59 protein-coding genes and 3 pseudogenes (1 of these 62 cut by a window edge) are annotated in these 55480 nt (G+C 62.2%); 36 read left to right on the top strand and 26 right to left on the bottom strand.

Features of this window, described 5'->3' with window-relative positions:
* From BKP54_RS23450 to ureG, 13 genes and pseudogenes are all read left to right on the top strand, one after another.
* Window positions 1-499: the 3' portion of an urease accessory protein UreD gene (locus BKP54_RS23450; RefSeq protein WP_025428140.1), read on the top strand. Its footprint begins 335 nt before the window's first position; only the last 499 of its 834 coding nucleotides appear in the window; its start codon lies off the left edge, out of view; its stop codon occupies window positions 497-499.
* Between the two features lie 25 nt (window positions 500-524).
* Entirely contained in the window at window positions 525-827 is a 303-nt protein-coding gene (locus BKP54_RS23445; RefSeq protein WP_025428139.1) for an urease subunit gamma, read from the top strand.
* Window positions 828-839: 12 nt separating this feature from the next.
* Window positions 840-1094 carry a DUF1272 domain-containing protein gene (locus BKP54_RS23440; protein ID WP_025428138.1) on the top strand — a complete coding sequence of 85 codons (255 nt, stop codon included), beginning with the start codon at window positions 840-842 and terminating at the stop codon, window positions 1092-1094.
* A gap of 19 nt (window positions 1095-1113) precedes the next feature.
* Window positions 1114-1419: an urease subunit beta gene (locus BKP54_RS23435; protein WP_025428137.1), complete on the top strand. Its 306-nt coding sequence runs from the start codon at window positions 1114-1116 to the stop codon at window positions 1417-1419.
* 8 nt (window positions 1420-1427) lie between these two features.
* The gene (locus BKP54_RS23430) at window positions 1428-1844 is read left to right on the top strand and encodes a lysozyme inhibitor LprI family protein (RefSeq protein WP_025428136.1); all 417 of its coding nucleotides are present in this window, start codon (window positions 1428-1430) and stop codon (window positions 1842-1844) included.
* Between the two features lie 2 nt (window positions 1845-1846).
* Window positions 1847-2494, top strand: coding sequence for a Urease operon accessory protein (locus BKP54_RS23425; protein ID WP_084815026.1), 648 nt, complete (start codon window positions 1847-1849; stop codon window positions 2492-2494).
* Window positions 2495-2498: 4 nt separating this feature from the next.
* Window positions 2499-4211, top strand: coding sequence for an urease subunit alpha (gene ureC / locus BKP54_RS23420; protein WP_057206528.1), 1713 nt, complete (start codon window positions 2499-2501; stop codon window positions 4209-4211).
* A gap of 64 nt (window positions 4212-4275) precedes the next feature.
* Window positions 4276-4926, top strand: a complete 651-nt coding sequence (locus BKP54_RS23415; RefSeq protein WP_038577388.1) for a TIGR02117 family protein — start codon at window positions 4276-4278, stop codon at window positions 4924-4926.
* 195 nt (window positions 4927-5121) lie between these two features.
* Window positions 5122-5661: a peroxiredoxin gene (locus tag BKP54_RS23410; protein ID WP_025428132.1), complete on the top strand. Its 540-nt coding sequence runs from the start codon at window positions 5122-5124 to the stop codon at window positions 5659-5661.
* A gap of 94 nt (window positions 5662-5755) precedes the next feature.
* A complete protein-coding gene (locus BKP54_RS23405; protein ID WP_057206526.1) occupies window positions 5756-6052 on the top strand; it encodes a putative quinol monooxygenase in 297 nt (98 codons plus the stop codon).
* Window position 6053: 1 nt separating this feature from the next.
* A pseudogene (gene ureE, locus BKP54_RS23400) lies at window positions 6054-6526 on the top strand (urease accessory protein UreE).
* Complete coding sequence (locus BKP54_RS23395; protein WP_025428129.1) at window positions 6519-7190, top strand: urease accessory protein UreF; 672 nt, start codon at window positions 6519-6521, stop codon at window positions 7188-7190. Before ureE ends, BKP54_RS23395 begins: the two are co-directional and overlap by 8 nt.
* Window positions 7191-7320: 130 nt before the next feature.
* Window positions 7321-7940 (top strand): annotated as a pseudogene (gene ureG / locus BKP54_RS23390) (urease accessory protein UreG).
* Window positions 7941-8141: 201 nt separating this feature from the next.
* On the opposite strand, the gene BKP54_RS23385 reads toward ureG, so the two are convergent.
* From BKP54_RS23385 to BKP54_RS23345, 8 genes are all read right to left on the bottom strand, one after another.
* On the bottom strand, window positions 8142-8822 hold the full coding sequence (locus BKP54_RS23385) for a Crp/Fnr family transcriptional regulator (RefSeq protein WP_025428127.1): 681 nt from the start codon (window positions 8820-8822) through the stop codon (window positions 8142-8144).
* Window positions 8823-9086: 264 nt separating this feature from the next.
* Window positions 9087-12371, bottom strand: a complete 3285-nt coding sequence (locus BKP54_RS23380) for an efflux RND transporter permease subunit (RefSeq protein ID WP_084815020.1) — start codon at window positions 12369-12371, stop codon at window positions 9087-9089.
* 14 nt (window positions 12372-12385) lie between these two features.
* Complete coding sequence (locus tag BKP54_RS23375; RefSeq protein WP_025428125.1) at window positions 12386-13573, bottom strand: efflux RND transporter periplasmic adaptor subunit; 1188 nt, start codon at window positions 13571-13573, stop codon at window positions 12386-12388.
* 536 nt (window positions 13574-14109) lie between these two features.
* On the bottom strand, window positions 14110-15102 hold the full coding sequence (locus BKP54_RS23370; RefSeq protein WP_025428124.1) for an ABC transporter substrate-binding protein: 993 nt from the start codon (window positions 15100-15102) through the stop codon (window positions 14110-14112).
* A 97-nt stretch (window positions 15103-15199) separates the two neighbouring features.
* Window positions 15200-16069, bottom strand: coding sequence for an ABC transporter permease (locus BKP54_RS23365; protein WP_025428123.1), 870 nt, complete (start codon window positions 16067-16069; stop codon window positions 15200-15202).
* Window positions 16066-16950 carry an ABC transporter permease gene (locus tag BKP54_RS23360; protein ID WP_025428122.1) on the bottom strand — a complete coding sequence of 295 codons (885 nt, stop codon included), beginning with the start codon at window positions 16948-16950 and terminating at the stop codon, window positions 16066-16068. Before BKP54_RS23360 ends, BKP54_RS23365 begins: the two co-directional genes overlap by 4 nt.
* A gap of 2 nt (window positions 16951-16952) precedes the next feature.
* Window positions 16953-17708 carry a GNAT family N-acetyltransferase gene (locus tag BKP54_RS36710; RefSeq protein ID WP_245317889.1) on the bottom strand — a complete coding sequence of 252 codons (756 nt, stop codon included), beginning with the start codon at window positions 17706-17708 and terminating at the stop codon, window positions 16953-16955.
* A 43-nt stretch (window positions 17709-17751) separates the two neighbouring features.
* Window positions 17752-18543 (bottom strand): ABC transporter ATP-binding protein, encoded by a 792-nt coding sequence (locus tag BKP54_RS23345; protein ID WP_025428119.1) that lies wholly within the window; start codon window positions 18541-18543, stop codon window positions 17752-17754.
* A gap of 121 nt (window positions 18544-18664) precedes the next feature.
* Between BKP54_RS23345 and BKP54_RS23340 the strand changes: the two genes are divergently transcribed.
* Entirely contained in the window at window positions 18665-19078 is a 414-nt protein-coding gene (locus BKP54_RS23340) for a cupin domain-containing protein (protein ID WP_025428118.1), read from the top strand.
* 98 nt (window positions 19079-19176) lie between these two features.
* Here BKP54_RS23340 and hydA read toward each other — a convergent pair.
* Both hydA and BKP54_RS23330 read right to left on the bottom strand, forming a co-directional pair.
* Window positions 19177-20630: pseudogene (gene hydA, locus BKP54_RS23335) on the bottom strand (dihydropyrimidinase).
* Window positions 20631-20712: 82 nt separating this feature from the next.
* The gene (locus tag BKP54_RS23330) at window positions 20713-21963 is read right to left on the bottom strand and encodes a Zn-dependent hydrolase (protein ID WP_128090483.1); all 1251 of its coding nucleotides are present in this window, start codon (window positions 21961-21963) and stop codon (window positions 20713-20715) included.
* Between the two features lie 285 nt (window positions 21964-22248).
* On the opposite strand from BKP54_RS23330, the gene BKP54_RS23325 reads away from it, so the two are divergent.
* Window positions 22249-22902, top strand: coding sequence for a TetR family transcriptional regulator C-terminal domain-containing protein (locus tag BKP54_RS23325; protein ID WP_025428115.1), 654 nt, complete (start codon window positions 22249-22251; stop codon window positions 22900-22902).
* Window positions 22903-22914: 12 nt separating this feature from the next.
* Here BKP54_RS23325 and BKP54_RS23320 read toward each other — a convergent pair whose 3' ends face one another.
* The 4 genes from BKP54_RS23320 to BKP54_RS23305 form a co-directional block, all read right to left on the bottom strand.
* Window positions 22915-23844 carry a DMT family transporter gene (locus BKP54_RS23320; protein ID WP_051509177.1) on the bottom strand — a complete coding sequence of 310 codons (930 nt, stop codon included), beginning with the start codon at window positions 23842-23844 and terminating at the stop codon, window positions 22915-22917.
* A 48-nt stretch (window positions 23845-23892) separates the two neighbouring features.
* Window positions 23893-25569, bottom strand: coding sequence for an adenylate/guanylate cyclase domain-containing protein (locus BKP54_RS23315; protein ID WP_057206555.1), 1677 nt, complete (start codon window positions 25567-25569; stop codon window positions 23893-23895).
* A 139-nt stretch (window positions 25570-25708) separates the two neighbouring features.
* The gene (locus tag BKP54_RS36705; RefSeq protein WP_143347943.1) at window positions 25709-25867 is read right to left on the bottom strand and encodes a VOC family protein; all 159 of its coding nucleotides are present in this window, start codon (window positions 25865-25867) and stop codon (window positions 25709-25711) included.
* A 128-nt stretch (window positions 25868-25995) separates the two neighbouring features.
* Window positions 25996-26895 (bottom strand): LysR family transcriptional regulator, encoded by a 900-nt coding sequence (locus BKP54_RS23305; protein WP_025428111.1) that lies wholly within the window; start codon window positions 26893-26895, stop codon window positions 25996-25998.
* Window positions 26896-27001: 106 nt separating this feature from the next.
* On the opposite strand from BKP54_RS23305, the gene BKP54_RS23300 reads away from it, so the two are divergent.
* A complete protein-coding gene (locus BKP54_RS23300; RefSeq protein WP_025428110.1) occupies window positions 27002-28024 on the top strand; it encodes an NAD(P)-dependent alcohol dehydrogenase in 1023 nt (340 codons plus the stop codon).
* 54 nt (window positions 28025-28078) lie between these two features.
* On the opposite strand, the gene preA is transcribed toward BKP54_RS23300, so the two are convergent.
* Together preA and BKP54_RS23290 are read right to left on the bottom strand one after the other, a co-directional pair.
* Entirely contained in the window at window positions 28079-29392 is a 1314-nt protein-coding gene (gene preA, locus BKP54_RS23295) for an NAD-dependent dihydropyrimidine dehydrogenase subunit PreA (RefSeq protein WP_025428109.1), read from the bottom strand.
* Window positions 29393-29412: 20 nt separating this feature from the next.
* Window positions 29413-30774 (bottom strand): NAD(P)-dependent oxidoreductase, encoded by a 1362-nt coding sequence (locus tag BKP54_RS23290; protein WP_057206520.1) that lies wholly within the window; start codon window positions 30772-30774, stop codon window positions 29413-29415.
* A gap of 312 nt (window positions 30775-31086) precedes the next feature.
* On the opposite strand from BKP54_RS23290, the gene BKP54_RS23285 reads away from it, so the two are divergent.
* The 9 genes from BKP54_RS23285 to BKP54_RS23245 all read left to right on the top strand — a co-directional run bounded on the left by BKP54_RS23285 (window position 31087) and on the right by BKP54_RS23245 (window position 41180).
* The gene (locus BKP54_RS23285) at window positions 31087-32040 is read left to right on the top strand and encodes a sugar-binding transcriptional regulator (RefSeq protein WP_025428107.1); all 954 of its coding nucleotides are present in this window, start codon (window positions 31087-31089) and stop codon (window positions 32038-32040) included.
* Window positions 32041-32249: 209 nt separating this feature from the next.
* Window positions 32250-33560 carry a sugar ABC transporter substrate-binding protein gene (locus BKP54_RS23280; RefSeq protein WP_084815019.1) on the top strand — a complete coding sequence of 437 codons (1311 nt, stop codon included), beginning with the start codon at window positions 32250-32252 and terminating at the stop codon, window positions 33558-33560.
* A gap of 143 nt (window positions 33561-33703) precedes the next feature.
* Window positions 33704-34576, top strand: coding sequence for a sugar ABC transporter permease (locus BKP54_RS23275; RefSeq protein ID WP_025428105.1), 873 nt, complete (start codon window positions 33704-33706; stop codon window positions 34574-34576).
* 5 nt (window positions 34577-34581) lie between these two features.
* Complete coding sequence (locus BKP54_RS23270; RefSeq protein WP_025428104.1) at window positions 34582-35412, top strand: carbohydrate ABC transporter permease; 831 nt, start codon at window positions 34582-34584, stop codon at window positions 35410-35412.
* Window positions 35413-35423: 11 nt separating this feature from the next.
* A complete protein-coding gene (locus BKP54_RS23265) occupies window positions 35424-36425 on the top strand; it encodes an ABC transporter ATP-binding protein (RefSeq protein WP_025428103.1) in 1002 nt (333 codons plus the stop codon).
* Window positions 36422-37195, top strand: a complete 774-nt coding sequence (locus BKP54_RS23260; protein WP_025428102.1) for an L-iditol 2-dehydrogenase — start codon at window positions 36422-36424, stop codon at window positions 37193-37195. Before BKP54_RS23265 ends, BKP54_RS23260 begins: the two co-directional genes overlap by 4 nt.
* 40 nt (window positions 37196-37235) lie before the next feature.
* Entirely contained in the window at window positions 37236-38720 is a 1485-nt protein-coding gene (locus BKP54_RS23255) for a mannitol dehydrogenase family protein (RefSeq protein WP_025428101.1), read from the top strand.
* A 110-nt stretch (window positions 38721-38830) separates the two neighbouring features.
* Window positions 38831-39499 carry an HAD family hydrolase gene (locus BKP54_RS23250; RefSeq protein WP_025428100.1) on the top strand — a complete coding sequence of 223 codons (669 nt, stop codon included), beginning with the start codon at window positions 38831-38833 and terminating at the stop codon, window positions 39497-39499.
* Window positions 39500-39596: 97 nt separating this feature from the next.
* Window positions 39597-41180 carry an FGGY-family carbohydrate kinase gene (locus BKP54_RS23245; protein ID WP_057206516.1) on the top strand — a complete coding sequence of 528 codons (1584 nt, stop codon included), beginning with the start codon at window positions 39597-39599 and terminating at the stop codon, window positions 41178-41180.
* Window positions 41181-41499: 319 nt separating this feature from the next.
* On the opposite strand, the gene BKP54_RS23240 is transcribed toward BKP54_RS23245, so the two are convergent.
* Window positions 41500-42294 (bottom strand): response regulator, encoded by a 795-nt coding sequence (locus tag BKP54_RS23240; RefSeq protein WP_025428098.1) that lies wholly within the window; start codon window positions 42292-42294, stop codon window positions 41500-41502.
* A gap of 135 nt (window positions 42295-42429) precedes the next feature.
* On the opposite strand from BKP54_RS23240, the gene BKP54_RS23235 reads away from it, so the two are divergent.
* The 3 genes from BKP54_RS23235 (at window position 42430) to BKP54_RS23225 (ending at window position 44844) form a co-directional block, all read left to right on the top strand.
* Window positions 42430-42624, top strand: a complete 195-nt coding sequence (locus tag BKP54_RS23235; protein ID WP_025428097.1) for a NepR family anti-sigma factor — start codon at window positions 42430-42432, stop codon at window positions 42622-42624.
* An 8-nt stretch (window positions 42625-42632) separates the two neighbouring features.
* Complete coding sequence (locus BKP54_RS23230) at window positions 42633-43187, top strand: RNA polymerase sigma factor (protein WP_025428096.1); 555 nt, start codon at window positions 42633-42635, stop codon at window positions 43185-43187.
* A 148-nt stretch (window positions 43188-43335) separates the two neighbouring features.
* The gene (locus tag BKP54_RS23225; protein WP_025428095.1) at window positions 43336-44844 is read left to right on the top strand and encodes an HWE histidine kinase domain-containing protein; all 1509 of its coding nucleotides are present in this window, start codon (window positions 43336-43338) and stop codon (window positions 44842-44844) included.
* Here the strand turns inward: BKP54_RS23225 and BKP54_RS23220 are convergent.
* From BKP54_RS23220 to hemP, 7 genes are all read right to left on the bottom strand, one after another.
* Window positions 44841-45263, bottom strand: a complete 423-nt coding sequence (locus BKP54_RS23220) for a hypothetical protein (RefSeq protein ID WP_084815018.1) — start codon at window positions 45261-45263, stop codon at window positions 44841-44843. The genes BKP54_RS23225 and BKP54_RS23220 overlap by 4 nt on opposite strands.
* A gap of 80 nt (window positions 45264-45343) precedes the next feature.
* A complete protein-coding gene (locus BKP54_RS23215) occupies window positions 45344-45712 on the bottom strand; it encodes a DUF883 family protein (RefSeq protein ID WP_025428093.1) in 369 nt (122 codons plus the stop codon).
* A gap of 159 nt (window positions 45713-45871) precedes the next feature.
* On the bottom strand, window positions 45872-46663 hold the full coding sequence (locus BKP54_RS23210; protein ID WP_025428092.1) for a heme ABC transporter ATP-binding protein: 792 nt from the start codon (window positions 46661-46663) through the stop codon (window positions 45872-45874).
* Between the two features lie 9 nt (window positions 46664-46672).
* Complete coding sequence (locus tag BKP54_RS23205; RefSeq protein ID WP_025428091.1) at window positions 46673-47797, bottom strand: iron ABC transporter permease; 1125 nt, start codon at window positions 47795-47797, stop codon at window positions 46673-46675.
* Window positions 47784-48734: a hemin ABC transporter substrate-binding protein gene (locus tag BKP54_RS23200; protein ID WP_025428090.1), complete on the bottom strand. Its 951-nt coding sequence runs from the start codon at window positions 48732-48734 to the stop codon at window positions 47784-47786. The genes BKP54_RS23205 and BKP54_RS23200 overlap by 14 nt, the downstream gene beginning before the upstream one ends.
* 10 nt (window positions 48735-48744) lie before the next feature.
* On the bottom strand, window positions 48745-49806 hold the full coding sequence (locus BKP54_RS23195; RefSeq protein WP_025428089.1) for a hemin-degrading factor: 1062 nt from the start codon (window positions 49804-49806) through the stop codon (window positions 48745-48747).
* 10 nt (window positions 49807-49816) lie between these two features.
* The gene (gene hemP, locus BKP54_RS37350; protein WP_025428088.1) at window positions 49817-49999 is read right to left on the bottom strand and encodes a hemin uptake protein HemP; all 183 of its coding nucleotides are present in this window, start codon (window positions 49997-49999) and stop codon (window positions 49817-49819) included.
* A 213-nt stretch (window positions 50000-50212) separates the two neighbouring features.
* Between hemP and BKP54_RS23185 the strand changes: the two genes are divergently transcribed.
* From BKP54_RS23185 to BKP54_RS23165, 5 genes are all read left to right on the top strand, one after another.
* The gene (locus tag BKP54_RS23185; RefSeq protein ID WP_107028056.1) at window positions 50213-50647 is read left to right on the top strand and encodes a hypothetical protein; all 435 of its coding nucleotides are present in this window, start codon (window positions 50213-50215) and stop codon (window positions 50645-50647) included.
* A 62-nt stretch (window positions 50648-50709) separates the two neighbouring features.
* Complete coding sequence (locus BKP54_RS23180) at window positions 50710-51624, top strand: energy transducer TonB (RefSeq protein WP_084815017.1); 915 nt, start codon at window positions 50710-50712, stop codon at window positions 51622-51624.
* 215 nt (window positions 51625-51839) lie between these two features.
* On the top strand, window positions 51840-52256 hold the full coding sequence (locus tag BKP54_RS23175; protein ID WP_025428085.1) for a DUF2325 domain-containing protein: 417 nt from the start codon (window positions 51840-51842) through the stop codon (window positions 52254-52256).
* Between the two features lie 62 nt (window positions 52257-52318).
* Complete coding sequence (locus tag BKP54_RS23170) at window positions 52319-52588, top strand: hypothetical protein (RefSeq protein WP_025428084.1); 270 nt, start codon at window positions 52319-52321, stop codon at window positions 52586-52588.
* Window positions 52589-52598: 10 nt separating this feature from the next.
* On the top strand, window positions 52599-52913 hold the full coding sequence (locus BKP54_RS23165; protein ID WP_025428083.1) for an antibiotic biosynthesis monooxygenase: 315 nt from the start codon (window positions 52599-52601) through the stop codon (window positions 52911-52913).
* Window positions 52914-52944: 31 nt separating this feature from the next.
* On the opposite strand, the gene BKP54_RS23160 is transcribed toward BKP54_RS23165, so the two are convergent.
* Together BKP54_RS23160 and BKP54_RS23155 are read right to left on the bottom strand one after the other, a co-directional pair.
* Window positions 52945-53313, bottom strand: a complete 369-nt coding sequence (locus BKP54_RS23160; RefSeq protein WP_025428082.1) for a DUF423 domain-containing protein — start codon at window positions 53311-53313, stop codon at window positions 52945-52947.
* Between the two features lie 7 nt (window positions 53314-53320).
* Window positions 53321-53713, bottom strand: coding sequence for a group II truncated hemoglobin (locus BKP54_RS23155; RefSeq protein ID WP_057206508.1), 393 nt, complete (start codon window positions 53711-53713; stop codon window positions 53321-53323).
* Window positions 53714-53852: 139 nt separating this feature from the next.
* On the opposite strand from BKP54_RS23155, the gene BKP54_RS23150 reads away from it, so the two are divergent.
* The 3 genes from BKP54_RS23150 to BKP54_RS23140 form a co-directional block, all read left to right on the top strand.
* Window positions 53853-54413 carry a TetR/AcrR family transcriptional regulator gene (locus BKP54_RS23150; RefSeq protein WP_084815016.1) on the top strand — a complete coding sequence of 187 codons (561 nt, stop codon included), beginning with the start codon at window positions 53853-53855 and terminating at the stop codon, window positions 54411-54413.
* A gap of 17 nt (window positions 54414-54430) precedes the next feature.
* A complete protein-coding gene (locus BKP54_RS23145; protein WP_025428080.1) occupies window positions 54431-54772 on the top strand; it encodes an SMR family transporter in 342 nt (113 codons plus the stop codon).
* A gap of 119 nt (window positions 54773-54891) precedes the next feature.
* On the top strand, window positions 54892-55480 hold a 589-nt coding region (locus BKP54_RS23140; RefSeq protein ID WP_084815015.1), incomplete at its 3' end, for a ThuA domain-containing protein.

Below are 55480 nucleotides of genomic sequence, written 5' to 3'. Positions count from 1 at the left end.
TTGGCTGCCGCAGGAGACGATCCTGTTCGACCGCGCATCGCTGACACGCTCGCTCGATGTCGAGCTCGAGGACGGCGCGACGTTCCTTGCCGTCGAGGCCGTGCTGCTCGGCCGCAAGGCGATGGGCGAAGCGATGCAGACAGGCCTCTTGCGAGATCGCTGGCGCATTCGCGTCGGCGGCCGGCTGTTGCATGCCGAAAACCTGACCTTTGCCGATGATATCGCCGCTCTTGTCGCCCGGACTGCAGTGCTCGGCGGCAGCGTGGCATTTGCGACGCTGTTCTACACCGGACCGGATTGTGAATTGCTGCTGCCGCGGCTGCGCGCACTCCTCGAAACGCAAGTGGGGGCGGGCGTCAGCCACATCAAGCTCGGTGGTCGCGACAAGCTGGTTGCGCGCTTTGCTGCCGCGGACGGCTTCTCGCTCAGAAAAATCCTCATCCCGGTCATTTCGCACTTGCGCAAGCAAGAGACAGTGCCGAAAGTCTGGGTCCTCTAATCCACAATCAAACCGGTGGCGACGCATGAATCTTACCCCGCGCGAAAAGGACAAGCTGTTGATTTCCATGGCTGCGATGGTTGCCCGCCGCCGCCTGGAGCGCGGAGTCAAGCTTAATCATCCAGAGGCGATCGCGCTGATTACCGACTTCGTTGTCGAAGGTGCGCGTGACGGCCGATCGGTCGCGGAGCTGATGGAGGCGGGCGCCCATGTGATCACCCGTGCACAGGTGATGGAGGGGATCGCGGAGATGATCCACGACATCCAGGTGGAGGCGACCTTCCCTGACGGTACCAAGCTCGTCACTGTGCACGAACCGATCCGCTGAGGAGGCTGAGACATGTTGGCACTGCGTCCGAACTGCGAATGCTGCGACAAGGATCTGCCGCCAGAGAGCCGCGACGCGATGATCTGCACCTTCGAGTGCACCTTTTGCGTCGATTGTGTCGAAGGCACGCTCGGTGGCACCTGCCCGAACTGCGGCGGCGAGTTTACCCGGCGCCCGGTACGCCCGGCCGCGCTGCTTGTGAAATATCCGGCATCGACCGAACGGGTGCTGAAGCCGCTCGGCTGCGCCGACGTCGACGCGGCCTGACAAGGGAGAGGGAACTCAGATGATCCCAGGGGAAATCATTGCCGCAAGCGGCGATATCGAACTCAACCACGGGCTTGAGACGGTGACGATCGAGGTCTCCAATACCGGCGACCGGCCGGTGCAGGTCGGCAGCCACTATCACTTTGCCGAGACCAATGCCGGGCTCGACTTCGATCGCAGTGCCGCCCATGGCAAACGACTGGACATTCCCGCAGGCACCGCCGTCCGCTTCGAGCCGGGACAGAAAAGACAGGTCACGCTCATCCCGCTTTCGGGCAAGCGCGAGGTTTTTGGTTTCCGCCAGCAGGTCATGGGAAAGCTTTGAGCATGATGATGCGAACGACGCTTATCGCGAGCGCCTTGCTGCTGGCGGCCATGCCCGCGCTGGCGCAGGAGGATGATGTCGATTGCGCCAATGCAATGACGCAGGCGGATATGAACATCTGCTCCAACAAGGATTATGAGGCGGCCGACGCTGAACTCAACACGGTCTACAAGCAGACCGTTGCGGCGATGCGGGCCAAGGACAAGGAACTGGGTGACATCAGCGCCGACTATGTCGGCGCGGAGGAGGCGTTGAAGAAGGCGCAGCGCGCCTGGATCGGCTACCGCGACGGCCAGTGCGAGCTTGCCGGCTTCGAAGCGCGCGGCGGATCGATGGAGCCGATGCTGGTATCCGGCTGCCTGGCGCAGCTGACTGCGGCCCGCACCACGGAACTCAAAGAGCTGCTCGAGCCCACGGAAAACTAGCGCTGATGTCTGGCCGCACCATCATGATCGTGGGGAATGGAGAAGTGCCGGAAGGCGCTGCGGCAACGATCGATACGGCCGATGTCGTCATTCGTTTCAACGATTGCCGTTCTGTCGGCACCGGCGGGGCGAGGACCGATATCGTCGCCGTCTGCAATACTGGCCGGCCGGCGCTTGCCATGCTTGGTGGCGGGCGCTGGAAGAACAGCGCCGCCGTGCGGCAGGCACGCGAGATCTGGAGCGTTCGGTCGGGTGAAAAGTTTGCCGGCATGCGCGCGGCACTGGCCGAAACGCATCCGGATCTCGACGACTTCTGCGACGACTACACTTGCGGTTTCGAGAGTTTTACAACGGCGACCGGCCGGGTGCATCGGGTCGTCCCCCTCGCAGCGCACGAGCAGCTGGACCGGGATCTGTCGCGGTTCGCGCCCACGCCTTATGTCGTGCCGTCGAGCGGCATGGTCGTGATTGCCGACGTGCTTTCCGGTTTTGCATCGGCCGACGATCTGGTCGTTCTGGCTGGCTTCGGCCATGTCGGTTGGGAGTGGCATCCCTTTGCCGCCGAGCGCCGGTACGTCGACGCACTTGCGGCCGAGGGCCGTCTTCGCCGTCTTTCCCCTTCTTCTTCAGACTTGTCCCAAGGAGCCTGAACCCATGCCCTACAAAATGTCGCGCGCGGCCTATGCCAACATGTTCGGCCCGACGGTCGGCGACAAGGTTCGGCTGGCCGACACGGAACTGTTCATCGAGGTGGAGAAGGATTTCACCACCTATGGCGAAGAAGTGAAGTTCGGCGGCGGCAAGGTGATCCGCGACGGCATGGGCCAAAGCCAGGTGACGCGAGCGGCGGGTGCGGTCGACACCGTGATCACCAACGCGCTGATCGTCGACCACTGGGGCATCGTCAAGGCGGATATCGGGCTGAAGGACGGGCGCATCGCGGCGATCGGCAAGGCCGGCAATCCCGATATGCAGCCTGGCGTGACGATCATCGTCGGTCCGGGCACCGAGGTGATCGCCGGCGAGGGCAAGATCGTCACCGCCGGCGGCATGGACAGCCATATCCACTTCATCTGCCCGCAGCAGATCGAGGAAGCGCTGATGAGCGGGCTCACCTGCATGCTCGGCGGCGGCACGGGGCCGGCGCATGGCACGCTCGCGACCACCTGCACGCCCGGGCCCTGGCATCTCGCCCGCATGATCGAGGCTGCGGACGCCTTCCCGATGAACCTTGCCTTTGCCGGCAAGGGCAATGCCTCGCTGCCCGCCGCGCTGGTCGAGATGGTGCTTGCGGGCGCGACCTCGCTGAAGCTGCACGAGGATTGGGGCTCGACGCCGGCTGCCGTCGACTGCTGCCTTGGTGTTGCCGACGAGTACGATGTGCAGGTGATGATCCACACCGACACGTTGAACGAGAGCGGTTTCGTCGAGGACACGATCGCGGCGATCAAGGGCCGCACGATCCATGCCTTCCACACGGAAGGGGCGGGTGGCGGCCATGCGCCGGATATCATCAAGATCTGCGGCCAGCCGAACGTCATTCCGTCGTCGACCAACCCGACCCGACCCTACACCAAGAACACGCTGGCCGAGCACCTGGATATGCTGATGGTCTGCCATCACCTGTCGCCGTCGATCCCCGAGGATATCGCCTTTGCCGAAAGCCGGATCCGTAAGGAGACGATCGCCGCCGAAGACATCCTGCACGATATCGGTGCGTTCTCGATCATCTCGTCCGATAGCCAGGCGATGGGCCGCGTCGGCGAGGTGGCGATCCGCACCTGGCAGACGGCCGACAAGATGAAGCGCCAGCGCGGCGCGCTGCCGCAGGAAACCGGCGACAACGACAATTTCCGGGTCAAACGCTATATCGCCAAATACACCATCAACCCGGCGATCGCCCATGGCCTCAGCCATGAGATCGGTTCGCTCGAAGTCGGCAAGCGCGCCGACCTCGTCCTCTGGAAACCGGCCTTCTTCGGCGTCAAGCCCGACATGGTGCTGATCGGCGGAACGATCGCCGCAGCACCGATGGGCGACCCCAACGCCTCGATCCCGACGCCGCAGCCGGTGCACTACCGGCCGATGTTCGGCGCCTATGGCAAGAGCCGCACGAACTCCTCCGTCACCTTCGTCTCGCAGGCCTCGCTCGATGGCGGGTTGGCGGCCAGGCTCGGCGTTGCCAAACAGCTCGTCGCCGTCAAGAACACCCGCGGCGGCATCGGCAAGGCATCGATGATCCACAACAACCTGACGCCGCATGTCGAGGTCGATCCGGAGACCTACGAAGTGCGGGCCGATGGCGAGCTCCTCACCTGCGAGCCGGCGACGGTTCTGCCGATGGCGCAGCGTTATTTCCTGTTCTGAGCGGCAAACGATTTTGTCTCGAAAAAGCGGTAGCTGGCGGGCCTTCAAGTGGACCGCCTACGGGGTGTCGGGTCTTGTCCTGGCAGTCGTCCTCGGGATGGTCGTGCCGCGACCGCTGTTGCCGAAGACGGCCACGGCCGCTGCGGTTGAGCCGGCTGTTGCCGGCGAACGCGTCCTGATCCTCGCCAGTCCGATCCACACCGATATCGCCATTCCCCTCAATGACGAGACGCGGACGCGGTTTGCCTTCGCCGGCGAGGCAGGCGTGCCTCTGGATCACCCGGAGGCGCGATGGCTGATCTTCGGCTGGGGTGGCCGCTCGTTCTACCTGGAAACGCCGACATGGTCGGAGCTGAAGCCAATGCCGGTCTTGAGGGCGCTGGCGCTCGACCGTTCCGTTATGCATGTCGATATTGCCGGGGCGATCGTCGAACCCCAGCCGTCGGTTACGAGCGTTGACCTCAAGCGCGCCGAGTTCGAGAAGCTGATGACGTTCATCTCCGGAAGCTTTGCCAGGAACGGCGGCGCCGTCTTTCCGATCGAGGGCTTTTCCTATGGTTATGCCGACCGCTTCTTTGAGGCGGAGGGCAGCTTCAATGCACTGTTTGGATGCAACACCTGGACGGCGCGGGCATTGAGAGAAGCCGGACTGCAGACGGGGTTCTGGAATCCCTTGCCTTCCACTCTTGGCCTGTCCCTGCGGCTACACAACTGAGACATTGTCCGCGCCGGTTCGGGATCGCCACAGGCATGCGCTTGTCGCATGTCTGCCATGCGCGGGTGTGAATCGACGCCTTTCGTGCTGCACCGCAGCGGAATTTCCGGTAGGAAACGAGCTGATATTTTCCTCGATCGCGACTGTTCTCCCAAGGCCGCTCGCAATCGAGTGCCTGCACTGAAGGAGATGACCATGCTCGGCAGAAAAGTACCCTCCGTAACGTTCCGCACCCGCGTTCGCGATGAAGCCGTCGGCGGCTCCAACCCGTTCCGTTGGCACGACGTTTCCTCCGACGATTACTTCGCCGGCAAGCGTGTCGTGTTGTTTTCGCTGCCGGGCGCCTTCACGCCCACCTGCTCGACCTTCCAGCTGCCCGACTTCGAAAAGCTGACGGCCGAGTTCCGCTCCGAAGGCGTTGACGAAATCTACTGCATCTCGGTCAACGACGCCTTCGTGATGAACGCCTGGGGCAAGTCGCAGAGCCTCGAGAACGTCAAGCTGATCCCCGATGGCTCGGGCGAGTTCACCCGCAAGATGGGCATGCTCGTCGCCAAGGATAATCTCGGCTTCGGCATGCGCTCCTGGCGCTATGCTGCCGTTGTCAACAACGGTGTCGTCGAACAGTGGTTCGAAGAGGAAGGCTACTCCGACAATTGCGACAGCGATCCCTACGGCGTTTCCTCGCCGCAGAACATTCTCGAGACGCTGAAGTCGCAGAAGCTCGCAGCCTGATCCGGCTGACGACGGATCGATTTTTGAAACCCCGGTGCTAGCGCCGGGGTTTTTTCTTGCTACAGTGCCAGGCAGAAAAGATGTCGAGGGTTCAATGGTTTACATTATTGCATATCTGACGGCGCACCCGGGCAAGGGCGTGGAAATCCTGGCGCTGGCCGAGCCCCTGATCGAAGGAACGCGGCGGGAGGCAGGCTGCATCAGCTACGAGCTCTATCAAAAGCCTGCCGATCCCGACGCGCTGGTGTTTGTCGAAACCTGGAAGGACAAGGCCGCGGTCGACGCCCATTTTGCCGAGCCGCATCTGAAGGCGTTCCAGGTCGCGACGGCGGATCTGCTGGTCGAAGCGCGCATCGAGCTCGTGCACCCGGAAAAGGTCGAGGTGCTCTGAGATGCCCTATCGGTCGACGAGGTACTTTCGCCCGGACCCAGGGACGAGGCGCCGTTGCACAGCATCACCTTGGCCCACGATGCGCGGCATCTGCGCCGCAAGCTGCTGCATCTCGAAAACGACGATGTCGTCATGCTTGACCTGAAGGAAGCGGTGATGCTGGCCGACGGCGACCTGCTGGTGCTCGAGGGTGGCGGTCATATCCGCATCGTTGCGGCATCCGAAGCGCTTTACGAGATCCGTCCGCGCGACCCGTTGCATCTCGTCGAACTGGCCTGGCATCTGGGCAATCGCCACCTCCCGGCGCAGATCGAGACAGGCCGCATCCTGATTTCCCGCGATCCGGTCATTCGGGCGATGCTTGAGGGGCTGGGGGCGGCGGTCGTCGAAATCTCCGAGCCGTTCCATCCGCTGCGCGGCGCTTATCACGCGGCCGGAGGCCACGATCACGGCCACCACCATCACCATGGCTGAACGGGTCGACACGCAGGCGCTGCTTCGCCTCGTGACCTGGCTGTCGCCGGCTTTCCCGGTCGGCGCCTTCTCCTATTCGAACGGGTTGGAGCAGGCAGTTCACGATGGCCATGTCAGCGATATCGAGAGCCTGCGGCTGTGGCTGGAGACGCTTCTTTGCCACGGATCCGGCTGGAACGATGCGGTGCTGCTTGGCGAAGCCTATCGCGGTTTCGGCGAGCCGGTGCAGCTTCAATCCGTGATCGAGCTTGCCGAGGCGATGGCGGCAAGTTGCGAACGGCACATGGAAACCATGCTGCAGGGCGAAGCCTTTCTGGCGGCAGCGCGGCATTGGCCGCACACCGTGCTCGATCGGCTGGGAGAAAGAACCGCCTATCCGGTCGCCGTCGGTGCGGTTGCGGGTGCCCACGCCACAGGCCTCGAGCCGGCGATTGCCGCCTATCTGCATGCGTCCGTATCCAATGCCGTATCGGTGGCCATTCGCTGCGGCGTCACCGGCCAACGTGACGGCGTCGGGCTGATCGCAGCCCTTGAGCCGACCATCGCTGCAGTGGCGCGAAAGGCGAGCGCCGCATCGCTGGAAGACCTTGGCTCGGCCACGATCGCAGCCGATATTTCATCTCTCAGACACGAGACCCTGCATTCGCGGCTGTTCCGCTCGTAAGCGTGCGCGGCCATAGAGCGTTTCCAGTTCGGACGGAGACGTGGAAACGCTCTATCTCTTTGTTTTTACGCGTTTCCTAGCGGAGAAGGTTTCACGCTTTTCCTGGAAATGCTCTAGAAAGGAACGTCACATGGCATCGAAGAATGGTCCCCTGCGTGTCGGCATCGGCGGGCCTGTCGGTTCGGGTAAGACGGCGCTGACGGACAAGCTCTGCAAGGCGATGCGGGAGAATTACTCGGTCGCGGTCGTGACCAACGACATCTACACCAAGGAAGATGCCGAAGCGCTGGTGCGCATGCAGGCGCTGCCGTCGGACCGCATCGTCGGCGTCGAGACCGGCGGATGCCCGCACACGGCTATCCGCGAGGATGCGACAATCAACTTGCAGGCAATCGCCGATCTCAACCGTCGCTTTCCCGATCTCGATATCGTCTTCATCGAATCCGGCGGCGACAATCTGGCCGCCACCTTCTCGCCTGATCTGGCCGACCTGACGATCTATGTCATCTCCGTCTGCCAGGGCGAGGAAATCCCGCGCAAGGGCGGGCCGGGCATCACCAAATCTGACCTGCTTGTCATCAACAAGCGGGATCTGGCGCCCTATGTCGGCGCGACCTCGACGTCATGGATCGTGACGCGACCCGGATGCGGGCGGAAAAGCCCTTTGTCTTCACCGACATGAAACGCGGCGACGGCGTCAACCGGATCGTCGATTTCCTGACGCTGCATGGCGGGCTTAGCTCGAGGTAGCGCCTGGGTCGAGCCGGGGCCACAGGGAGGAATGGTCGTCCTTCGTGATCGTGGGCGACGAGATTCCGCTTTTGCGTTGTGGCCTGCTGCGACCGCTAGCTAGAGCGCTTCCGATTTAGACGGAACCGCACAAACGCTCTATCTCTTTGTTTTTACGCATTTCCGGACGGAAAACCGCTTCGCACTTTTCCTGGAAATGCTCTAGAACCGTTCCAGCGCCTGACGGTCGTGGATCTCGATCATGCGTCCTTTAACGGTGACGCCGGAGCGGCGAAGAGCCGAAAAGGCCCGCGACAGCGCCTCTGGCGCCAGGCCCAGCTTGCCCGCCAGCACATTCTTCTGGAACGGCAGCCGGAACGAGAAGGTCGTCGAGCCATCCGGGCAGTGACCGAGGATGTAGCTCGCGACCCGCTGTGGCGCCGTCAGAAGACGATCCTCTGCCAGGCAGTCCTCGGCCATCTGGCCATGACGGCAGAGCAGCTCCATCAGCGCCTGGGCAATATCCGGATGCTGCTCGGCGAGCTTGCGCAGATTGCGGCTGTCGAGGCGGGCGATGGTCGAGGACCCGATGGCCTGTGCGTTGGCGGTGGCGCGGTGCCCGAGGAACATGGCGCTTTCACCGAAGAGCTCACCCTTTGGAAAGACGGCGATGTCGGCCTCGCGCCCATCCTTGCCGAGCCGGTAGACGCGCACAAGGCCGGACAGGACGCAGAAGACGCTGTCAATGGGTTCGTCCTGATGAAACAGAATGTCGTGTTCTTCGTGGTTCGTTACGACGGCGCCTTCGAGAACGGCATCGGATGCTGTCGGTGACAGCTTCTCGAAGAAGCGGGAGCCCAGCAGCACCGCTCTGTCATTCGAGTTCAATCGCAAGGTCTTCATCACACCGGCCCTGAGGTAAAGTCTAGAGCGTTTCCGCCTTAGAAGGAGCACGAAAACGCTCTTGCTCCCCGTTTTTACGCATCTCCCGACGAAAAGCTGCTTCGCACTTTCCTGGAAATGCTCTGGTGTCAGGGTAACCGGGCTTTTGAAACGTCAATTGACCTCGATCAAACAATTCTCACAAAAAAGCCCGCACCGGTGGGTGCGGGCCCGATTTTCAGGTGATTTTTGGCCACTATTCGGCAGCGAGCGCCGGATGATTGATTACCTTGCCCGTTTGCTTGCCTTTCGACTGCCGTCCTCAATCGTTTTCAGGCGCTCTTCCAGGCCCTCGATCGTCTTGCCCTGGTCGTTGACGAATTCGGTCAACGCCTCGCGGTCGAGCGGCAGGTTTTCCTCGTCCTTCTTGCCGACGAGGCGGCCGAAGATCCAGGCGAGCAGGCGCGACAGATCATCCATGATCAGGAAGAAGGACGGTACCACGACGAGGCTGAGGATCGTCGAGACGATGATGCCGCCGATGACCGCGATCGCCATCGGCGCCCGGAACGAACCACCTTCGCCGACGCCGAGTGCTGAGGGCAGCATGCCCGCCGACATGGCGATCGAGGTCATGATGATCGGGCGGGCGCGCTTGCGGCCCGCTTCGATCATTGCCTGCGTGCGATCCATGCCGTGGTGCATCATCTCGATACCGAAATCGACCAGCAGGATCGCGTTCTTGGTGACGATGCCCATCAGCATGAGGATACCGATCAGAACCGGCATCGACAGCGAGTTCTGCGTCAGGATCAGGCCGGCAGCGACACCGCCCATGGCAAGCGGCAGCGAGAACAGGATGGTGAAGGGCTGGATCACATCCTTGAACAGCAGGATCAGCACCACCAGCACCAGCATCAGGCCGAGCAGCATGGCATTGACGAAGCTTTCCTGCATCTCCTCCTCGACCTCGGCGTCACCGCTCTTGAGGAGTTGAACCGTGCTCGGCATCTCGGCATCGTTTGCAATCTGCTCGAACCGTGCAGAGGCGGTGTTCAGCGCCACGCCGATCGGGAGATCGGCGCCAAGTGCAACGACACGGTTGCGATCGTAACGTTTGATCGAACTCGGGCCTTCTGAATAGTTGATATCGGCAACGCTCGACAGCGGCACCGTCAAGCCCGAAGCGGTCTGGATCTTCAGGTTGCGGATCGCGGCGATATCCGTGCGGAAGTCACGGTTGATCTGGACGCGGATCGGTATGAGCCGACCATCGAGGGCAATCTTCGTCAGCGCCGCGTCGATATCGCCGATTGTGGCAACACGGATGACTTCCGAGATTTGCGCGGTGGTAATGCCAAGGCGTGACATCTGCTCGTCACGCGGACGGATCTGCAACTCTGGACGGGGCAGGGCGCCGTCAGGGCTGACATTGGCCAGGAGTGGATCGCTGCGCAGCTTGGCTTCGAGAATTGCAACGGCCTGGTCCAGATCCGTCTCGTTGTTCGAGAGCAGGTTGAAGGACAGCTCTCGCTCACCGCGGTCGTTGAGCTTGATGACCCGGACGTCCGGAATATCCCGGACGCGGGCAAAGATTTCCTTTTCGATCTGGGCCTGAGGAATGATGCGGCCATCTGGCTCAAGCTTCGGCAGGTATTGGCCGATGACCGGCAGGCCGCCAATGACGTCGTTGACGATCTTGTTGAGAAGCGAGTGGTCGCGCTTTTCCAGCAGCACCGTCACGGTAGCCCGGCGCAGTTCCAGGTCGCCCTTGGGTGAGGCACCGCCGAGCACGAAGACGCTGTCCACGCCCTCGAGGTCCTTGACCCTCTCATAGATCTGCGCGGTCGTGCGGTCCGTGTCTTCGAGCATGGCATCCGGGGCCAGTTCGACGGAGAGGCTGACGCGCGACGTGTCGTCCGGGGGCAGGAAGCCGCCGGGCACGAACAGGAACAGCGCGGCCATGGAGGCCACGGTGACGCCGATGGCGATGAGCACCGTTAGGTAGCGCATGTACCAGCGCTTCGTGGTTGCATGAACCAGGCGCGTATACTTGCGCATCAGGTAGCCGTCTTCGAGATGATGTCCATCAAGTTTGGATGGACGCATCAGATAGGCGGCCATGACGGGCGTGATCAGCCGTGCAACCAGCAGCGAGAAGAACACCGAGACGGCGACAGTCAGGCCGAACTGGATGAAGTACTGGCCAACGATGCCCGGCATGAACGACACCGGTATGAACACCGCGATGATCGTGAACGTGGTCGCGATAACCGCAAGGCCGATTTCGTCTGCTGCTTCGATCGCCGCCCGATAGGGCGACTTGCCCATATGGATATGCCGCTCGATGTTCTCGATCTCGACGATCGCGTCATCGACGAGAATGCCGGTCGCCAGCGTCAGCGCCAGGAAGCTGACGAGATTGAGCGAGAAGCCGAGCAGTTCCATGACCCAGAAGGTCGGTACCGCCGAGAGCGGCAGGGCGACGGCGCAAATCAGCGTGGCGCGCCAGTTTCGCAGGAACAGCATGACGACGATGACGGCAAGCAGTGCGCCTTCCATCAGCGTATGCAGGGCCGCTTCATAGTTGCCGTAGGTGAAGTAGACGGAATCGTCGACCATCTCGATGGTGACGTCAGGGTTGGCCGCGCGGATCTTTTCCAGCGACTTGGCAACGGTTTCGGCAACGCTGACTTCACTGGCACCCTTGGCCCGGAAGACCGCGAAGGTGACGCCGGGATTGCCGTTGAAGCGCGAAAAGGAGCGGGGCTCCTCATAGGTATCGGTCACGGTGCCGAGTTCGGAAAGACGCACGAAGCGACCGCTTGGCACCGAGATCATCGTGTTGGCAAGCTGGTCGACATTGCGGGCGTCGCCGAGCGTACGGATCGCCTGTTCGCTGCCGCCCACCTGACCGCGGCCGGAGCCCAGGTCCATGTTCATGCGTCGAAGCTGGCCATTGACGTCGGCGGCGGTGATCCCCAGCGAATTCAGCTTGTCCTCGCTAAGCTCGACGCGAACCTCGCGGTCGGCACCGCCGTAGCGATCGACCCGGCCGATGCCGCTCTTGCCCTGAATTTCGCGCTTGATGACGTCGTCAACGAACCACGAGAGTTCTTCCAGCGACATGCCCGGTGCAGAGACGGAGAAGCTCTGGATCGCCTGGCCTTCGACGTCGACCTTGGAGACGATGGGCTCTTCGATCGAGGTGGGCAGGTCGCCGCGGATGCGGTCGATGGCGTCCTTGACGTCCTGGACGGCCTGGGTCGTGGGTACTTCCATACGGAAGATCACGGCCGTGGTCGATGTGCCGTCGTTGATCGTCGACTGGATATGGTCGACGCCGGTGACGCTGGCGACCGCGTCCTCGATTTCCTTGGTGACCTGGGTTTCGAGTTCGGCCGGCGAGGCACCGCTCTGCGCCACGCTGATCGACACGATCGGCACGTCGATGTTGGGGAAGCGGGTGATCGGCAGGCTGAAGAACGACTGATAGCCGAGCACCAGCAGCACGAAGAAGGCGAGGATCGGAGCGATCGGATTTCGGATGGACCAGGCTGAGAAGTTCATGGTCACGGTTCCTGTCAGTTGGTCGCTGGTTGCGCTGGTTTGACGGGGTTGATGCGGTCGCCGTCGCGCACATAGGCGCCGGCCCTGGCGACAACCTCTTCGCCGGCCTTCAACCCCTCGACCACCTCGACGAACTTGCCATCGGAGATGCCGGTCGTCACCGGGATGATGTTGACCACACCGTTGTCGACCTTGCGCACGATGGTCTTGCCGTTCTCATTGGTAACCGCCGTTTGCGGCAGAACGACAGCTGTTTTCTCTTCGGCGGTGATGATGGCGCTGGCATACATGCCGGAGCGTGCCTTGGCGGTGTCCTTGAGGCTGATGAACACGGTGCCGAGCCGGGAAACGGGATCGACCGTCGGGGCGATCAGGCGGATGGCGCCCTCGACCTTGGTGTTCCCGCCGGCAAGCGTGATCGTCGCCGGCTGGCCGACGGCAAGCTTGATGATGTCGGCTTCGGCGACATCCGCTTTCATCTCGATCGCGCCATCGCGGATCATCGCAAACAGCGGTTCGCCGCTGCCATTGGCGATCGCACCGATCTTGGCGTTCTTGGCGGAAATGACGCCGGCGACCGGGGCCTTGACCTCGGTGCGGGTGAGGCGAAGATCGATGTCGTCGATCTGGGACTGCGCCACCTTGATATCGGCCTTGGAGACCGCAGCGGCCTGTTCGGCGGAGCGGACCCGGGCACGGGTGGCCGCGGCAAGAGCGCGGACGCGATCGGCTTCCGCCGTCGAAACGGTGCCGTTCTTGGCAAGCTCCGCGTTGCGATCGCTGACGCGTGTCGCTTCTTCGGAATTGGCCTTTGCTTCGCTAAGTTGAGCGGTGAGCTGCGCCAGCCCGGCTTCCGCCTTGGCGAGCGCCGCTTCGAGCTGGCTCTTTTCAAGCCGCAGCGCGTCGTCGTTGAGAACCACCAGCACGCTGCCTGCTTCGACCTTGTCGCCGATATCGACATTGAGCGAGCGGATCGACAAGCCCTCGACCAGCGGCGCGACATAGATCTGCTCAACCGCCTGTATCGTCCCGGTTGCAACGACGCGATCGCTGATCGACTGATCGACTGCCTCGGTCACGACGATCGACGGCAGGCTCTGCGCGGGCTGCGCCTTGGCTGGTTCCTCGGCAAATGCACTTGAAAACGGAGCAATCATCATCGCAACGCAAACGCTGAGAGCAGGTAATACTTTCTGAGCCATCGGCTTTACAATCCTGGCAACGGAAACGACATAAAAAGGAACTGTGCCTTCGCAGGCCGGATCCCAATGCAATCAAGCGATTTTCAGTTTCGCCGACGCTTGTCTTCGCGGATTAAGCGAAACAAGGCATAGGCGCACGGCCATTTTCATTCATGCGCCACTCGCACGGTATCAGACCGTGAGCGCGGGCAGGACGGGGAGAGGCTCCCGCAGGCAAACTATTCGGAAAAATCAACTCCTCCGTGTTGCTTGCCTCCAACAAACATCCGCGCCTATGTAATCTTCACATCATCTGCTTACAAGTGCGGTGAAGTGATGGTTCCTCAATATTTCTTCCGTTCTGCAATCTTGGTTGCAATCTCGACACGATCTTGACAATCGAGGCGCATCAACGGCCCGTTGGCCCCGAATTGCCACCCCCACGCCCGGAAATTCGAGGCAACCTTAGCGGGCCATGAAAGGCCTGCACGCAAACGGAAGAGGGCCGCGCGATGGCTGTCGCGCGACCCTCTTCTGTCATTCGGTTTGTTTTCTTCCTACTTCAACGCGGCGTCGGTGATCTCGTGCGTCCAGGCGCCTTCCGGCTCCTTGGAGATGACCGGATCGGAACCGCCCGAAAGCAGCGACTGCACGGTGCGCTTGTAGTCGGCTTCATCCAGGGCGCCGTTCGAACCGGCGGTCAGCTTGGCCACTTCGCCCATCATGCGCTTCTGGTGCTTTTCGGTCTGGGCACCGGTTGAGTCATTCTCGAGAACGATGTCGGCTGCTTCATCCGGGTTCTGTTCGGCATACTTCCAGCCCTTCATCGAGGCGCGCACGAACTTGACCATCTTTTCCTTGAAGGCCGCATCCTTGAGCTTGTCTTCGAGCACGTAGAGGCCATCTTCGAGTGTCGCCACGCCCTGGTCTTCATACTGGAATGTCACGAGATCGTCCGGCTTGATGCCGGCATCGATGACCTGCCAGTACTCGTTGTAGGTCATGGTCGAGATGCAGGCCGCCTGCTTCTGGATCAGCGGATCGACGTTGAAGCCCTGCTTCAGGACGGTCACGCCTTCCGGGCCGCCGTCCGTCGGGATCTTCAGATGCGACATCCACGACAGGAACGGATACTCGTTGCCGAAGAACCAGACGCCAAGCGTGTGTCCCTTGAACTTGTCCGGGCTGGTGACGCCGCTCTCCTTGAGGCAGGTCAGCATCATGCCCGACTTCTTGAACGGCTGAGCGATGTTGACGAGCGGCACGCCCTTTTCGCGGGTGGCAAGGGCTGACGGCATCCAGTCGACGACGACGTCGGCGCCTCCGCCGGCAATCACCTGCGCGGGCGCGATATCCGGGCCGCCGGGCTTGATATCGACGTCGAGCCCTTCTTCTTCGTAGAAGCCCTTGTCCTTGGCGACGTAGTAGCCGGCAAACTGCGCCTGCGTGACCCATTTCAGCTGCAGTGTCACCTTGTCGGCGGCTTCGGCATGGAATGCTGCGAGCGAAAAGACGCCTGCGGCGAGAAGCGATGCAAGTCTCTTGTTCATGTCAGTTCCCTCTTGTTTTTGTTTCATTGTGTTTGAAGTAGGCAATTCGGGACGGAAAACCGTTTCACACTTTTCCTGGAATTGCTCCACGGTGTTCTCAGGCGCGCCCTCCGCGAATGGAAGGATGCCAGAAGGTGACGGCGCGCTCGATGAGCGCCACCACCCCGTAGAAGGCCGAACCTGCCACCGCCGCGACGGCGATTTCGGCCCAGACCATGTCGACGTTCATGCGGCCCACTTCCGTGGAGATCCGGAACCCCATGCCGACAATGGGTGTCCCGAAGAATTCGGCGACGATGGCGCCGATCAGCGCCAGGGTGGAGTTGATCTTGAGCGCGTTGAAGATGAACGGCCAGGCGGCCGGCAGGCGCAGCTTGACGAGCGTCTGCCACCAGGAGGCGGCATAGGTGCGCATCAGGTCGCGCTCCATGTGGCTGGACGCTGCCAGTCCGGCGATGGTGTTCACCAGCATCGGGAAGAACGTCATGATGACGACGACGGCGACCTTGGACTGCCAGTCGAAGCCGAACCACATGACCATGATCGGCGCAACGCCGATGACCGGCAGCGCCGAGACGAAGTTGCCGAGCGGCAGCAGCCCCTTTTGCAGGAATGGCGAGCGATCGATGAGGATGGCGACGACGAAACCAAGGCCGCAACCGAGGGCATAGCCTGTTAGCACCGCCTTCAGGAATGTCTGGCGGAAGTCTGCCGCCAGTGTTGGCAGCGAGTTGATCAGGCGCTGCCAGATCATCGACGGTGCCGGCAGCAGGACGGAGGGTACGGAAAAGCCGCGCACGATGCCTTCCCAGAGCACCAGCAGGGTGATGCCGAAGAGGAGCGGTACGGCGAAATGTGCGGCCCGGTTGGCGGCTTCGCTTTGAAACCGCTGGCGCACCAGCCATTCGTTGAAGGCCCAGGCCGCAAGCCAGAAGACGACGGCACCAATCAGGATCGGAAGATTCATGGCTTGGCCCCCATGCGCTTCAGGACGGCGGTGTGTGCAAAGCCGACGATCATGACCAGCACCGCCGCAAGCGCTGCCGCCATGAACAGCGCCGACCAGATCTGCACCGTCTGGCCATAATAGGAACCGGCGAGCAGGCGCGCGCCGAGGCCGGCTACGGCACCTGTCGGCAGTTCGCCGACGATGGCGCCGACGAGCGAAATTGCGACGGCAACCTTCAGCGAGGTGAAGAGATAGGGCATCGATGACGGCCAGCGCAGCTTCCAGAAGGCCTGCGCTTGCGAGGCATTGTATGTGTGCATCAGATCGAGTTGGATCGCCTCGGGGCTGCGCAGGCCCTTCACCATACCGACGACCACGGGGAAGAACGAGAGATAGGTCGAGATCAGCGCCTTCGGCAAAAGCCCGGAGATGCCGATCGCGTTGAGGACGACGATGATCATCGGCGCGATGGCGAGGATCGGGATCGTCTGGCTGGCGATCACCCAGGGCATCAGCGACCGGTCCATGGCGCGGTTGTGCACGATGCCGATGGCCAGGAGAATGCCGAGTACAGCGCCGATGCCGAAACCGAGCAGAGTGGCCGAAAGCGTGATCCAGGCGTGATAGACCAGGCTGCGTTTCGAGGTGATCGGCTTGTTGACGGTCGTATCCCAGATCTCGGCGATAACCTGGTGCGGTGCCGGCAGAACGGGGCGCTCCTGCGCCATGGTGTTGTGAACGATCTGCGAGAAACTGATCTCGGTGCCGGCGCGGGCAGCGGTGTCGCGCTCGAACGGCGCGTTCAGGAACACGACTGCAATGTACCAGACCACGATCAACAGCGCGACGACGGTGCCGACTGGCAAGAGCTTGTCCCTGAGGAAGCTTTCTTCTCTCATCGTCATGCCTTTCCGCTTGCCGGCAGCAAAATCAGGCCCATGGCGGCGATGCCGAGCATGACGCCGGCCGCCTGGGTGAGGCTCAGCTTTTCGCCGAAGACGGCAAAGGCAATGATGTTGACGAGAACCAATTGCACGATGGCTGACAACGAGATTGCGAGGCCAAGCCCGCCGTCGCGCATCAGCTTCACCATGATGATGTTGCCGACCATGTAGAGCCCGAGGGCCAGAACCAGCACGCCGACATGGCTGTTGGAGACATAGGCGCGCGAAGCCGTCGCGCCGCCGAGAAAAATGGTCGTGGCAAGCAGCAGCCAGAGGACATAGGCAAGGTTCATGGCCGTACCCCCCGCTCCACGCCAATGGTAGAGAATGTCAGGCAGGCCTTCCTCGTTGTCGCCATCGGTGCGGCTTACGGCAGAGAAGCCCTGGCGTTCGTAGAAGCGCTGGGCGTTGCCGTTTGCCTCGAAGGTCCAGAGGTTCAACTCTGTTGCGGACAGCGACCTCGCGGTCTTGAGCAGATTGCTGCCGACGCCCACGCCGCGGTGGACGTCGTCGACATAAAGCGCCGTTACATAATGATCACTTGAGAGCGCCATGAAGCCTGCGACCCGGTCGTTGCGCTCGGCAACGATCACGGTCCGCTCGGGAAAGACCGTCTCGAGATAATATCGCTCGACGTCGGCATGCTGGTGTATCCGCGGCATCCACGGCGTCGCGTCGATCCAGCGGTTGAGAATGTCGGCGCAGGCACTCATGTCGGCCCGTGTTGCAGGACGGCAAATGGTCGAAGACGCCCCGCTATTCCTCATAGCTGTGCCCCGCTCTCAGGCCCTCGCGCACGCGATGGGCGACCTCGAGAAACTCAGGCGTTTCGCGAATGCCGAGCGGGCGCTCTCGCGGCAAGGGCGATTCGATGATGTCGGTGACGCGGCCGGGGCGAGGGCTCATCACCACGATCCTGGTGGAGAGATAGACCGCTTCGGGAATGGAATGCGTGACGAAACAGATGGTCTTGTTGGTACGGGCCCAGAGCTTCAACAGCTGCTCGTTCAGATGATCACGAACAATCTCGTCAAGCGCGCCGAAGGGCTCGTCCATCAGGAGAAGATCGGCGTCGAAGGCAAGCGCGCGGGCGATCGACGCGCGCTGCTGCATGCCGCCCGACAGTTGCCATGGGTATTTCTTGCCGAAACCGGCGAGGTTGACGAGATCCAGCGTGCGGTCGATGCGCGCCTTCTGCTCCTGCCTGTTGTAGCCCATGATTTCGAGCGGCAGGGCGATGTTCTTCTCGATGGTGCGCCAGGGATAGAGGGCGGCCGCCTGAAAGACATAGCCGTAGGCGCGTTGCCGCCGCGCTTCCTCGGGCGTCATGCCATTGACGGTGATCGTACCGGAGGTCGCCTTTTCCAGATCGGCGATGACGCGCAGGAACGTCGTCTTGCCGCAGCCGGAGGGGCCGATGAAGGAAACGAAATCCCCCTTGGTCACATCCAGATTGACGCCGGTCAGGGCGTTCACCGGGCCGTCGGCGGTCTCGAAGGTCAGACAGAGGTCCCGGGCCGAAACCACGGATGCGGTATTGGACGTCATCGGCGAATACTCATTCTGGCTTGGCTGTGTCAGACTGCTATCCGGACCGGCAACATGCAATCGCGGATTTGTAAGCGGAGCCGTTTGCTGCTGGTTTTTCAGGGAATTCTGGAGAACAGTCATGTCTCGATCATCCAATCCTGGCTGTCGCGTGGTTCGCCCCGGCAGCGGACATGCCGGAAAGCAGGGGCTCAGCTATTTCGAGGGCATCGCGGCGGAAACCGTTGGGGCGACCGGCATCTGCATGCACCTCCTGACAATCCCGCCCGGCGCCCGTGCCAAGGCGCATCTGCACGAGGACCATGAGACGGCGATCTACGTGCTGTCGGGCGAGGCGCACACTTGGTTCGGCGAGCGGCTCGAGGAGCATGCCGTCGTTCGCGCCGGCGAGATGTTCTACATTCCGGCCGGCGTGCCGCACCTGCCGGCAAACCTCTCCGATGCACCCTGTTCGGCCGTGATCGCCCGCACCGACCCCAATGGGCAGGAAAGCGTCGTCCTCTTGCCGGAGCTTGACGCTCTCGTGCCCGGGTGACGCGACCAGCAAACGCGCCGAAGCGTCCCGCCGGTGCGGCGGAACATGTCCGGTGGGACAGAGTGGTGGGAAGACGTGCAGGCCGTGAAGCACGGGGATCACACGCCTGTTGCCGGGATGCCGCTGCGCTGGACGGCGCGGGGGGCGGTGACTTCCTTCCAGGTGGTGAGCGCGGTGCTGACGGCCGGGAACGGATCGCGGCGGACGAATTCGCCATGGCCCTCGCGCGTCTTGACCGTGTTTTCCTCGATGGCGACGACGCCGCGCGTCAGCGTGTAACGCGGCAGGCCCTTTACTTCCTTGCCCTCGAAGACGTTGTAGTCGATCGCCGACTGCTGGTTCTTGGCCGAGATCGTCTTCGACCGCTTCGGATCCCAGACCACCAGGTCGGCGTCGGCGCCGACGAGAACAGCGCCCTTCTTCGGGTAGATGTTGAGGATCTTGGCGATGTTCGTCGACGTGACGGCCACGAACTCGTTCATGGTGATGCGGCCGGTGTTGACGCCGTGGGTCCACAGCATCGGCATGCGATCTTCAAGCCCGCCGGTGCCATTGGGGATCTTGGTGAAATCGCCGACGCCGGAGCGCTTCTGCTCTGAGGTAAAGGCGCAATGGTCGGTCGCGACCACCTGCAGCGAACCGGATGCGAGGCCGGCCCAGAGACTATCCTGGTGCAGCTTGTTGCGGAACGGCGGCGACATCACGCGGCGGGCGGCGTGGTCCCAGTCCTTGTTGAAATATTCGGTTTCGTCGAGCGTCAGGTGCTGGATCAGCGGTTCGCCGAAGACGCGCATGCCCTTGGCGCGGGCTCGGCGGATTGCTTCATGCGCCTGTTCGCAGGAGGTGTGGACGATGTAGACCGGGCTGCCCGCCATGTCGGCGATCATGATCGCCCGGTTGGTTGCCTCGCCCTCGACTTCGGCCGGCGCGAATAGGCATGCGCCTCCGGGCCGTTGTTGCCTTCCGCCAGCAGCTTCGCCTGCAATTGGGCAACCACGTCGCCGTTTTCCGCGTGGACGAGCGGCAGCGCACCCAGGCCGGCACAGCGCTGGAAGGACGAGAACATCTCGTCGTCGTCGACCATCAACGCGCCCTTATAGGCCATGAAGTGCTTGAAGGTGTTGATGCCTTTGTCCCTGACGATGGTCTCCATCTCGTTGAAGACCTGCTCGCTCCACCAGGTGATCGCCATGTGGAAGGAATAGTCGCAGTTGGCGCGGGTCGACTTGTTGTGCCACATATCCAGCGCTTCGAGCAGCGACTGGTTGGGCGAGGGCAGGGCGAAATCCACGACCATGGTCGTGCCGCCGGCGAGTGCTGCCCGGGTGCCACTTTCGAAATCGTCGGAAGAGTAGGTACCCATGAAGGGCATTTCGAGGTGGGTGTGCGGGTCGATGCCGCCGGGCATGACGAAACAGCCGCTGGCGTCGAGCGTTTCGTCGCCTTTGAGGTCCGGGCCGATCTCGATGATCCTGCCGTCTTCAATCTTCACGTCCGCCTTGTAGGTCAGATCGGCGGTGACGATGGTTCCACCCTTGATGACAGTGCTCATTGATTTTCATCCTCGCGATTGTGCTTCCGGTGGCCCTTGGGCCGCCACGAAAAAGGGCGGAACTTTCGTCCCGCCCGCAAACTCATTCGACGATTTCGGCCGTTTCAACGACGGCGTGGAAGAGGACGTCGGCGCCGGCGCCGGCCCACTCCTTTGAGATGTCCTCCGCCTCGTTGTGGCTGAGGCCTCCGACGCAGGGGCACATGACCATGGTCGCGGGCGCGACCTTGGCTGCCCAGCAGGCATCGTGTCCGGCACCTGAGATCAGGTTCATGTGGCTGTAGCCGAGCCTTTCGGCGGCGTTGCGCACGGCAGTGACGAGTTTCGGATCGAAGGTCACCGGTTCGAAGTGGCCGATGGCCTCGACGGAGCAGCCGACGCCGAGCGCATCGGCGATCTCAGGCGCTTCCGCCTCGATCTTGGCGCGCATGCGGTCGAGCTTGGCCTTGTCGGGCGAGCGGATATCGACGGTGAAGACGACCTTGCCAGGCAGCACGTTGCGCGAGTTGGGCGAGAAGACCACCTGACCGACGCCGCCGACGGCGCCCGGCTGGTTTTCCATCGCCACGCCCTGAACCATCTCGATGATCCGCGACATGGCCAGGCCGGCATTGACGCGCATGTTCATCGGGGTCGAGCCGGTATGCGCCTCGCGCCCGGTCAGTGTGAACTCCAGCCACCACAGGCCCTGACAATGGGTGACGACGCCGATATCCTTGTTTTCGGCCTCGAGGATAGGGCCTTGCTCGATGTGATATTCGAAATAAGCGTGCATCTTGCGGGCGCCGACCTCTTCGTCGCCGACCCAGCCGATGCGCTTCAGTTCGTCGCCGAAGGCCTTTCCTTCCGGGTCCTTGCGGGCGTAGGCAAATTCCTGGCTGTGCACGCCGGCAAAAACGCCGGAGGCGAGCATCGCCGGCGCAAAGCGCGCGCCTTCCTCGTTGGTCCAGTTGGTGACGACAATGGGGTGCCTGGTCTTGATGCCGAGATCGTTCATCGAGCGCACGACCTCGAGGCCCGAGAGCACGCCGAGCACGCCGTCGAACTTGCCGCCGGTCGGCTGGGTATCGAGATGAGAGCCGACATACACAGGAAGGGCATCCGGGTCGGTGCCGGACCGGGTGAAAAACATGTTGCCCATGGTGTCGACGCCCATGGTCAGGCCGGCCTGATCGCACCAGGACTGGAAGAGCTTGCGGCCCTCGCCATCCTCGTCGGTCAGCGTCTGGCGGTTGTTGCCGCCGGCGATGCCCGGGCCGATCTTGGCCATGTCCATTAACGTATCCCACAGGCGGTCGGCATTGACGCGCATGTTCTCGCCAGGTGCTGCCACGGCGGTCTCCTCATTTTTTTGGGCGGCACCTTGGGTGGTGCATGCCCCTCACGTTCCCTTGGTCAAATCCAGGCTTGGTTTTTTCTGGTGCCCTTCGATCAGTCGTTGCCTTTGCTGGCGAACTGGCTGATAATTTGACCGGTTGGTAAAACATTACAACTTCCGTTGCGGCACTCAAGTCGGAAAAACAAAAAAACGAAGTTGTTGCCCGAAAAGATGGCGGCGCCGAAATTTGGGCAGATACGACCTGTGCGGATGAACGCGCAGGCACCTGCAGGGGGCGAAATGGTACTTCCGAGAGCGGCCAAGACCCAGAGGCGTACACGCATCCAGGAGGAGAAGGAAGAGCGCATTCTGGAGGCAGCGCTGGAGGTGTTTTCGGCGAACGGCTTTCGCGGCGCGACCGTCGATCAGATCGCCGATGTGGCCGGCATGTCGAAGCCGAACCTGCTCTATTATTTCCGCACCAAGGAAGCGATGCACCGCGCGCTGATCGATCGCGTGCTCGATACCTGGCTTGATCCGTTGCGTGCCTTCGACGCCGAGGGAAACCCGGTTACCGAGATCCGCAGCTACATCCGGCGGAAGCTGGAGATGGCGCGCGATTTCCCGCGCGAAAGCCGGCTCTTCGCCAATGAGGTCCTGCAAGGCGCGCCGCATATCGAAGACGAACTCAAGGGGCCGCTGAAGGAGCTTGTCGATGAGAAGGCGGAGGTCATCCGCGCCTGGACCAAAGCCGGCAAGATCGCCAAATGCGACCCCTACCACCTGATCTTCGCGATCTGGTCGACGACGCAGCATTATGCCGACTTCGACGTGCAGGTGCGCGCCGTGCTCGGGCAGGGCAATTCCGGCGAGGGTCGGTTCGAGGATGCGGCGCGGTTTCTCGAGCGCCTGTTCGTCGACGGGCTGCAGGTGAGCGAACAGCCTGCCGCCTGAGCGCCGTTGGGATCAATCCGGCAGCAATGCCATCAACGCCAGCCCGCAGGCCGTCGTCAGTGCCCCGGCGAGAACCGGCAGGCTGACCCAGCCGTGACCGAGAATGCCCTCAAGCAGAATGATGAAGCTGGGCGTCAGATAGCCGTAGCCGAGCACTTTCGACGATGGCAGGCGCAGGGATGCGTATTGCAGCAGGAGGAAGGTGATCGCGGTGGTGACGACGGCCAAATATGCGACGGCGATCCAGACGATGGCCGGCAGGCTTGGAAAGTCGGTGCTGGCAAGGCCTGCGGCGCCGGGTACAAGCAGCCACGGCACGGTGCAGGCGGCAACCCAGAAGCCGAAGGCGAAGGGGTTTTCCTTGCGGTCGAACTTGCGGATCAGCGGCACGTAGATCGCGTGGCAGATGACGCCGACGAAGAAGATCAGCTCGCCCTGGCCGATGTCGAAGGCGAGGATTGCCTGGATGTTGGCGCGAAAGATCACCCAGACGGCGCCAAGTGCTGCGATGATCAGGCCTGCGAGCACGCCGGGACGGGTGTGCTGGCTGAGCAGTAGAAAGGCAAAGCCCGCGCTCAAGAGCGGCATCAGCGTGAAGACGGCGCCCGTCGACACCGGGTCGGTGAATTCCAGCGCCTTGAACATCGTCAGCATGTAGACGGCGATCAGCCCGCCGAGGATGAGGAAGCGCCACAACTGCCTGGGGATCCGAAACGGCACCCTGGCGTAACCGAAGGTGAGCACGCCAAGCACCACGACGGTCAAGAGATAGCGCCAGAGCGTCAGCGGGCCGGCGCCCATGTGCTGTGCCGCCAATCCGCCGAAGGAGAAGGAACCGGCGATGAGCGCCGAAAAGGTCAGCATCGCCAGATGCGCCTTGAGCTTTTCGACGCCCTTGGCGTGGCTCTGGTGCGCCGTTTTCGGCGAGACATCCTGTTTCATGCTGGCTTCCGGATCCGGTGCTGAAGACTCGAGCGAGCGCCCATACACCTAAGCCGGAGCGGGTGAGGGTTGCAAGGCCTTGGCGATATCGCCGGCATCTTCGACGATCCAGGTTTCGAGGGTCGCCTGGCGTCCGCGAAGGCTGATGTCGAGCCGCTTGTGCGCCTCCATCACCACACCGGCGCGATTGACGAGCTCGGCCGAAACGGCGAGTTGGGCGTCGTGTTCCTTGGCAAGGCCTTCGAGCCGGCTTGCCGTATTGATGGTATCGCCGACGGCAGTCAGAGACGTCGCCTGTCCATAGCCGATCTCGCCGATGATGGCTGGGCCGGCATGCATACCGATCGCGATCCGCAGCGGCTCGTCGAGCTCGCCCTGGAAGGTCTGGTTGAGAGCATCGATGCCCTTGGAAATGCGCACCGCGGCTGCAAGCGATTGCTGGCAGGCCTCGGTAAACGAGTTCTTCAGGCCGAAGATTGCCAGCGCGCCATCGCCGATGAACTTGTCGATGACCCCACCGGAATCCTCCACCGCCTCGCCGACCATCTCGAAATAGCGGTTGAGGAGGAAGACCGTATCGAAGGGCAGCTTATGCTCGGCGATGCTGGTGAAGCCGCGCAGGTCGCAGAAGAGCACGGCGATACGCCGCTCGCGCCCCTCGCCATCCTGGCGCACCAGCTGCTTCTTGATGCCGATGCTGTCGGTATCGAGGATAGGCACGACGGTGACGTTGTGGATCGGACGGAACTGGCAGGCAAGGCGGACATTGTCGGGTGCGCCGATCCGTGTCAGCGTCGTCAGCTCGGCATCTTCCGGCCCCGGCTGGCCTTCGAGACCCTGAATCACGCGCACGCGGCAGGTAGAGCAGCGGCCGCGACCGCCGCAGACCGAGACATGCGGGATGCCGGCGGCGCGGCTTGCCTCCAGCACGCTGAAGCCGAGATTGACGGTGGCGACACGGCCATCGGGGTAGCGCACGCGGATGCGCCCACCCTTGGGCAGGACGCGCAGGGCAAACGTGCCGACGATCAGCCCGGCAAAGCCGAGATAGAGACCGAGCCGGATATTCTCGAGCAGGTCGACATCGAAGGCCGGCTTGGCTTCAGCGCTGTCGCCATAGCCGCCATGCTCCGCATAGACGCGCTCGACCGAGCGGGCGCCGCTGAAGAAGCCGAGAAGCGCGAAGATCGGCACGAGGATCGCGATCGTGTAGAGCAGGACCTCGTAGCGCGGAAACCAGGTCCGTCCGCGCATCCAGAACCAGGCGCCGAGGCAGCCGTGGCTCCAGGCGAGCAAAAGGGCGAGAGATTGGCGAGTGGCATTGGTCCAGCTGGACCAGAGCGCCCGCAGCATGCCGGGATAATCGGCCTCCACTCCGGTCAAAAGCGGTTCGACCCGTGCGGCGGTCACGTGGCCCAGCAGCAGGAAGGGCAGGCTGAGGCCGAAGACGATCTTGAGCGCTTCGCGCATCGGCATGCGCAGCGTCTGGCGGCGATACAGGCTATCGAGTGCCATCATGAAATGCGCAAGCAGCGCACCATAGAGCAGCACCGTGCCGGGCACGCTGTGCCAGACGACGTTGAAGACCTTGCGGCCGGACTCCATGGCATCGATGGAGATCAGTCCGAGCGAATGGTTGAGAAAATGGGCAAGGATGAACGTACCAAGCACTGCCCCGGAAACGAGGTGAATGCGCTTGCGTCTATTGGCGGAAATGATCGTCAAATAGCGAGCCCAGCTCTGCCGGCGAAACACCGGCTTCGGTTATTTCCCCCTTTATTATCCAGATCGCATACGCCGACAACTTACCTTTTCTACACAATCTGTTTCGTTATCGTGTCTTGCGCGTCATTGGCCACTGGCGCTATTCGGCGGGGTTCGGCTGCCAAAGCTCGATCGGGTTGCCTTCGGGGTCGTAGAGCCTGGCGGAGCGGCCGTTCGGATAGGTTTGCGGGTCGGCTGTCACCTCGATGCCCGCAGTACGAAGCTGCTCCGTCATGGCGTCGACGCGGAAGTTCAGCATCCACATCTGTTGGCTTTGGCCGAAACAGTCGGTGTCGCGCTTGAACGGGGCGAAGACGGTGCTGCCGGCGCGTTGCCTCCTTGCTTGGCTTCCGACGCCTCCGCTCGCAACAGGGATAGCCGTTGGCGTCATTCCATCATGGGCGGCAGCCGCGCGGCAAGGGTATCGATGAGCAGCCGCAGCTTTGGCGGCATATATTGGGTTTTCGGCCAGACGACATAGGTGCCGTAGGACAGAGCGGGCACATCGGCGAGTATCTGCACGAGCGAGCCGGAAGCGATGCGGTTGCCCACCAGCCAGCAAGGCAGCCAGGCGATGCCGAAGCCGTCGGCCGCCGCGTCGGCGATCGACGTCAGGTCGTCGAGCCGCAGACGCGCCGGCGGCGTGACGGTCTGCGTCTGGCCGGCCTTCACTGGAAAGGACCAGGCGAGAGGTTGTCCGCTGCGCCGATAGAGGATCGCCTGGTGCGCCGTCAGGTCTTCGATCGTCTCCGGTGCGCCATTCGCTTCGATATAGGCCGGGGAGGCGCACACGGTCATGCGCTGGTCGGCGATCTTGCGCATCATCAGTTCGGGCTCATCCCGTTGCGGGCCGGTGCGGATGGCGAGATCGAAGCCGTCCTCGACAAGGTCGACGTTGCGATCGCTGAAGTTGAGGTCGAACTCCAGCCGTGGATGTTGCTGCAGCAGTTTCGACAGCAACGGCATGATGCATTGGCGGCCGAAATGCACCGGCATCGACAGGCGCAGCCGTCCCTGTATCTCCTGTTTGCCGGATTCCAGCAGCGCCTCGCCGGCTCTGATTTCGCTGAGCGCCCTCTGGCAGTTTTCGTAGAACAGCTGACCCTCGTCGGTCAGGCTCTGGGTGCGGGTGGTGCGATGAAACAGGCGCACGCCCAGCCTTTGCTCCAGCTTGGCGACGGTCTTGCCGACGGCTGAACGCGACAGGTTGAGCCTTTCGGCGGCGGCGGAAAATCCGCCCGCGTCGGCCGCCTCCACGAACACCGAAACGCCGTTCAGGTAGCTCATCTTGTATCCCTCATGGAACCAATATGACGAAATCATATCGCAACTGGAGAGATAATTTCAACGCTATGCTTTCTCCATCAGATCAAATCCGATGAAAGGAAAGACCATGGCGAGACTGATGAAGGAATGGACCATCGATGCGTTCGGCCCTCAGAACCTGAAGCTCACGGAGCGGCCGATCCCACAGGCGGGGCCGGGCGAGGTGCTGGTTCGCACGACCGCCTTTTCGCTCAACTTTCGCGACAAGCTGGTGCTCGAAAACGGCATGGGCATGCCGCTCGTCTTCCCCTTCGTGCCGGGCTCCGACATGGCCGGCGTCGTCGAGGCGGTCGGCAGCGACGTGACGCGCTTTCAGGCCGGCGATCGGGTCATTTCCGTCTTCGACCCCAGCTGGATCGACGGTCAAAAGCCGGGAACGGCCCGTCAACCGACGTCGTTTGCGCTCGGCGGTCTCAATCCGGGCGTTGCTTCGGAATATGTCACGTTCCCGCAAGACTGGTTCGTCCATGCGCCAAAGAGCCTTGACGATGGCGAGGCAAGCACCTTGCCCTGCGCCGGTGTAACGGCCTGGTACGCGCTGGTCGAGAAGGGGCGGCCGAAGGCCGGCGACCGCGTCGTCGTGCAGGGGACGGGTGGTGTCGCGCTGTTCGGGTTGCAGATCGCCAAGGCGCATGGGGCCGAAGTCATCGTCACGTCGGCAAGCCGGGACAAGCTCGATCGCGCCCTCGAGCTCGGTGCCGACCATGGCATCGACCGCCTGTCGGAAGACTGGGTGGAGCGTGTGCTTGAGATCACCGGCGATCACGGCGCCGATCATATCCTGGAGCTTGCCGGTGGCGCCAATCTCGGCCGGTCGCTGCATGCGGTGGCGGTGCAGGGACGGATCTCGGTCATCGGGGTGCTCGAAGGCGCCGAGATCTCGGCGCCGGCGCCGCTGGTGCTGTTGAAATCGCCTGTCATCCAGGGCATCGGCGTCGGCCATCGCCGGGCGCTTGAGGACCTCGTCGCGGCTGTCGATCAAACCGGTCTGAAGCCTGTGGTCGATGCGCGCTATCGGTTTGCGGATTTCCGCGAGGCACTGGCGCATCTCGATCGCGGCGCCTTCGGCAAGGTGGTGGTCGCGGTTTGATCGAACACCAATTCCCGACGCCGCCGGACAAGAATCCGGCGGCGTCGGTTTTGGTCATTCCGCTGCCTGGCGGGCCATCGGATTGTTCGGATGCGTCGTCCAGTTGGCATAGTTCGGATCGACCGGCTTGCCGGTGCGTTGGTCCATGGCGCCTGCCGGCAGTTCTTCCATGGTGATGCAGTTCTCGACGGGACAGACGCTGACGCAGAGGTTGCAGCCGACGCACTCGTCGTCCATCACCTCGAAGTGGCGCACGCCGTTGACGAACTGGGTGATCGCCTGGTGCGAGGTGTCCTCGCAGACGATGTGACAGCGACCGCATTTGATGCAGGAATCCTGATCGATCTTGGCCTTGGCGATGTAGTTGAGGTTGAGGTACTGCCAGTCGGTGACATTCGGCACGGCGCGACCGGTGATGTCGTCGAGGTTGCGGTGACCCTTGGCATCCATCCAGTCGGACAGGCCGGAGATCATTTCCTGGACGATCTTGAAGCCGTAGGTCATTGCCGCGGTGCAGACCTGCACGTTGCCGGCGCCAAGCACCAGGAACTCGGCCGCATCGCGCCAGGTGGTGATGCCACCGATGCCTGATATCGGCAGGCCGTAGGTTTCCGGATCGCGGGCGATTTCGGCGACCATGTTGAGCGCGATCGGCTTGACCGCCGGGCCGCAATAGCCGCCGTGGGTACCCTTGCCGCCGACCGTCGGGTTCGGGGCGAAGTTGTCGAGATCGACGGAGACGATCGAGTTGATCGTGTTGATCAGCGACACTGCGTCGGTGCCGCCGGCCTTGGCGGCGCGGGCCGGCTTGCGGACGTCGGTGATATTGGGCGTCAGCTTGGTGATGACGGGCATGCGCGTGTACTGCTTGCACCAGCGAACGACCATTTCGATATATTCCGGCACCTGTCCGACAGCGGCGCCCATGCCGCGTTCGGACATGCCGTGCGGACAGCCGAAATTGAGCTCGATGCCGTCGGCGCCGGTTTCTTCGACCAGCGGTAGGATCGCCTTCCAGGCCTCTTCCTCGCAGGGCACCATGATCGATGCGATCAGGGCCCGGTCCGGCCAGTTCATCTTGACCTGCTTCATTTCCCGCAGGTTCACATAAAGGTCGCGGTCGGTGATGAGCTCGATGTTGTTGAAGCCCAACAACCGGCGGTCGGCGCCCCAGATCGCGCCGTAGCGCGGGCCGTTGACGTTGACGACAGGCGGTCCTTCCTCGCCGAGCGTCTTCCAGACGACGCCGCCCCAGCCTGCCTTGAAGGCACGCTCGACGTTATAGGCCTTGTCCGTCGGCGGCGCGGACGCCAGCCAGAACGGGTTCGGGGATTTGATGCCGACAAAATTGTTGCGAAGATCAGCCATTGTTCCGTTCTCCCGATCCGTTATGCAACGGCGCTCGCGCGCGGCATGGCCGCGGCGAAAGCCCGGTTGATCGCTTCAGCGGCATCGCGGCCCATGGCGACGGCGGAGACCGTCAGGTCCTCGCCACCCAGCACGCAGTCGCCGCCGGCCCAGACATTGGCGAGCGAGGTCTTGCCTTCGGCATCGGTGACGATGCGGCCGGCTTCGAACGTGAGCGATCCGAGGCCGGACGCCTCGAAGGACTGACCGATCGCCTTGAAGATCTGGTCTGCGGCAATGATACCCGTTTCGCCCGTCGTCGTCAGCTTTCCATCGACGAGCGTAGTGTATTCGAGTTCGATCCCGGCGACCTTGTCGTCCTTGAGCGCGATGCGCTTGGGCTGCAGCCAGTGGCGGATGGTGACGCCCTTGGAGGTGGCCAGGTCCTGCTCGAACTCGGACGCGTTCATGTGCTCCTTGCCGCGGCGATAACAGATCGTCACTTCCTCGGCGCCGAGCAGCTTGGCCTGGACGGCGGCGTCGATGGCGGTCATGCCGCCACCGAGAACCACGACCCGGCGACCGACCGGAATGTCGGCCTTGGTCTTCGACTGGCGAAGGGCGGCGATGAAATCGACGGCGTCGTCTACGCCCTCGGCGGTTTCGCCTTCGAGGCGCAGCGCGTTGACGCCGGCAAGGCCGAGACCGAGGAAGACGGCGTCATATTGTTCGGTCAAATCGCCAAGCGAAAAATCGCGGCCGAGCGCCTGGCCGTGGCGGACTTCGATGCCGCCGATCGACAGCACGTAGTCGACCTCGCTCTGGGCGAAATCGTCGACGGACTTGTAGGCGGCGATGCCGTATTCGTTGAGGCCGCCGGATTTCTCACGGGCATCGTAGATGACGACCTCGTGGCCCTTGACCGCAAGGCGGTGGGCGCAGGCAAGCCCCGCTGGCCCGGCGCCGACGACGGCAACCTTTTTGCCGGAGGTCGCAGCGCGGGTGTAGAACTGCTTGTTCTCCTTCATCGCGATATCGGTCGCATAGCGCTGGAGGCGGCCGATCTCGACCGGACGCTCCTCAGCCGTGTTGCGCACGCAGGCCTGCTCGCAGAGCGTTTCGGTGGGACAGACGCGGGCGCACATGCCGCCCAGGATGTTCTGGTCGAAGATCGTCTTTGCCGAGCCGATGGGGTTGCCCGTCGATATCTGCCGAATGAACAGCGGGATATCGATGGAGGTGGGACAGGCCGTCATGCAGGGCGCGTCATGACAGAAATAACAGCGGTCGGAGGCGACCAATGCCTCGTGCCTGTCGAGGGCTGGATGGAGGTCGGAGAAATTGGTTTCGTAGTCCGCGAGCGGCAGGCGGCCGCCGAGGATCCCAGATTGCGTCGTTCCCATTTTTGGCTCCCAATGTTTTCTCAGGATGATGGAACGGTAACACGCTTTATTTTTTTATCAAACGGTAAAAGTTTGGCATCGAAATGCTGGGAAAGCCTTGCGATCCGGGGATTTGCTGCAGACCTGCCAAGCCATTGTTCTTGACTGCTGTTTGACAGGGCAGGGCAAATAGTGGCAGCAAATCAGAGCGGGATGAGGAAAAGTGTGTGCGGTTTTCCGCCCGCATCCCGCTCTAACTTAGGGGAAGCGATCGCGATGTTTTGAGTTGATTCGACCCAAAACATCGCGATCGCGGGGGAATGGAGAAGTGGCATGGCGCGACGGGCTGAGGCGAACAACAGGCTTGATGATGCTGCCCGCGCGGGCTGGTTATACTATGTCGCCGGCCGTACCCAGGACGAGATCGCCACGGTCATGGGCATTTCGCGCCAATCGGCCCAGCGGCTGGTTTCGCTTGCCATGGCGGAGCGCCTGATCAAGGTCAGGCTCGATCATCCGATTGCCGCATGCCTGGAGGCTGCCGAACGGCTTCGGGAAAAATACGAGCTAAAGCATGTGGACGTGGTTCCGAGCGATCCCGGATCGAGTTCGACCACGGTCGGCATCGCCGAGGCAGGGGCCGCCGAGATCGAGCGCTGGCTCAAATTAACCGAGCCCCAGGTTCTGGCGATCGGTACGGGCCGGACCCTGAAGGCGGCGATCGACCAATTGCCGGCGATGGAATGTCCGCAGCATCGCATCGTGTCCTTGACTGGCAATATCAGGCTCGACGGCTCGGCCGCCTATTACAACGTCATCTTTAGCATGGCCGATGCCGTCAAGGCGCGGCATTTCCCGATGCCTTTGCCGGTTCTCGCCTCCTCGCCGGAGGAGCGCGCGGTGCTGCACAGCCAGAGCCTCGTCCAGGTGGCGTTGAAGCTGGGCGCGGAGGCGAATGTCGCCTTTGTCGGTGTCGGCGAACTCGGCCCCGAGGCGCCGCTTTGCCAGGACGGATTTCTGTCGCAGGACGAGATGGGGCAGCTGACGAAGTCCGGCGCCGCAGGGGAAATCTGCGGCTGGATGTTTGACCACGACGGCGCATTGCTGGCGGGCAGTTTCAACGACCGTGTCGCCTCCGTTCCTCTGCCATCGCGCGACAATGCGTCGGTGATCGGGCTTGCCAAGGGGCGGCGCAAATATGAGGCGCTGAAGGCCGCGCTCAAGGGGCGGATCATCAACGGCATTATCACCGATGAGGCGACCGCCGCCTATCTGCTCAACGCCTGATCGCAGCGTTTCTGCTTGGGAAGGGCCGGCCATGCGCCGGCCCTTTGGCGTTCATATCACCACCTGCTGATAAAAAATCCGCAATCAAAACAGATTCATAACGGCTCTGGTTGCAGCGCAGCAACGAAAGCGGATTGACATTTTTTCACAAGAAGTGAGTAATTGCTCATGAGCAAGGCAAATGCTCAATTTCTTCTGGGAGGAAGTCGATGAATTTGAGAACTTTCCTGCTGAGCACGTGCTCGGCAGTCGCTCTGGCAGGTCTGGCCCAAGCAGAAACGCTGACCATTGCGACCGTGAACAACGGCGACATGATCCGAATGCAGAAGCTGGCGGATGAATTCACGTCCAAGAATCCGGACATTACGCTCGAGTGGGTGACACTCGAGGAAAACGTGCTGCGCCAGCGCGTGACGACGGATATTGCCACCAAGGGTGGCCAGTACGACATCATGACCATCGGCACCTACGAAGTGCCGATCTGGGCCAAGCAGGGCTGGCTTATGCCGCTCGACAATCTCGGCGCCGACTACGACGTCGACGACCTGCTGCCGGCGATCCGCTCGGGCCTGACCATAGACGACAAGCTCTATGCCGCACCGTTCTACGGCGAAAGCTCGATGGTGATGTACCGCAAGGACCTGTTCGAAAAGGCCGGGCTGACCATGCCCGACGCGCCGACCTGGGACTTCATCGCCGACGCGGCGCGCAAGATCACCGACAAGGGCAACGAAGTCTACGGCATCTGCCTGCGCGGCAAGGCGGGCTGGGGCGAGAACATGGCCTTCCTGACCGCAACCGCGAACGCCTTCGGCGCCCGCTGGTTCGACGAGAACTGGAAGCCGCAGTTCGACCAGCCGGAATGGAAGAACGCGCTCGACTTCTACGTCAAGCTGATGAATGACGCCGGACCGCCCGGTGCATCCTCGAACGGCTTCAACGAAAACCTGTCGCTGTTCCAGACCGGCAAATGCGGCATGTGGATCGACGCGACGGTTGCGGCCTCGTTCGTGACCAACCCGAAGGAATCGAGGGTTGCCGACAAGGTGGGCTTCGCGCTTGCACCTGACACTGGCCTCGGCAAACGCGGAAACTGGCTCTGGGCCTGGAATCTTGCCATCCCCGCCGGTTCGCAGAAGGTGGCCGCGGCCGAGAAGTTCATCGCTTGGGCAACCGGCAAGGACTATCTGAAGCTCGTTGCCGACAAGGAAGGCTGGGCCAACGTTCCTCCGGGCACGCGCACATCGCTCTACGCCAACCCTGAGTACCAGAAGGCAGCGCCCTTCGCGAAGATGACGCTCGACTCGATCAATGCAGCCGACCCCAAGAACCCGGCCGTCAAGCCGGTGCCCTATGTCGGCGTGCAGTTCGTGGCGATCCCTGAATTCCAGGGGCTCGGCACAGCAGTCGGGCAGCAGTTCGCGGCGGCTCTTGCCGGTCAGATGACCGTCGACCAGGCGCTTGCCAGCGCCCAGCAACTGACCGAGCGTGAGATGACCAAGGCCGGCTACATCAAATAAGGCTCCCAAGGGCCCGGGGTGCCGGCCGCAAATGGTTGGCGCCCCGGTAATTCCTGGAGGCAGTCAAGGGGCCCACGCGGGTAAACGCGCTGGCCCGACCCGATCTCGAAACAGCGTTGAATTCCGTCATTTGGGGGGACGCCATGGCGACCTTGCACACCCGCTCCGCCGCGCGTTTGATGATCGCGCCCTCGGTGCTTCTGCTTCTGGCCTGGATGATCGTTCCGCTGGCCATGACAATCTACTTCTCGTTCCTGCGCTACAATCTCTTGATGCCGGGAATGGAGGAGTTCGCGGGCTTTTCGAACTACAGCTACTTCCTCACCGATCCCGCCTTCTTCCAGGCGATCTTCAACACGCTCGCCATCGTGCTGGGCGTGCTCTTCATCACCGTCGTCGGCGGCATTGCGCTGGCGCTTCTTCTCGATCAGCCGATGTTCGGTCAGGGGATCGTGCGCATCCTGGTGATCGCGCCGTTCCTGATCATGCCGACCGTCGCCGCGCTGGTGTGGAAGAACATGTTCATGAACCCGGTCAACGGGCTGTTCGCCTGGCTGGCCAAGCTCTTCGGACTGCAGCCCTTCGACTTTCTCGCCAATGCACCCCTGATGTCGGTGATCCTCATCGTCGCCTGGCAATGGCTGCCCTTTGCGACGCTGATCCTTTTGACGGCGCTGCAATCGCTCGATGAAGAGCAGAAGGAAGCAGCCCAGATGGACGGCGCCAGCGCCTGGAGCCGCTTCATCTATCTCGTGCTGCCACATCTTTCTCGTGCGATCACCGTGGTGATCCTGATCCAGACGATCTTCCTGCTCTCGGTCTTTGCGGAAATCCTGGTGACGACCAATGGCGGTCCGGGCACGCAGAGCACGAACCTCACCTTCCTCGTCTATGCGCAGGCCCTGCTGCAGTTCGACGTGGGCGGCGCATCCGCCGGCGGCATCATCGCCGTCATCCTCGCCAACATCGTCGCATTCTTCCTGATGCGCATGATCGGCAAGACGCTGGAGGCTTGATACCGATGGCACGCACTGTCTCCACCCAAAGAAAGATCGTCGTCACGGTCGTCGCCTGGACGATCGGCATCCTGATCTTCTTCCCGATCCTGTGGACGTTCCTGACGAGCTTCAAGACCGAGGCAGAGGCGATCGCCTCGCCGCCGTCCCTGTTCTTCTTCGACTGGACGACGGAGAACTATCATGAGGTCCAGAGCCGATCGAACTACTTCCTGCACTTCATGAACTCGGTCGTCATCTCCTTCGGCTCGACGCTGATCGGCCTGATCATCGCCATCCCGTCTGCCTGGGCGATGGCGTTCTCGCCGACCAAGCGCACCAAGGACGTGCTGATGTGGATGCTCTCCACCAAGATGATGCCGTCGGTCGGTGTGCTCGTGCCGATGTACCTGTTGTTCCGCAACACCGGCCTGCTCGATACCCGCACCGGCCTCGTCATCGTGCTGACGCTGATCAACCTGCCGATCATCATCTGGATGCTCTACACCTACTTCAAGGAAATCCCCGGCGAGATCCTCGAGGCGGCACGCATGGACGGAGCATCGCTGTCCAAGGAGATCATCTATGTGCTGACGCCGATGGCGATCCCGGGCATCGCCTCGACGCTGCTCCTCAACATCATCCTTGCCTGGAACGAGGCGTTCTGGACGCTGAACCTCAGCGCCGCGAAGGCGGCGCCGCTCACGGCCTTCATCGCCTCCTATTCGAGCCCCGAAGGCCTGTTCTACGCCAAGCTCTCGGCGGCCTCGACCATGGCGATTGCCCCCATCCTCATACTCGGCTGGTTCTCGCAGAAACAGCTCGTGCGCGGCCTCACCTTCGGCGCGGTCAAATAAGGGATACGACAATGGGAAACATTACACTCAGAAACGTCTCGAAGGTCTTCGGCGCCCATGCCGTCATCCCGTCGATCGACCTCAATATTGACGATGGCGAGTTCGTCGTCTTCGTCGGCCCGTCGGGCTGCGGAAAATCGACGCTGCTCAGGCTCATCGCCGGGCTAGAGGATGTCAGCGATGGTGAGATCGTCATCGACGGCAAGAACGCCACCGAGCTGCCGCCAGCGCAACGTGGACTTTCGATGGTGTTCCAGTCCTATGCGCTCTATCCGCATATGAGTGTGCGCTCGAACATAGGCTTCCCGTTGAAGATGGCGAACGAGGACAAGGCTGTCATCGACAAGAAGGTGGCCGACGCAGCGCGTGTGCTCAACCTGACCGACTATCTCGACCGCAAGCCTCGCCAGCTTTCCGGCGGCCAGCGCCAGCGTGTCGCCATCGGCCGCGCGATCGTGCGCCAGCCGAAAGCTTTTTTGTTCGACGAGCCTTTGTCGAACCTCGACGCAGCACTGCGCGTCAACATGCGGCTCGAAATCAGCCAGTTGCACCAGGATCTGAAGACGACCATGGTCTACGTCACCCACGATCAGGTGGAAGCCATGACCATGGCCGACAAGATCGTGGTTCTCAACCGGGGGCGCATCGAGCAGGTCGGCTCGCCGCTCGACCTCTATCACAAGCCGGACAATCTCTTCGTGGCGGGCTTCATCGGGTCGCCGCGGATGAACTTCGTTTCCGGTGCGCCGGCTACCGCCTACCAGGCGCACACTATGGGCATCCGGCCCGAGCATCTGGTGCTTTCAACGGAAAACGGCACCTGGGCCGGCACGGTCGGCGTTGCCGAGCACCTGGGCTCGGACACCTTCCTGCACGTCAACGTCGACAATATCGGAACGATGACCGCGCGTGTCAGCGGCGATTTCGCCGTCGCCCACGGGGACCGGGTGTTCCTGACGCCCGACGCCCAGCGCGTCCACAGGTTCGACGACAAGGGACTGGCAGTTCGATGAAACGTCTTCACGGGAAAAGCGCGCTGATCACCGGATCCGCGCGGGGTATCGGTCGTGCCTTCGCCGAAGCCTATGTGCGAGAAGGCGCCACAGTGGCGATTGCCGACATCAATCTGGCGCGGGCGCGTGAGACCGCATCGGAAATCGGCCCGAGCGCCTATGCCGTCGAGATGGATGTGACGCAGCAGAACTCCATCGACGCGGCGATCGCATCGGTTGTCACCGAGGCCGGTGGTCTCGATATCCTCGTCAACAACGCCGCGCTCTTCGATCTCGCGCCGATCGTCGAGATCACGCGTGAAAGCTATGACCGGCTGTTTTCGATCAATGTTTCGGGGACGCTGTTCACGATGCAGGCGGCTGCCAAACAGATGATCGCCCAGGGCAGGGGCGGCAAGATCATCAATATGGCGAGCCAGGCAGGCCGGCGCGGCGAGGCGCTGGTCGCCGTCTATTGCGCCACCAAGGCAGCGGTCATCAGCCTGACCCAGTCGGCGGGGCTGAACCTGATCAAGCACGGCATCAACGTCAACGCCATTGCGCCCGGCGTCGTCGATGGCGAGCACTGGGACGGCGTCGACGCACTGTTTGCCAAATACGAGAACCGCCCGCGCGGCGAGAAGAAGAGGCTCGCGGGAGCGGAAGTCCCCTATGGGCGCATGGGAACGGCCGAGGATCTCACGGGCATGGCGATCTTCCTCGCTTCTGCCGAGAGCGATTACGTCGTTTCGCAGACCTACAACGTCGATGGCGGCAACTGGATGAGCTGAGGCCCGTCTCCGGACGATGCCTCGATAAGGAAACGAGACCATGACGACCAAACTTTCTCTTGCCGCGCTCGACGCAGTGAAGGCCAAGGCCGGCGTGCCGAGCTACGATCGCGCCGATCTGAAAGCCGGTATCGTGCATTTCGGTGTCGGCAATTTTCACCGTGCCCATCAGGCCGTCTATCTCGACGATCTCTTCAATGCCGGGCACGACCATGACTGGGCGATCGTCGGTGCCGGGGTCCTTCCCTCCGATGAACAAATGCGGGCAAAGCTCGCGGCGCAGGATTTCCTGACGACGGTGGTCGAGCAGGACAACAACCGCACCGGCGCGCATGTGACTGGCGCGATGATCGACTATCTCAGGCCCGGCGACGTCGCTGGCATCGTCGCCAGGCTTGCAGACCCGGCGATCCGCATTGTTTCGCTGACGATCACCGAGGGCGGCTATTTCATCGATCCAGCCTCCGGCGTTTTTAATCCGACCCACCCGGCCATCGTTGACGATGCGCAAAATCCCGCCGCGCCGAAGACGGTCTTCGGTTTGATCGTTGCCGGTCTGAAGGCACGCCGCGACGGACAAATTCCGCCGTTCACGGTGATGTCATGCGACAACATTCCGGGCAATGGCGAGGTGACCCACGCTGCGGTTTCAGGCCTTGCCCGGCTGTTCGATCCTGATTTCGCCGACTGGATCGACGCCAATATCGCCTTTCCGAACGGCATGGTGGACCGCATAACGCCGGCCACGGGCGCACGCGAAATCGGCATCGTCGCAACCGATTACGAGATCGAGGATGGCTGGCCGGTGTTTTGCGAAGAGTTCAAGCAATGGGTGCTGGAGGATCATTTTCCGCAGGGACGCCCGGCGCTCGAAAAGGTCGGCGTGCAGTTCGTGCCCGATGTTGCGCCCTATGAGCACATGAAGATCCGCATCCTCAACGGCGGCCACGCGGCAATCGCCTATCCCGCAGCCCTGCTCGACATTCATTTCGTCCACGAGGCGATGGAGGAGCCGCTGATCCGTGATTTTCTCGCCAAGCTTGAGCATGACGAGATCATTCCGGTCATTCCGCCGGTGCCGAACACCGATCTCGGCGATTATTACAAGCTGATCGAGATGCGCTTTTCCAACCCGAAGATCGGCGACACGATCCCGCGGCTTGCACAGGACGGCTCCAACCGGCAGCCGAAATTCATCCTGCCCTCGACGGCCGACCGGCTGGCGCGGGGCGAAGACGTCGTCGGCCTGGCGCTGGTGTCAGCGCTCTGGTGCCGCTACTTCGACGGCACGACCGATAGCGGCAAGCAGATTGTCTTCAACGACCAGAACGCCGAACGGCTTCAGGCGGCAGCCCGTGCCGCAAGGCAGGATCCGACGGCTTTTCTGGCGCTGTCGGACATTTTCGGCGAGGTCGCCCAATCCGATCTCTTCCGCAAGCGCTTCACCCACGCATTGAAAACCCTCTGGGAAAAAGGTACGCGCGCTACGCTCCAGCTTTATCTGGACGGCAAGCTTACTGCATAATTCCTTAGAACGGGGCCCGATTTAAGGATGAAATTACGCAGCAATTCAAAGAGTTACAGCGACGTTGGCGCGTCTTAAAAGATGCGCGGCGCTGTAAGGGGTAGGGTGTTATGGCCGACGGCGCGTCCAGGTTGGTGATCTTCGATTGCGACGGCGTGCTGGTTGACAGCGAGCCGATCTCGCTCGAAGTCCTGGTCGACGTGCTGGCGGCGGCAGGCGTGTCGATGACCACGGAGGAGGCGACCGAACGGTTTCTCGGGCGCAGCCTGAAAAGCATGTCTGCCATACTTCACGACGAATATGGCCTGGCGACAGACGACGCCTTTCTCGAAGAAATGCGCACGCGGCTCTATCAGCGTTTCCGTACGGAGTTGCAGCCGATCGCCGGTATTCGCCGGGCGGTCGAAGACCTTGGCGTCGCCTGTTGCGTCGCCTCGTCCAGCCAGCCGGAACGCATCCGGCTGTCGCTGACCGTCACCGGTCTGATCGATCTTTTCGAGCCGAACATCTTCTCTGCAACGATGGTCAAACATGGCAAACCGGCGCCCGACCTGTTTCTGCTGGCGAGCCGGGAGATGGGCTATGCACCCAAGGATTGTATCGTCGTCGAAGACAGTCCGGCCGGCATCGAAGCCGCGCACGCCGCTGGCATGCGGGCCTTTGCCTTCGCCGGTGGCGGACATGCGCGCAGCGACCGTCATCGACAGACACTCGCCAAGCTCGACCCCGACGTGCTGTTTGACGACATGGGCGAATTGTTACAGTTTGTCCGCCAATAGTGCATAATTCCTCAAGTCGAAATCGATTTGATGGGAAAATTATGCGGCAGTTTCAAGATGTTGCAGCGTGCTGTAACGGGGACGGGGATCTCCATTGATGCGTGAATTCGTCGTTGCGGTCGATGTCGGTACCGGCAGTGCCCGTGCCGGAATTTTCGACCGGAATGGCAGGCTTCTGGCGCGTGCCGACCTGCCGATCGCCATGAACCGGCCGGAAGAAAATCATGCCGAACACGATTCGGAAGATATCTGGAGAGCTGTCTGCGGCTCGGTGAAAGCTGCCAGAGACAAGGCCGGCATCGCGCCGGAGAGCATTGCCGCCATCGGTTTCGATGCAACGTGTTCGCTCGTGGTGCGCGACCGGAGCGGCGCGCCGCTTTCCGTCAACCGAAAGGGCGAGGCGCGCTGGGACACAATCGTCTGGCTCGATCATCGGGCGCTGACGGAGGCCGATTTCTGTACCGCCACCGGACACCCGGTCCTCGATTTCTCCGGCCGCGTCATGTCGCCGGAGATGGAAATGCCGAAGCTGATGTGGCTGAAGCGGAATCTGCCTAGCCAATGGGAGAAGGCAGGCTTTTTCTTCGATCTCGCCGACTATCTCTCCTGGCGGGCGACCGGCAGTGCGGCGCGCTCGCGCTGCACCTTGACGGCGAAATGGAACTATCTCGCCCATGAACAGCGCGGTTGGCAGGCGGACTATCTCGCGCGGATCGGCCTCGAGGATCTGCTTGCGCGGGGCGGATTGCCGGAGGAAACGCAGCCGGTCGGAAGCTCGGTCGGGGGCTTGTCGGTGGAGGCTGCCGCCGAGCTCGGTCTTGATATCGGCTGCCAGGTGGCACCGGGTCTGATCGACGCCTATGCCGGGGCGCTCGGCGTGCTCGGCGGTTTTGCCGGCGAGCCGGAAAAGCTCGAGCGGCAACTGGCGCTGATCGCGGGCACCTCGAGCTGCATCGTTGCCTTCTCCAAGGATATGAAGCCCGGCTTCGGCATGTGGGGACCCTATTTCGAAGCGGTGCTGCCCGGCGCCTGGCTGATCGAAGGCGGCCAGTCGGCGACCGGCGCCCTGCTCGATCACATCGTGCGCATTCATGGCGGCGGCCTGGAGCCAACGACCGAGACCCACGGCCGGATCATCGCGCGCGTCCAGGAACTGCGCGTCCTGCACGGAACGCAGTTTGCCGAACGGCTGCATGTACTGCCGGATTTCCACGGCAACCGCTCACCGCTTGCCGATCCACACGGGCTCGGCGTCATCAGCGGCCTGCCGTTCGATTCGTCGTTCGATGCGCTGTGCCGGCTCTATTGGCGCACCTGCGTGGCGATCGCGCTCGGCATCCGCCATATCCTCGAGATGATGCGTGAGGTCGGCTACGAACTCGACACACTTCACGTCACCGGCGGCCACGTGCGCAATGCGCTTCTGATGGAGCTTTATTGCGACGTCACGGGTTGCCGGGTCGTAGCACCCGATGCGCCTGACGCCGTTCTTCTCGGAACGGCGATGGCGGCAGCCGTTGCCGGTCAGGTTCACGTCGATCTCGCCGTGGCCGGTGCGGCGATGGCGTCCGGCGGGCGCGAGCGGCGGCCGAACGACGCCATGCGTGACATCTACGATCGCGACTACCGCCGCTTCCTTGCGCTCTACCGCCATCGCGACGAACTGGACGCGCTGCAATAAAAAAATGATCGGCAAACGCGCAACTCCGGGAACCTTTGTTTGCGTCACGCATTTTATTTTCAGACCGGACGGTGGCGCGCATCGCCCCCAATGTGGCGCCGGAGGTAATCCGCCGGTTTACAACTCACACTCCCCCGGTGAGTTGAACAATGTCAGCCAGTGCCTTCCCTCGGCACTGGCTGTTTTGTTTCCAGCGCTTGCCATCAACGGGCATGCCAATCAGGACACCAGCGACGAAAGGCAAGGGCGGGCGACAGCAACAAGTGGACAAACAAAAGCCGGCGACCGAGGCCGCCGGCGATAGATGCTGTGTCGATGATCAGGCTGCGGCCTTCGTCGATTCGTTGAAGAACAGCGCCTGGCTGATCAGCGCCTTCACCATGTCAGGATTGAAAGGCTTCGTGACCAGGAAGGTCGGCTCAGGGCGTTCGCCGGTCAGCAGCCTCTCAGGGAAGGCGGTGATGAAGATCACCGGGATGGCGCTGGCCTTCAGGATATCGTTGACCGCATCGATACCGGAGCTGCCGTCGGCGAGCTGGATATCGGCAAGCACCATGCTCGGACGGGTCTTCTTATAGAGCGCGATTGCTTCGTCGCGGGTGCGGGCAATGCCGGTCACTCGGTGGCCAAGGCTCTCGACCATGTTTTCGATATCGATGGCGATCAGAGGCTCGTCCTCGATGATCATGATATCGGTTGCGACCTGTCGCGAGATTTCCTGCGAAGCGCGGTCGAGAAGGGAACCGATCTTGTCGTCGGTGACGGCAAGGATTTCGCTTGCTTCCTCGGGCCGGAAACCTTCGACCGAGACGAGAAGGAAAGCCTGGCGGGCAAGCGGCGAAACGTTTGCCAGATTGACCGAGGCGCGCTGCTCCCAGGCAAAGGGCGAAACCGGCTCGGGAACCAGCACCGACGAGGAGCCGAAGAGCGACGTGTAGAGGCGGAACAGCGCGACCCGGTCATTGCTGGCCTCCGGGAAAATGGAGGTATCGGCAATCAGGGCTTCGAGTACCGCGGCCACATAGGCGTCGCCTGATGTCTGCGACCCGGTCAATGCGCGCGAGTAGCGGCGCAGATAGGGCAGCAGCGGCGCGATCCGTGTGGACAATGTCATGGAGTACTCCCTCGAGAATATAATCTTGCAGTGATGCTCCAAAACGTTTCACGCAAAAAAAAGTTCCGGGAGGGAACATTTCATTTTTCAGACGCGTTAAGGCGGTAATGAACACCACAAGGCGACAGATTGACAATGAAGTATAAAACAGGGGCGGGGCGCACTTCCGGTACGACCTCATGGTCCGAAGACCCAAACACGCAGATCGCGGCCAAGTTAAAGGCGCTCTATCAGTCCGTTCAGGAAGAAGCGATACCTTCGCGCTTTCTCGATCTTCTGGAAAAACTCGACGCAGCCGAGCGGCAGTCGGTTCTGCAGGGAAGGGAGTGAGCGCCAGAATGTCGTCTGAAAAGAATGAGTTCAAGCGAGAGATGCTCGCCGCCCTGCCGAGCCTTCGCGCCTTTGCCATGTCTCTCATAGGTCGTCATGACCGGGCCGACGATCTTGTTCAGGACACGATCATGAAAGCCTGGGCCAAGCAGGACCACTTCCAGATGGGCACGAACATGAAGGCCTGGCTGTTCACGATCCTGCGCAACGAGCTCTACAGCCAGATGCGCAAGCGCGGACGCGAGGTGCAGGACAGCGACGGCCATTTCACCGAATCGCTTGCCCATCATCCGGAACAATATGGTTCGCTCGACCTGCAGGATTTCCGCCGGGCCCTCGAGACGCTGCCCCCGGACCAGCGCGAGGCGATCATCCTCGTCGGCGCGTCGGGTTTTTCCTATGAGGAAGCGGCGACGATCTGCGGCTGCGCCCTGGGCACGATCAAGAGCCGGGTGAACCGCGCCCGCCAGCGCCTTCAGGATATCCTCAAGGTGCAGGGCGAAAACGACTACGGTCCGGACGAAACGTCCGCTCCCATTACCTCACGGGCATTCGTTTCCTGATCCGACAGCTCTTTTTGGCCGCCAGAGCGTTGCAAATCGAGAGCAGCCCTGCTTTCACTGGCGGCCTGAACGTCTCCGCAGAAGAGCGCCGTGTGTCAATGGCAATCGGCGCCGGCTGACGGGTGCGGCAGTTTGGAGTTGAGGCCGGATGCGCGAAAAAAGAGAAGAAAAGACCGCCCCGCCGGAGACATCGCTGCTCGACGCGCCCGAGCGGTTGAGCGTGCTGCATGCGACGGTGCCGGACATGGCGGTACCCGATGCGGATTTCGACGGCATTGCCGAGATCGCTGTCCGCCTCTTCGATGCGCCGATCGCGCTCGTCAGCCTGCTTGACCGCGAGTGGCAATGGTTCAAGGCGGCGGTCGGTACCACGGAGACGCGGGCGTCATCGGAGGATTCGTTCTGCGTGCACGCGGCAGCCGATGCGGGAGGCAACGGCCTAGTTGTACTCGACGCCTCAGTCGATCTGCGTTTTCGCAATCGGCCGCTGGTCGCCGGCGCGCCATTCCTGCGCTTTTACGCCGGCGCGCCGATCGTTCTCGATGGCCAGCCGGTCGGCACGGTCTGCGTGCTCGACGTTGCCGCGCGCAGCGAGGTCGCACCGCATCTGATGGAGCAGCTGCGCCGGCTTGCCGATCTTGCCGCCTCGCTTCTCAAGCTCAAGGACGAGGCGCGACGGCGCGCCATCAAGGAGGCAGCGCTCTCCCGCGAGGAACAGCGCCACGCGATGGCGCTTGAGGCGGCCAATATCGGCAGCTGGCTCTGGAACGTTCGCTCCGGCGTGATCGTCGGCAACAGCGCCTTTATGCGCATGTTCGGCTTGCCGGCCGATCGGTCGTTCGGCGCCAGGGAAGTGTTCGGCGCCATCCATGCCGATGACCGCGGCGCAACCTTCGCCAAGCTTCGCCAGGCGATGAAGGCGGACGAGGAATATGACGGGATGTTCCGGGTCGGAAACACCGGCCGTTGGCTGCTCGGCCGCGGGCGGGTGCACGATCGGGATGCCAAGGGAAATCCGCTGACCTTCATCGGTGTCACCATCGATGTCACCGACCAGCAGGCATCGGTGCAGCGAACGCGGCTGTTGCTCAAGGAACTCAACCACCGGGTCAAGAATACCCTGGCGATGCTGCAGTCGCTCGCCCGCCAGACCCTGCGCCAGACCAGCGACCCGGCCGAATTCATGACCGCCTTTGCCGGACGACTGCAAGCGATCTCCGAGGCGCATGGACTTCTCTCGGACCATGAGTGGGGCACGATCCGGCTTGCGGACCTGATCTCCAAGCAATTGATGCCGCATGTCAGCGTCTATGCGGACCAGATCGAACTGCACAAGGACGAGGTGCTGCTCGGCCCCGACCAGGCCGTCGGCCTGGGGCTCGTGCTGCATGAACTTGCGACCAATGCGGTGAAATACGGCTCCCTTTCGGTGCCGACCGGCAAGGTGGTGCTGACGGCGCGCAACGTCGTCGAAGAAGGCGAAGCGGTATTGCACCTGACCTGGACGGAGGTCGGCGGACCGCCCGTGCGCGAACCGAAACGTCGAGGCTTTGGCTCCATCCTGATAGAGCGCAGCCTCGACAAGGTTCTCGGCAGTTCGGTGAAGGTCGAATATATGGCGGCCGGCGTGACCGCGCTGATCCGCTTGCCGCTTTAGGTTTCCCGTCGCTTCCTGCCGGTGCCGAACAAGGCGCCGATGGCAAGGGCCGTGCCCACGGCGAGCAGCGGCTGTTTGCGCAGGATGCTTGCTGCGGCCAGCATCGTCAGATTGGTTTGCATCATCGACCGACGGCGGCGCTCTTCGGCGAGCCGCCTATCCCGTCCTTGCAGGGCAATCATCACGATGATCAGGATCAAGGCCGTCAGGATGAGGGCTGCGGCTATCGACGCGGCGGCGACCACAGGCGAATAGGCGGCGCTGAGATAAAGCGCGATGGCGATCAGTGCGAAGATGTAGGCGGTGACAAGCAGCACGGCGACGACGGCGCACAAGGCGGCGTTGCGCTTGAAACGTGATGCGGTGGCGCCGATGTCGGCAGCCAGCAAGGCGGACAGAGCGGCCCCGAGTGGTCCCATGCGCATTTACTCCTGGTAACACGTCAAAACGGGTGGGATGCGTCTGGCGATCCCACCCCGTTCCAAGATCTGCATCGAACCTAGCGCCGCAGCAGTGCGGCGGCGATCAGACCGATGAGGGCTGCCGTGCCAAGCGTTGCGAACGGGTGCTCGCGTACCGCATGGCGAAGCTGCTTTTCCGTGCCGGCATAGCGGTCGCGCAGATCGCCGAGCAGTTCCTCGCCGCTTGCGAGCAAATCCTGAAGGCCGGCTTCCGCGTGCTCGCGGGCATCGTGCGCCTTGCTACGCGCCTGTTTCGAAGCGTCGGCACCGCGATCGGCAAGCAGGGCAACGAGCGCCGCCATGTCGCTACGCAGTTCGCTGAGCTGGTCTTCGATGGAAATGTCAGCGAGCGCGCCGTTGCGCTTGCTCGACCGTGAACTTGAACCTGAGAAGAGGCCTGAAGCCATGATTGGTCTCCCTTTCGCTGCAACGCCGGCCAAGGACGACCGGCGTGATCCGTTGGCACCGACATGGCAAGCGCATTGCCACGACCGGTACTTCGGGGAGAACAACGCACGAGTGCGCAAATTGTTTCGATAAATCTTGAAGTTGGCGCGATTTGCCGGCTAGAGCGTCGCCGTCTGCGGCAACACGAAGGGCACGTCGGCTGCCGGCATGGCGCTGACCTGCATGCGGCAGCCGAACACCACCTCCATCGTCTCGTCGGTCAACACCTCTCGCGGCGCGCCGCCTGCGCGGATCTTCCCGGCCTTCATCATGATCATCCGGTCGGCGAACATCGCCGTCAGGTTGAGATCGTGCATGACGGCGATGACGCCACCGCCGCGCTCGCAGAACCGGCGCGCCAGTTGCATGATGGTCAACTGGTGGCGGATATCGAGGCTCGAGACCGGTTCGTCGAGCAGCAGATAGCGCGGTTCGCCATCGCCGACCGGGTTGGAAATCTGGCAGAGGACGCGCGCCAGCTGCACGCGCTGCTGTTCGCCGCCCGAAAGCTCCTGATAGAAGCGCCCGGCAAAGCCGCCGAGATCGACGGCCTCGAGCGCTTCGGCGGCAATGCGGTCATTGGCCCTGGCATCTGATGTCGCGCCTGCGGTCAGGCCGAGCCGCACCACTTCGCGGACCGTGAAGGGAAACGAGATCACCGTCGATTGTGGAAGCACCCCGCGTTTCAGCGCGAGCTCCCAGGGTTTCAGGCCCTTGAGATTGCGGCCATTGATGCTGACTGATCCGCTTTCCGGCGGCAACTCGCCGGAGATCGCCTTCAACGTCGTTGTCTTGCCGCAGCCGTTCGGCCCGACGATCGCGGTCAGCGCGCCCGGCTCTGCCTCAAGCGAGATGCCGTGGATGACCTGGCGGCCGCCAAGCCGGACGGAGAGGTTGGATACCTTGATCATGGTTTCGGCTCACAGTCCCATGGTCGTGCGACCGCGCAGCAGGATCCAGAGGAAGAACGGCGCGCCTATGAAGGCGGTGACGATACCGATCGGCAACTCTGCAGGCGAGGCAATGGTGCGGGCGATCATGTCGGCCAGGATCAGCAATGTTCCGCCGAGAAGCGCCGATGCCGGCACGAGATAGCGGTGATCCGGGCCGATGACGAGGCGCAGCAGATGCGGTACGACGATGCCGACGAAGCCGATGCCACCGCTGACGGCAACGGACGCACCGGTTGCTGCGGCGACGCTGACGATGGCGATGTTCTTCATGCGCTGCACCGGAATGCCCATGTGGAACGCGGCTGCTTCGCCGAGCGTGATGGCGTTGAGGCCGCGCGCCAGAAAGGGCGTGACCGCGAGCGACAACAGGATGATCGGCGCGGCCGCGGCGATCTTCGTCCAGCTGGCGCCGGCAAGCGAGCCGAGACCCCAGAAAGTGACGTCGCGCAGTTGCTTGTCGTCGGCGATGAAGATCAGCACGCCGGTGAAGGCGCCGGTGAGCGCGCCAAGCGCAATGCCGGCGAGAAGCAGGGTGGCAATCGAGGTTTGGCCGCCGCGGGTGGCGATCCGGTAGAGCAGAAGCGTGGTGACAAGGCCGCCGATGAAGGCTGCGACCGGGAGCGCATAAAAACCGAACAGCGCAAACAGCGGGCCGAACACGGCCGAGCCGAGCACGATCAGCAGAACGGCGCCGAGGCTTGCACCGGAGGAGACGCCGACAAGGCCGGGATCGGCCAGCGGGTTGCGGAATAGCCCCTGCATGACAACGCCGGAGACAGCAAGCGATGCGCCGACGAGCATTCCGAGCACCGCTCGTGGCAACCTGATGTCGAGAATGATGATGCGGTCGCGAACGCTCAGGACCTGATCCGCATCGCTCGCGCCGAGCAGCCAGCGCACGACGTTGGACAGCGAAGCGTCGGCGGCACCGGTCATGATCGAGCCGATGAAGGTGGCTGCCGCGAAGATGACGAGTAGAACAATGACGACGCGGGCCAGCCGCGCACGATTGCCCGACCGCCATTCGGCCCGGATATCGGCGGCGAGGGCGGTCACGCGCCTGCCGAGGTCCAAAGCCTCACTGCGAGGCATTGGCCTTCTTTCCGTAGATTGCGGCGTTGAGTTCGCGAATGGCGCTTGCGGTGCGCGGGCCGAATCCGAGCAGGTGCAGGCCGTCCATGCGGATCAGCGTCTTGGTCTTGGCGGCAGGCGTCAGGCTCAGCGAAGGCAGGGCGAAGAGTTCGTCCGCCTTGGCGCTGTGTTCACCGCCGCGGTCCATCATCAGGATGACGTCGGGCTTGGCTTCAATGATCGCCTCGTCGGTCAGGGCCTTGTAGCCCGGGAATTTTCCGGCGGCGTTGATCGCGCCGGAAAGCTCGATGATGCCGTTGGCAGCCGTGCCGGTGCCCGACGCCATGATCTTGCCGCCCTGGGTGCTGAGCACGAAAAGAACGCGCTTGCGCTCGCCTTCCGGGCGCTTGGCACCACCGGCAACCGCTGCAGCAAGGTCGGCTTCCACCGACTTTGCGAGCGCATCGGCCTTGTCGGGCACATTGAGGAAGGTGCCGACCGAGCGGATCTTTGCCGGGATGCTGTCCTTGTCGAAGGTTTCCGGCACGCTGGTGAAGGCGATGTTGGCATCCTTCAGGATGGCGAGCGCCTCCGGCGGGCCGCTGCCTTCGACGGCGACGATCGCGGTCGGATTGACCGCGATGATGCCTTCCGGGGCGAGCGCGCGCATGTAGCCGACATCAGGCAGCTTGGTTGCAGCTTCCGGATAGGTGCTGGTCGAATCGCGGCCGACCAGCCGGCCTTCCTCGCCGAGTGCGTAGATGATCTCGGTAACCGCACCGCCAACCGAAACGACGCGCGAGACGTCCGGCTGCTCAATGCTCTGTGCCATCGCCGGGCGGATGAACGACGGCGCCCCTGGCGCCACGGCGGGCAACAGGAAGGGAGCCGAAACCGCAAACGCGGCCAGAGCCAGCTCCCAGAGGCGAAGGCGGCGGAAGTCGAGACCGTTGATCATCACGCTGTCCTTAAGCTGCGACGGTGGTGTCAAGGCGTGCGAGGCCCTCGGCGATATCGCGCCACTCGGGACGCTCGGCAAAACCTTCCTTACGCTTGCCGAAGAACTGGATGATCATCTCGCCCTTGGCGTCGAGCGCCTCGATCGAGGTGACGTGACCATCGGCAGTCGGCTTGCGCACGGCCCAAAGCTCGGCGATGTGATCGGTGCGCAGGTGAAGATGGAAGGTCGGGTCCATGACGTTCAGCCACGGACCCATCGGGGCGATCTTGGCGATCGGGCCGGAATGGATCTGGATCACGCCGCGATTGCCGACGAAGCACATGATCGGCAGTTCGATCTCGGCGCTGGCACGCATCATCGTTTCGATGCTCGACGGGTCGAGACGCCAGGCGAAGTCGTCGCCGATATGCTGCAGCGCCTGGCGGCGGCCGATCTTCAGCTTGCGCAGCAGGCCGTGGAATTGATGCGTGTCGGTCATCTTGGACCAGCGGTCGCGCAGCTCGGTGACGTCGACGACGTTCTCCTGCTTGTCATCGGCAGCCGGTGCGCTGGCGTCCGCAACGAAGGTCTGCGACTGGTCGTCGAGACGGAAGTCTTCAACGATCTTGTCGTAGGCGGCGACATTTGACGCCGGGCGCAGGTGCAGCTTGTGCACCGCATTGCCCCATTTGTCGAAGAACTGCAGGCTCTTGCGGGCTTCGCCGCTGTCATCGGTCTTGGTTACGGCAAAGGCATGCGCCCAGGCGCTCGGGAAGACGCGCAGGTCGATCTGCTCGCCAAGCACGATGCTGGCCATCTCGCCGGTTGTGATCTTTTCGTAGACGCCGATCTTTTCGTGAACTGCGCTTTCGTTGCGGGTCAAAGCCATGACCTCACCCAGTTCCTCGGCGCGCAGCAGGAAGCGGTTGGCATCCGCGTCGATGCGCACGGCGGTCAAGCCACATTCGGCCGCCACGAGGGCTGCTTCCGAAACTCCGAGCTGGGCCGCGATGTCGCGCTCGCGCATTTTCGGGTTCTCAGCGCGGTAGGCACGGATTTCGGACGGGGTGGGACGGAGGCTCTCGGTCATTGTTATTTGCCTATTTGTTCAGGATCAGTTTGCCTTGGCGGGTGATCTTCATGCGGTAGATCGCCCCGTCGTGGGAAATGAGGATCTCGCTTTCGCCGCGAAAGAGGTCGCGGCTCTCGACGATCCGCTGGGCCCGCTGCGCGGAGGCTACAGGTTGTGAAAATCGCGCATAATCGGTGTCGTCGGCTGCCACGGTTCGGTCGTCTCTAGATGGCGGGAGGCGGTGTTTTTCCCGCATTTCCTGCCGTGCAATTCGTTTACTATCTTGACTTCATTACTCATATTTCTTTATGGACGCAATACCGGATCGCCACACTCAAGTTAAGATGTCCGCGCTTGTGGATAGATGGCGACGACTTCAACGCTCCCAGGGTTCGGAGCGCCGATCGTGAGTGGTATTAGAATGATGCACCTTTCCCGTATGGTTGTTCCCGTGGCATTCGCGTTTGTTCTTGCGGCAGGCGGTGCAGTCGCCCAGGAGGCGTCGTCCGCTGGCGCGCTCAACATCGAACTCAACGAGGTCACGCCGTCGCAGAAGGGCTGCAAGCTCACCTTCGTCGCCGGCAACGCCTTCGTGCAGAATTTGAGCAAGGTTTCCTTTGAGTTCGTGATCTTCGACCAGAAGGGTCTGGTCGAGCGCATGGCGGTGCTCGACTTCCGCGATCTGCCTGCTGGCAAGACCAAGGTTCGGCAGTTCGATCTTCCCGGCACGAATTGCGAAGCGGTGAAGAGCCTGCTGATCAATGACGCGCCCGCCTGCGTCGGCGATGGTGTAGAGGGCGATGCCTGCATGAAGGGCCTCAAGACCGGTTCGAAGTCGCCGGTCGAACTCAAGGGCTGAGGTTGATTTTTCGCATTGAGTACTGCGTTTGCGTCGCGGCTCGCGGCGAAGGTTAGGCCAAGATGAAGCATACCGTGAAATGGATCGGCGCAATTGCCTTCTCGCTCGTGGCGCATACCAGCGTTGCCATGTACCTTGCCTCCTCTACGCCGGAACAGCCGCAAGACCTGATCGCCGGCGGTGCCGAGGTCGAAGTTGCGATCCTCGGTGATGCCTTCGAAGAAACCTTGCAGTCCGGCGATCCGACGGAAGTCGTCGAGCCGACCGAAGACGTTCCCGACGAAGTCAAGCCCGAGGAGATTACCCCGGTCGAAGACGTCACGTCGACCACGCAGGAGATCACGGCGGAGCAACCGCATGATTTGATCGCCACGGAAGCCGATGTCATCCTGCCTGCCGAGCAGGTTCCCACCCTGCAGGTCGCCGAGGCTGTGGTTACTGCCAGCGTCGCGCCGATCGAGACGGTCGTGCCCGAGGAAAAGCCGGAGATCCAGGAGCCGAAGAAGGAGAAGGTTGAAAAGCCTGAACCCAAGAAGGATCCCGTCAGGAAAAAGAAAGTCACCCGCAAGAAAACGGGCGACAAGGGGGAACAGGCACAGAGCCAGGTCAAGGGTAAGCTGGATGGGGACGTAAACGGCAATTCTGCGGCGGCAACCGGCAAGAACCGCTCTACCGCGGTCGGCAACGCCGATATGTCGAACTACAATGGCAAAGTTCGCGCGAAGATAAACCGGCGATACAAGCTTCCATCCGAAGCGCGCCGACAGGGGCTGTCGGGCACGACGACGGTGAGTTTTACGGTGTTGGCGGACGGCGGTGTTTCCCGCGTCAGCGTTGCCGGGAGTTCAGGCTCACTCGTTCTGGACACGGCTGCTCTTGATGCCGTGCGCCGTGCGGCTCCATTTCCTGCCATTCCAGAGGGGGCCGGAAAAAGTGCAATACCGTTCACTTTGCCTATTCAGGCAAGTGTTCGCTAGGCGACTGCCGCCGGCCACGGTGTGATCCGCGGCAGAAGCCGAAGCCCTTCAAAACTGATGGGAAAAATATGATTATAAAACTCATGTTTATACTTTACTCTGATAATCAAGTTTAATAAGTTGCCGCCGTGACGCAACCGAACGGTGTGTGTCGATCCCGGTGCGATCGGTTGCCATGAGGGCCGTCGACGCAGCAAAGAGGCGGAGAAGATTGCATGCGCGGCAAGCGTCACCATAATGCGGCCAAGAACGGCAAGGGTCGTTCCGGTTCCGAACGGGTCGAGGTCTGCGAAGAGGCCGCCAAGGCGACACTCGAAGGCCGCAGTTTCCTCTATGTCGGCGGACGCGATTGCCAGGTTGCGCATCTGCGCGAGATTGTCAGCTCCTTCGGTGCCGAGCTGCTTCACCACGATGGCGGCCTGCGCGAGGCGGTATCGCGCATCGACCGTGTCCTTCCTTCCGTCGACTGTGTTTTCTGCCCGATCGATTGCATCAGCCACGATGCGTGTCTTCGCGTGAAGACCGGCTGCAAGAAGTGGGGCAAGGCTTTCGTGCCGTTGCGCAACGGCTCGAAGTCGAGCCTTGAGCGGGCGCTGCAGGACCTGACCAACAGCCGCAACGACTTGGCATAGCCAAACATATGACGCGCGATGGAGGTGATTGACCTTCCGCGCGCATGGAGATTTTTTTCGAGATGAATGAAAACCGCCCGGACAAGTGCATGATGATCGGCCTGCACAAATTGGCAGCGCAGAATGGCGACGGGCTGGTGCCCGAACTCTACGAATTGCTGACGCGGCGTTCGCGCATGATCGAGGAAAACCCCAATGTCACCGAGTTCCCGTCTTGGGAAACGCGCCGGCCCGGCCGCGACCCTTTCGGGCTTGCGGAGCCGCAGGAGGGCACTATTCTGGCCTTCCCGAGAGCCGCGAACGACGCGGCTCGCAAGAAAGACAGCGCATAGGAGGCAGGCCATGTTCTTCGCAATGAACCGTTTTCGTATCGCCATTGGCCAGGAAGAGGCTTTCGAAGCCGTCTGGAAGAGCCGCGATTCAAGCCTTGCGGACATGCCGGGTTTTGTCTCGTTTCATCTTCTGAGGGGCGAAAACGTGCCGGACGAGGGCTATACGCTCTTCGTCTCGAACTCGACCTGGAAGGACAAGGATGCCTTTTCCGCCTGGACGAAGTCGGAGAACTTCCGGGCCGCGCACAAGAATGCCGGCGAAAACCGCTCGATGTATCTCGGCCCGCCGAAGTTCGAAGGTTTTTCCGTCGTCGAAGGCGCCTGATCTCAAGAGCTTCAAACTGGCGCGTTGAGCGTCACGGCGCCTTTCGTGGAAGGAAGGCGCCGATTGAAACGGCAAGCCAGCCGGCCATGATCGTCGTGCCGCCGAGCGGTGCCGACATCGGAAACAGGCCCTGTCCGGTCACGTGACGCATGGCAAGGTCAGCGGAAAACAGCGCCGTGCCGAAAGCGATCAGCAAGGCTGCGACCGGAGCCGTGCGGAAGCTCGGCCAGGCCGCATAAAGCGCGACGAGCGCCGGCGCGTGCGCCAGGCACATGGCCGAGATCTCGGCGAGCAGCCTGGGGTCGGTGCCATGCGAGGCGGCTGCAGCACTGACCACCCCGGCAATCCCCATCAATCCCGCGACGAAGAGCGTCGTTGCGCGCAATCCACTGGTCGGCATTGTCAGGTCATTCCTTGTTCTGCATGTGCAAGGCGAGGCGGGTGATCGGATCGAGAATGATCTGCCGCAGTTTTGGGTGAGCCACCGTTTCTTCCAGTGCGCGGGTAAAGCAGAGCAGCCATTCGTCGCGCTCCTCCGGCCCAATCTCGGCAACGAAATGCCGGCGCCGCAGCATCGGATGGCCACGCTTTTCCACATAGATCGGCGGACCGCCAAGCCAACCGGTCAGATATTCGTAGAATTTTTCCTCGCTGCCGGAAAGGTCAGGTGGATGAACCGCGCGGCAGCGTGCCGCTTCGGGCAGCGTATCCATCAGTTCATAGAAACGACGGGTCAGCGCGCGCACCGTCGGGTCGCCGCCGATCGCTTCGTAGAGTGTCGTCGTTTCCGGTTCTGCCATTGCCGCTTCCTTCGTCCCCGAAGTCCTAGCCCGCCAAGGTCTTGTGGACAACGGCTTTCCAGTCTCGCCTTTGCGGCGTTTCCGCGCGGTTCGACACATCGATCTTGACAAACCGTCCAGACGGTATCTTTATGGAAGCATGACAGAAGCCCATCGCCGCAAGAAGCAGCCCGAGCAGGTCCGCCAGCAATTGCTGGAGGTCGCCGCACGCCTGTCGCACGAGCAGGGGGTGGCGGGCATCACGCTCGATGCGGTGTCGCAAGCGGCCGGCGTCAGCAAGGGCGGGCTGCTGCACCATTTCCCCAACAAGTCGGCGCTGCTCGATGGCTTGTTCGACGATCTCGTCGCGCGTTTCGATGCGGCGATCGAGGCGGCGATGGCTGGCGATCCGGAGGCGCAGGGACGCTTTACCCGCGCCTATGTCGATGTCTGCTCGAAGCTCGATCCCGACACCGACGTTTCGGGCTGGCGAATGCTGACGATCGCGCTGATTGCCGAGCCGAACCTGAAGATCCGCTGGCGCGAATGGGTCAACCGCCGGGCTCAGGAGTTTGCGGAAACCGACTCTTCACCCAACTGCGTGCTCGCCCGTTTTGCCGCCGACGGTCTCTGGCTCGCCGACCTGATGCAGAGCCATGAACTCGATGCCGCGGCGCGTGTTGCCCTGGCTGAAAATCTCAAAGCGCTTTCGACGCGATAGACCGGATGGAGACCCAGATGAACCCCGCTATGCTCTATTCCGTCCTGGTCGTTGCCATCGTCTTCGAGGTGCTTGGCACCTCGGCGATGCAGGCGGCACAGCATTTCACCCGGCTGTTGCCGACCGTGACGATGGTCGTTTGCTACGCTGTCGCCTTCTTCTTTCTGTCCTATACGCTGCGCTACATCCCGGTCGGCATCGCCTATGCGGTCTGGAGCGGTCTCGGCATCGTATTGATTTCGCTCGTCGGATACTTTGCCTTCGGCCAGAAGCTGGATCTTGCCGCCATGCTCGGGCTCGGGCTCATCATCGCCGGCGTCGTGGTCCTCAACGTCTTCTCGAAATCCACGTTCCATTGATGTCTGGCCACTGACGCCTAGAGGGCAAAAAGCTCTTGCAAAGGCGCCGGCGTGTCACTAGCCTTACAAATTGAAACCGCTTTCAATTTTAACAGCTGCGCATAAACGGGAATTTGCCGATGTCAATCAGAACAATCGTATGGGGCGAGAATATCCATGAGCAGACCAATGAGGTGGTCAGGAGCATCTATCCGAACGGGATGCACAACACCATCGCGGCGGCGCTGAACACGGACGTTTCGATCGAGGCAACGACGGCGACGCTGCAGGAACCGGAGCATGGCCTGAGCGAGGAGCGACTGGCGAAGACCGATGTGCTTCTGTGGTGGGGGCACAAGGACCACGGCGCCGTCAGCGACGAGGTCGTCGAGCGCGTTGCCAAGCGCGTCTGGGAAGGCATGGGCCTGATCGTCCTGCATTCCGGCCATTTCTCCAAGATCTTCAAGCGGCTGATGGGCACGCCCTGCGCATTGAAGTGGCGCGAGGCCGGCGAGCGTGAACGGCTCTGGGCGATCAATCCGCGTCATCCGATCGCCGAGGGCATCGGCGAGAACTTCGTGCTCGAGAACGAGGAGATGTACGGCGAGCAGTTCTCCGTGCCGGAACCGCTCGAAACCGTGTTCATCTCCTGGTTTGCCGGCGGCGAGGTGTTCCGTTCGGGTCTGACCTGGCGTCGGGGCGCCGGCAACATCTTCTATTTCCGCCCGG

This window comes from Ensifer sp. 1H6 (assembly GCF_001976035.1).
Classification (GTDB): domain Bacteria; phylum Pseudomonadota; class Alphaproteobacteria; order Rhizobiales; family Rhizobiaceae; genus Ensifer; species Ensifer canadensis.
The sequence above is the reverse complement of the archived record's forward strand: the minus strand, read 5'-3'. Positions and strand labels throughout refer to the sequence as shown.

Coding starts and splice junctions, on each gene's coding strand:
- BKP54_RS23225 (WP_025428095.1), top strand. CDS start 43,336: ATGCGCGAAAAAAGAGAAGAAAAGACCGCCCCGCCGGAGACATCGCTG.
- BKP54_RS23365 (WP_025428123.1), bottom strand. CDS start 16,069: ATGAATCTTCCGATCCTGATTGGTGCCGTCGTCTTCTGGCTTGCGGCC.
- BKP54_RS23200 (WP_025428090.1), bottom strand. CDS start 48,734: ATGATCAACGGTCTCGACTTCCGCCGCCTTCGCCTCTGGGAGCTGGCT.
- BKP54_RS23300 (WP_025428110.1), top strand. CDS start 27,002: ATGGCGAGACTGATGAAGGAATGGACCATCGATGCGTTCGGCCCTCAG.
- BKP54_RS23370 (WP_025428124.1), bottom strand. CDS start 15,102: ATGAACAAGAGACTTGCATCGCTTCTCGCCGCAGGCGTCTTTTCGCTC.
- BKP54_RS23145 (WP_025428080.1), top strand. CDS start 54,431: ATGAACCCCGCTATGCTCTATTCCGTCCTGGTCGTTGCCATCGTCTTC.
- BKP54_RS23265 (WP_025428103.1), top strand. CDS start 35,424: ATGGGAAACATTACACTCAGAAACGTCTCGAAGGTCTTCGGCGCCCAT.
- BKP54_RS23175 (WP_025428085.1), top strand. CDS start 51,840: ATGCGCGGCAAGCGTCACCATAATGCGGCCAAGAACGGCAAGGGTCGT.
- BKP54_RS23275 (WP_025428105.1), top strand. CDS start 33,704: ATGGCGACCTTGCACACCCGCTCCGCCGCGCGTTTGATGATCGCGCCC.
- BKP54_RS23215 (WP_025428093.1), bottom strand. CDS start 45,712: ATGGCTTCAGGCCTCTTCTCAGGTTCAAGTTCACGGTCGAGCAAGCGC.
- BKP54_RS23260 (WP_025428102.1), top strand. CDS start 36,422: ATGAAACGTCTTCACGGGAAAAGCGCGCTGATCACCGGATCCGCGCGG.
- BKP54_RS23230 (WP_025428096.1), top strand. CDS start 42,633: ATGTCGTCTGAAAAGAATGAGTTCAAGCGAGAGATGCTCGCCGCCCTG.
- BKP54_RS23440 (WP_025428138.1), top strand. CDS start 840: ATGTTGGCACTGCGTCCGAACTGCGAATGCTGCGACAAGGATCTGCCG.
- BKP54_RS23395 (WP_025428129.1), top strand. CDS start 6,519: ATGGCTGAACGGGTCGACACGCAGGCGCTGCTTCGCCTCGTGACCTGG.
- BKP54_RS23250 (WP_025428100.1), top strand. CDS start 38,831: ATGGCCGACGGCGCGTCCAGGTTGGTGATCTTCGATTGCGACGGCGTG.
- BKP54_RS23385 (WP_025428127.1), bottom strand. CDS start 8,822: ATGAAGACCTTGCGATTGAACTCGAATGACAGAGCGGTGCTGCTGGGC.
- BKP54_RS23360 (WP_025428122.1), bottom strand. CDS start 16,950: ATGAGAGAAGAAAGCTTCCTCAGGGACAAGCTCTTGCCAGTCGGCACC.
- BKP54_RS23180 (WP_084815017.1), top strand. CDS start 50,710: ATGAAGCATACCGTGAAATGGATCGGCGCAATTGCCTTCTCGCTCGTG.
- BKP54_RS23185 (WP_107028056.1), top strand. CDS start 50,213: ATGCACCTTTCCCGTATGGTTGTTCCCGTGGCATTCGCGTTTGTTCTT.
- BKP54_RS23285 (WP_025428107.1), top strand. CDS start 31,087: ATGGCGCGACGGGCTGAGGCGAACAACAGGCTTGATGATGCTGCCCGC.
- BKP54_RS23430 (WP_025428136.1), top strand. CDS start 1,428: ATGCGAACGACGCTTATCGCGAGCGCCTTGCTGCTGGCGGCCATGCCC.
- BKP54_RS36710 (WP_245317889.1), bottom strand. CDS start 17,708: ATGAGTGCCTGCGCCGACATTCTCAACCGCTGGATCGACGCGACGCCG.
- BKP54_RS23405 (WP_057206526.1), top strand. CDS start 5,756: ATGGTTTACATTATTGCATATCTGACGGCGCACCCGGGCAAGGGCGTG.
- BKP54_RS23375 (WP_025428125.1), bottom strand. CDS start 13,573: ATGGCTCAGAAAGTATTACCTGCTCTCAGCGTTTGCGTTGCGATGATG.
- BKP54_RS23380 (WP_084815020.1), bottom strand. CDS start 12,371: ATGAACTTCTCAGCCTGGTCCATCCGAAATCCGATCGCTCCGATCCTC.
- BKP54_RS23255 (WP_025428101.1), top strand. CDS start 37,236: ATGACGACCAAACTTTCTCTTGCCGCGCTCGACGCAGTGAAGGCCAAG.
- BKP54_RS23270 (WP_025428104.1), top strand. CDS start 34,582: ATGGCACGCACTGTCTCCACCCAAAGAAAGATCGTCGTCACGGTCGTC.
- BKP54_RS23320 (WP_051509177.1), bottom strand. CDS start 23,844: ATGAAACAGGATGTCTCGCCGAAAACGGCGCACCAGAGCCACGCCAAG.
- BKP54_RS23155 (WP_057206508.1), bottom strand. CDS start 53,713: ATGGCAGAACCGGAAACGACGACACTCTACGAAGCGATCGGCGGCGAC.
- BKP54_RS23210 (WP_025428092.1), bottom strand. CDS start 46,663: ATGATCAAGGTATCCAACCTCTCCGTCCGGCTTGGCGGCCGCCAGGTC.
- BKP54_RS23290 (WP_057206520.1), bottom strand. CDS start 30,774: ATGGGAACGACGCAATCTGGGATCCTCGGCGGCCGCCTGCCGCTCGCG.
- BKP54_RS23195 (WP_025428089.1), bottom strand. CDS start 49,806: ATGACCGAGAGCCTCCGTCCCACCCCGTCCGAAATCCGTGCCTACCGC.
- BKP54_RS23410 (WP_025428132.1), top strand. CDS start 5,122: ATGCTCGGCAGAAAAGTACCCTCCGTAACGTTCCGCACCCGCGTTCGC.
- BKP54_RS23170 (WP_025428084.1), top strand. CDS start 52,319: ATGAATGAAAACCGCCCGGACAAGTGCATGATGATCGGCCTGCACAAA.
- BKP54_RS23235 (WP_025428097.1), top strand. CDS start 42,430: ATGAAGTATAAAACAGGGGCGGGGCGCACTTCCGGTACGACCTCATGG.
- BKP54_RS23160 (WP_025428082.1), bottom strand. CDS start 53,313: ATGCCGACCAGTGGATTGCGCGCAACGACGCTCTTCGTCGCGGGATTG.
- BKP54_RS23280 (WP_084815019.1), top strand. CDS start 32,250: ATGAATTTGAGAACTTTCCTGCTGAGCACGTGCTCGGCAGTCGCTCTG.
- BKP54_RS23340 (WP_025428118.1), top strand. CDS start 18,665: ATGTCTCGATCATCCAATCCTGGCTGTCGCGTGGTTCGCCCCGGCAGC.
- BKP54_RS23305 (WP_025428111.1), bottom strand. CDS start 26,895: ATGAGCTACCTGAACGGCGTTTCGGTGTTCGTGGAGGCGGCCGACGCG.
- BKP54_RS23220 (WP_084815018.1), bottom strand. CDS start 45,263: ATGGGACCACTCGGGGCCGCTCTGTCCGCCTTGCTGGCTGCCGACATC.
- ureC (WP_057206528.1), top strand. CDS start 2,499: ATGCCCTACAAAATGTCGCGCGCGGCCTATGCCAACATGTTCGGCCCG.
- BKP54_RS23325 (WP_025428115.1), top strand. CDS start 22,249: ATGGTACTTCCGAGAGCGGCCAAGACCCAGAGGCGTACACGCATCCAG.
- BKP54_RS23245 (WP_057206516.1), top strand. CDS start 39,597: ATGCGTGAATTCGTCGTTGCGGTCGATGTCGGTACCGGCAGTGCCCGT.
- BKP54_RS23165 (WP_025428083.1), top strand. CDS start 52,599: ATGTTCTTCGCAATGAACCGTTTTCGTATCGCCATTGGCCAGGAAGAG.
- BKP54_RS23435 (WP_025428137.1), top strand. CDS start 1,114: ATGATCCCAGGGGAAATCATTGCCGCAAGCGGCGATATCGAACTCAAC.
- BKP54_RS23150 (WP_084815016.1), top strand. CDS start 53,853: ATGACAGAAGCCCATCGCCGCAAGAAGCAGCCCGAGCAGGTCCGCCAG.
- BKP54_RS23240 (WP_025428098.1), bottom strand. CDS start 42,294: ATGACATTGTCCACACGGATCGCGCCGCTGCTGCCCTATCTGCGCCGC.
- BKP54_RS36705 (WP_143347943.1), bottom strand. CDS start 25,867: ATGCTGAACTTCCGCGTCGACGCCATGACGGAGCAGCTTCGTACTGCG.
- preA (WP_025428109.1), bottom strand. CDS start 29,392: ATGGCTGATCTTCGCAACAATTTTGTCGGCATCAAATCCCCGAACCCG.
- BKP54_RS23445 (WP_025428139.1), top strand. CDS start 525: ATGAATCTTACCCCGCGCGAAAAGGACAAGCTGTTGATTTCCATGGCT.
- BKP54_RS23345 (WP_025428119.1), bottom strand. CDS start 18,543: ATGACGTCCAATACCGCATCCGTGGTTTCGGCCCGGGACCTCTGTCTG.
- BKP54_RS23205 (WP_025428091.1), bottom strand. CDS start 47,797: ATGCCTCGCAGTGAGGCTTTGGACCTCGGCAGGCGCGTGACCGCCCTC.